The 56480-nt window shown below is 60.0% G+C and carries 56 protein-coding genes and 1 other RNA gene (1 of these 57 running past the window's edge); 42 read left to right on the top strand and 15 right to left on the bottom strand.

The annotated features are described in order from the left end of the window. From Tchar_RS04790 to gyrA, 5 genes are all read right to left on the bottom strand, one after another. A protein-coding gene (locus Tchar_RS04790) for a bifunctional 3-phosphoshikimate 1-carboxyvinyltransferase/cytidylate kinase (protein WP_144327943.1) crosses the window boundary here: on the bottom strand, positions 1-705 show its 5' portion. It extends 1368 nt beyond the left edge of the window; the window shows 705 of its 2073 coding nt (coding positions 1-705); its start codon is at positions 703-705; the stop codon falls past the left edge of the window. Then, a complete protein-coding gene (locus tag Tchar_RS04785) occupies positions 669-1676 on the bottom strand; it encodes a prephenate dehydrogenase (protein ID WP_144327942.1) in 1008 nt (335 codons plus the stop codon). The genes Tchar_RS04790 and Tchar_RS04785 overlap by 37 nt, the downstream gene beginning before the upstream one ends. A gap of 96 nt (positions 1677-1772) precedes the next feature. Beyond that, positions 1773-2939 (bottom strand): prephenate dehydratase, encoded by a 1167-nt coding sequence (gene pheA / locus Tchar_RS04780; protein WP_144327941.1) that lies wholly within the window; start codon positions 2937-2939, stop codon positions 1773-1775. A gap of 33 nt (positions 2940-2972) precedes the next feature. Further along, entirely contained in the window at positions 2973-4115 is a 1143-nt protein-coding gene (gene serC, locus Tchar_RS04775) for a 3-phosphoserine/phosphohydroxythreonine transaminase (RefSeq protein ID WP_144327940.1), read from the bottom strand. 2 nt (positions 4116-4117) lie between these two features. Then, positions 4118-6775 carry a DNA gyrase subunit A gene (gyrA, locus tag Tchar_RS04770; protein WP_144327939.1) on the bottom strand — a complete coding sequence of 886 codons (2658 nt, stop codon included), beginning with the start codon at positions 6773-6775 and terminating at the stop codon, positions 4118-4120. Positions 6776-7130: 355 nt separating this feature from the next. On the opposite strand from gyrA, the gene ompA reads away from it, so the two are divergent. The 5 genes from ompA (at position 7131) to Tchar_RS04745 (ending at position 11206) form a co-directional block, all read left to right on the top strand. After that, on the top strand, positions 7131-7805 hold the full coding sequence (gene ompA / locus Tchar_RS04765; protein WP_144327938.1) for an outer membrane protein OmpA: 675 nt from the start codon (positions 7131-7133) through the stop codon (positions 7803-7805). Positions 7806-7995: 190 nt separating this feature from the next. Then, the gene (ubiG, locus tag Tchar_RS04760; RefSeq protein ID WP_144327953.1) at positions 7996-8712 is read left to right on the top strand and encodes a bifunctional 2-polyprenyl-6-hydroxyphenol methylase/3-demethylubiquinol 3-O-methyltransferase UbiG; all 717 of its coding nucleotides are present in this window, start codon (positions 7996-7998) and stop codon (positions 8710-8712) included. Next, positions 8709-9383 (top strand): HAD-IA family hydrolase, encoded by a 675-nt coding sequence (locus Tchar_RS04755; RefSeq protein WP_144327937.1) that lies wholly within the window; start codon positions 8709-8711, stop codon positions 9381-9383. Before ubiG ends, Tchar_RS04755 begins: the two co-directional genes overlap by 4 nt. 81 nt (positions 9384-9464) lie before the next feature. Further along, positions 9465-9840: a transfer-messenger RNA gene (ssrA, locus tag Tchar_RS04750) on the top strand. A gap of 190 nt (positions 9841-10030) precedes the next feature. After that, complete coding sequence (locus Tchar_RS04745) at positions 10031-11206, top strand: tyrosine-type recombinase/integrase (RefSeq protein WP_144327936.1); 1176 nt, start codon at positions 10031-10033, stop codon at positions 11204-11206. 60 nt (positions 11207-11266) lie between these two features. Here the strand turns inward: Tchar_RS04745 and Tchar_RS04740 are convergent, their stop codons facing one another. From Tchar_RS04740 to Tchar_RS04710, 7 genes are all read right to left on the bottom strand, one after another. After that, positions 11267-11545 carry a hypothetical protein gene (locus tag Tchar_RS04740; protein WP_144327935.1) on the bottom strand — a complete coding sequence of 93 codons (279 nt, stop codon included), beginning with the start codon at positions 11543-11545 and terminating at the stop codon, positions 11267-11269. Positions 11546-11611: 66 nt separating this feature from the next. After that, a complete protein-coding gene (locus Tchar_RS04735) occupies positions 11612-13714 on the bottom strand; it encodes a DEAD/DEAH box helicase (protein WP_144327934.1) in 2103 nt (700 codons plus the stop codon). A gap of 28 nt (positions 13715-13742) precedes the next feature. Next, the gene (locus tag Tchar_RS04730; protein ID WP_144327933.1) at positions 13743-14234 is read right to left on the bottom strand and encodes a hypothetical protein; all 492 of its coding nucleotides are present in this window, start codon (positions 14232-14234) and stop codon (positions 13743-13745) included. A 16-nt stretch (positions 14235-14250) separates the two neighbouring features. Continuing rightward, positions 14251-14529 (bottom strand): hypothetical protein, encoded by a 279-nt coding sequence (locus Tchar_RS04725; protein WP_144327932.1) that lies wholly within the window; start codon positions 14527-14529, stop codon positions 14251-14253. Then, positions 14510-14755: a helix-turn-helix transcriptional regulator gene (locus Tchar_RS04720; RefSeq protein WP_144327931.1), complete on the bottom strand. Its 246-nt coding sequence runs from the start codon at positions 14753-14755 to the stop codon at positions 14510-14512. Before Tchar_RS04720 ends, Tchar_RS04725 begins: the two co-directional genes overlap by 20 nt. Positions 14756-14803: 48 nt before the next feature. Next, entirely contained in the window at positions 14804-15412 is a 609-nt protein-coding gene (locus tag Tchar_RS04715; RefSeq protein WP_144327930.1) for a hypothetical protein, read from the bottom strand. 241 nt (positions 15413-15653) lie between these two features. Continuing rightward, on the bottom strand, positions 15654-15929 hold the full coding sequence (locus tag Tchar_RS04710; RefSeq protein WP_144327929.1) for a hypothetical protein: 276 nt from the start codon (positions 15927-15929) through the stop codon (positions 15654-15656). Between the two features lie 1315 nt (positions 15930-17244). Here Tchar_RS04710 and Tchar_RS13965 point away from each other — a divergent pair. The 3 genes from Tchar_RS13965 to Tchar_RS04695 all read left to right on the top strand — a co-directional run bounded on the left by Tchar_RS13965 (position 17245) and on the right by Tchar_RS04695 (position 19456). Next, positions 17245-17436: a hypothetical protein gene (locus Tchar_RS13965; RefSeq protein ID WP_236640231.1), complete on the top strand. Its 192-nt coding sequence runs from the start codon at positions 17245-17247 to the stop codon at positions 17434-17436. After that, complete coding sequence (locus Tchar_RS04700; RefSeq protein ID WP_144327927.1) at positions 17420-18595, top strand: hypothetical protein; 1176 nt, start codon at positions 17420-17422, stop codon at positions 18593-18595. The genes Tchar_RS13965 and Tchar_RS04700 overlap by 17 nt, the downstream gene beginning before the upstream one ends. 69 nt (positions 18596-18664) lie before the next feature. Continuing rightward, a complete protein-coding gene (locus Tchar_RS04695; protein WP_144327926.1) occupies positions 18665-19456 on the top strand; it encodes a hypothetical protein in 792 nt (263 codons plus the stop codon). 51 nt (positions 19457-19507) lie between these two features. Here Tchar_RS04695 and Tchar_RS04690 read toward each other — a convergent pair whose 3' ends face one another. Then, positions 19508-20008 (bottom strand): vWA domain-containing protein, encoded by a 501-nt coding sequence (locus Tchar_RS04690; RefSeq protein ID WP_144327925.1) that lies wholly within the window; start codon positions 20006-20008, stop codon positions 19508-19510. Between the two features lie 138 nt (positions 20009-20146). On the opposite strand from Tchar_RS04690, the gene Tchar_RS04685 reads away from it, so the two are divergent. From Tchar_RS04685 to Tchar_RS04565, 26 genes are all read left to right on the top strand, one after another. Continuing rightward, positions 20147-20773, top strand: coding sequence for a hypothetical protein (locus Tchar_RS04685; protein WP_144327924.1), 627 nt, complete (start codon positions 20147-20149; stop codon positions 20771-20773). Between the two features lie 97 nt (positions 20774-20870). Beyond that, positions 20871-21458 carry a hypothetical protein gene (locus Tchar_RS04680; RefSeq protein ID WP_144327923.1) on the top strand — a complete coding sequence of 196 codons (588 nt, stop codon included), beginning with the start codon at positions 20871-20873 and terminating at the stop codon, positions 21456-21458. A gap of 114 nt (positions 21459-21572) precedes the next feature. Then, complete coding sequence (locus Tchar_RS04675; RefSeq protein WP_144327922.1) at positions 21573-22682, top strand: hypothetical protein; 1110 nt, start codon at positions 21573-21575, stop codon at positions 22680-22682. Between the two features lie 16 nt (positions 22683-22698). Then, positions 22699-23616, top strand: coding sequence for an AAA family ATPase (locus Tchar_RS04670; RefSeq protein ID WP_161595454.1), 918 nt, complete (start codon positions 22699-22701; stop codon positions 23614-23616). After that, positions 23588-24445, top strand: coding sequence for a replication protein C, IncQ-type (repC, locus tag Tchar_RS04665; RefSeq protein ID WP_201739303.1), 858 nt, complete (start codon positions 23588-23590; stop codon positions 24443-24445). The genes Tchar_RS04670 and repC overlap by 29 nt, the downstream gene beginning before the upstream one ends. Before the next feature lie 716 nt (positions 24446-25161). Next, a complete protein-coding gene (locus Tchar_RS04660) occupies positions 25162-25908 on the top strand; it encodes a VirB8/TrbF family protein (protein WP_144327920.1) in 747 nt (248 codons plus the stop codon). A gap of 17 nt (positions 25909-25925) precedes the next feature. Further along, a complete protein-coding gene (locus Tchar_RS04655) occupies positions 25926-26900 on the top strand; it encodes a TrbG/VirB9 family P-type conjugative transfer protein (RefSeq protein WP_144327919.1) in 975 nt (324 codons plus the stop codon). Beyond that, entirely contained in the window at positions 26857-28425 is a 1569-nt protein-coding gene (locus Tchar_RS04650; protein ID WP_161595453.1) for a TrbI/VirB10 family protein, read from the top strand. The genes Tchar_RS04655 and Tchar_RS04650 overlap by 44 nt, the downstream gene beginning before the upstream one ends. A gap of 8 nt (positions 28426-28433) precedes the next feature. Then, on the top strand, positions 28434-28745 hold the full coding sequence (locus Tchar_RS04645; RefSeq protein ID WP_144327917.1) for a hypothetical protein: 312 nt from the start codon (positions 28434-28436) through the stop codon (positions 28743-28745). Then, positions 28745-29266 carry a lytic transglycosylase domain-containing protein gene (locus Tchar_RS04640; protein ID WP_144327916.1) on the top strand — a complete coding sequence of 174 codons (522 nt, stop codon included), beginning with the start codon at positions 28745-28747 and terminating at the stop codon, positions 29264-29266. The genes Tchar_RS04645 and Tchar_RS04640 overlap by 1 nt, the downstream gene beginning before the upstream one ends. Next, positions 29257-30678, top strand: a complete 1422-nt coding sequence (locus Tchar_RS04635; protein WP_144327915.1) for a toprim domain-containing protein — start codon at positions 29257-29259, stop codon at positions 30676-30678. Before Tchar_RS04640 ends, Tchar_RS04635 begins: the two co-directional genes overlap by 10 nt. Before the next feature lie 102 nt (positions 30679-30780). Next, positions 30781-31134, top strand: a complete 354-nt coding sequence (locus Tchar_RS04630) for a TrbC/VirB2 family protein (RefSeq protein ID WP_144327914.1) — start codon at positions 30781-30783, stop codon at positions 31132-31134. Positions 31135-31152: 18 nt separating this feature from the next. Next, entirely contained in the window at positions 31153-31464 is a 312-nt protein-coding gene (gene trbD, locus Tchar_RS04625; RefSeq protein WP_144327913.1) for a conjugal transfer protein TrbD, read from the top strand. Next, positions 31465-33909 (top strand): VirB4 family type IV secretion/conjugal transfer ATPase, encoded by a 2445-nt coding sequence (locus Tchar_RS04620; protein WP_144327912.1) that lies wholly within the window; start codon positions 31465-31467, stop codon positions 33907-33909. It abuts the gene before it with no gap. A 20-nt stretch (positions 33910-33929) separates the two neighbouring features. Further along, positions 33930-34613: a P-type conjugative transfer protein TrbJ gene (gene trbJ / locus Tchar_RS04615; protein WP_161595452.1), complete on the top strand. Its 684-nt coding sequence runs from the start codon at positions 33930-33932 to the stop codon at positions 34611-34613. A 34-nt stretch (positions 34614-34647) separates the two neighbouring features. Further along, a complete protein-coding gene (gene trbL, locus Tchar_RS14195; RefSeq protein ID WP_144327910.1) occupies positions 34648-36171 on the top strand; it encodes a P-type conjugative transfer protein TrbL in 1524 nt (507 codons plus the stop codon). Positions 36172-36277: 106 nt separating this feature from the next. Continuing rightward, complete coding sequence (locus Tchar_RS04605) at positions 36278-36733, top strand: hypothetical protein (RefSeq protein ID WP_144327909.1); 456 nt, start codon at positions 36278-36280, stop codon at positions 36731-36733. A 15-nt stretch (positions 36734-36748) separates the two neighbouring features. Continuing rightward, on the top strand, positions 36749-38815 hold the full coding sequence (locus Tchar_RS04600) for a hypothetical protein (RefSeq protein ID WP_144327908.1): 2067 nt from the start codon (positions 36749-36751) through the stop codon (positions 38813-38815). A 122-nt stretch (positions 38816-38937) separates the two neighbouring features. Further along, a complete protein-coding gene (locus Tchar_RS04595) occupies positions 38938-39540 on the top strand; it encodes a hypothetical protein (protein ID WP_144327907.1) in 603 nt (200 codons plus the stop codon). A 55-nt stretch (positions 39541-39595) separates the two neighbouring features. Continuing rightward, positions 39596-41059, top strand: coding sequence for an LPD7 domain-containing protein (locus tag Tchar_RS04590; protein WP_144327906.1), 1464 nt, complete (start codon positions 39596-39598; stop codon positions 41057-41059). 52 nt (positions 41060-41111) lie between these two features. After that, positions 41112-41252 (top strand): hypothetical protein, encoded by a 141-nt coding sequence (locus tag Tchar_RS13720; RefSeq protein WP_161595451.1) that lies wholly within the window; start codon positions 41112-41114, stop codon positions 41250-41252. A 3-nt stretch (positions 41253-41255) separates the two neighbouring features. Further along, positions 41256-42386 carry an ArdC family protein gene (locus tag Tchar_RS04585; protein ID WP_144327905.1) on the top strand — a complete coding sequence of 377 codons (1131 nt, stop codon included), beginning with the start codon at positions 41256-41258 and terminating at the stop codon, positions 42384-42386. 21 nt (positions 42387-42407) lie between these two features. Next, positions 42408-44366 (top strand): type IV secretory system conjugative DNA transfer family protein, encoded by a 1959-nt coding sequence (locus Tchar_RS04580; RefSeq protein ID WP_236640229.1) that lies wholly within the window; start codon positions 42408-42410, stop codon positions 44364-44366. A 121-nt stretch (positions 44367-44487) separates the two neighbouring features. After that, a complete protein-coding gene (locus Tchar_RS04575; protein WP_144327904.1) occupies positions 44488-44991 on the top strand; it encodes a S26 family signal peptidase in 504 nt (167 codons plus the stop codon). Positions 44992-44994: 3 nt separating this feature from the next. Beyond that, complete coding sequence (gene trbB, locus Tchar_RS04570) at positions 44995-45972, top strand: P-type conjugative transfer ATPase TrbB (RefSeq protein ID WP_201739302.1); 978 nt, start codon at positions 44995-44997, stop codon at positions 45970-45972. A 330-nt stretch (positions 45973-46302) separates the two neighbouring features. Further along, positions 46303-46935 (top strand): YiiX/YebB-like N1pC/P60 family cysteine hydrolase, encoded by a 633-nt coding sequence (locus tag Tchar_RS04565; RefSeq protein ID WP_144327903.1) that lies wholly within the window; start codon positions 46303-46305, stop codon positions 46933-46935. On the opposite strand, the gene Tchar_RS04560 is transcribed toward Tchar_RS04565, so the two are convergent. Beyond that, a complete protein-coding gene (locus Tchar_RS04560; protein ID WP_161595450.1) occupies positions 46893-47243 on the bottom strand; it encodes an H-NS histone family protein in 351 nt (116 codons plus the stop codon). The genes Tchar_RS04565 and Tchar_RS04560 overlap by 43 nt on opposite strands. Continuing rightward, positions 47203-49041, bottom strand: a complete 1839-nt coding sequence (traI, locus tag Tchar_RS04555) for a TraI/MobA(P) family conjugative relaxase (protein WP_144327901.1) — start codon at positions 49039-49041, stop codon at positions 47203-47205. Before traI ends, Tchar_RS04560 begins: the two co-directional genes overlap by 41 nt. A 403-nt stretch (positions 49042-49444) precedes the next feature. On the opposite strand from traI, the gene Tchar_RS04550 reads away from it, so the two are divergent. From Tchar_RS04550 to Tchar_RS04515, 8 genes are all read left to right on the top strand, one after another. After that, positions 49445-50683, top strand: coding sequence for a tyrosine-type recombinase/integrase (locus Tchar_RS04550; protein WP_144327900.1), 1239 nt, complete (start codon positions 49445-49447; stop codon positions 50681-50683). A 111-nt stretch (positions 50684-50794) separates the two neighbouring features. Beyond that, a complete protein-coding gene (locus Tchar_RS04545) occupies positions 50795-51568 on the top strand; it encodes a protein kinase (protein ID WP_144327899.1) in 774 nt (257 codons plus the stop codon). Between the two features lie 117 nt (positions 51569-51685). Beyond that, positions 51686-51934, top strand: coding sequence for a helix-turn-helix transcriptional regulator (locus Tchar_RS04540; RefSeq protein ID WP_143904564.1), 249 nt, complete (start codon positions 51686-51688; stop codon positions 51932-51934). 10 nt (positions 51935-51944) lie between these two features. Then, entirely contained in the window at positions 51945-54515 is a 2571-nt protein-coding gene (locus Tchar_RS04535; RefSeq protein ID WP_144327898.1) for a DUF3987 domain-containing protein, read from the top strand. A gap of 257 nt (positions 54516-54772) precedes the next feature. Continuing rightward, complete coding sequence (locus Tchar_RS04530; protein WP_144327897.1) at positions 54773-55078, top strand: hypothetical protein; 306 nt, start codon at positions 54773-54775, stop codon at positions 55076-55078. Then, positions 55075-55293, top strand: a complete 219-nt coding sequence (locus tag Tchar_RS04525; RefSeq protein WP_144327896.1) for a hypothetical protein — start codon at positions 55075-55077, stop codon at positions 55291-55293. Before Tchar_RS04530 ends, Tchar_RS04525 begins: the two co-directional genes overlap by 4 nt. Then, positions 55290-55658 (top strand): HGGxSTG domain-containing protein, encoded by a 369-nt coding sequence (locus Tchar_RS04520; RefSeq protein WP_144327895.1) that lies wholly within the window; start codon positions 55290-55292, stop codon positions 55656-55658. Before Tchar_RS04525 ends, Tchar_RS04520 begins: the two co-directional genes overlap by 4 nt. Positions 55659-56151: 493 nt before the next feature. Then, the coding region (locus Tchar_RS04515; RefSeq protein ID WP_144327894.1) for a transposase at positions 56152-56480 on the top strand (329 nt) is incomplete at its 3' end.

Raw genomic sequence — 56480 nt, 5'->3', positions numbered from 1 at the left:
GAAGCGCGTCCATTCCTCGCGCTCCACCGCGACCCCGAAGCGCTGCAGCAGACGCAGCGTGATGTCGACGTAGGGCTTGGAGATGAGCTCGCCGACCACCTCGATCACGATGGCGTGCGTCTGGGCAGCCAGCGGCAGGGCCAGCAACAGAGCGGTCAAAAACTGGCTGGAGACGTCGCCGCGTACCCGAATCGGCGCGGCGGTGTGCAGCCCGGCGGGCGCACCTGAGCCCACGGCCAGCGGGGGGTAGCCTTCGCGCCCCAGGTACTGCACGGCGGCACCCAGCTGGCGCAGCGCATCGACCAAGTCGCCGATGGGGCGCTCGTGCATCCGCGCCACCCCGCAGAGTTCGAAGCGCCCGCCCTGCCGCGTGGCCAGCACCGCCAGGGCCGCGGTCAACGGTCGCATCGCCGTACCGGCGTTGCCCAAAAACAGGCGCGCGCTGGGCACGGCCAGCCGCCCCGCCAGTCCGCGCACGCGCACGGTGGTGGGGTCCAGCGGCTGCAGTTCGCAGCCCAGGGCCGCCAGCGCCTGCAGCATCACGCGCGTGTCATCCGAGTCGAGCAGATCTTCGATGGTCGTTTCACCCTCGCACAGGGCGGCCAGCAACAGCACCCGGTTGGAGATGCTCTTGGAGCCGGGCAGGCGGACACGGCCGGCGGCGCGCCTCAGCGGCGGGATGTCGAGGAAGGCGGTTCGATACATGGCGCGAAAGACGGAGAAGCAGCGGTATGGATGCCGGCGCCCCACTGCGCGCGCACCTGGCTGGCTTCGGCGATCATGGTGCGCAGGGCCGTGCCGTCGTGCGCCCGCAGCGCCGCCTCGAAGGCATCGAGCGCCGCGCGAAAGGCGTGGGCCTGGTGCAACACCTGTTCGGCGTTGGCCAACAAGATATCGCGCCAGACGTCGGGGTCACTGGCGGCGATACGGGTGAAATCCCGAAAGCCAGGGCCGGCCAAGCCCAAAAAGGTGGCCCCCGACGGCTGCAGGGCCAGCGCGCGCACGGCGGCGAATGCCAGCAAATGCGGCAAATGGCTCACGGCGGCGTAGGCGGCGTCGTGATCCTCGGGGCGCATGAGGCGCACGCGCGCGCCCAGCGCTTGCCACAGCGCACGCGCACGCTCGATGTGGGCGCCATCGGTCTGCGGCAGCGGTGTCAGAATCACTTGGCAGCCGCGATACAGGTCCGCACTGGCGTGCTCCACGCCGGCGCGCTCCTTGCCCGCAATCGGGTGCGCGGGCACGAATTGGGGCAGCCGGTCATGAAAGTGGCGCTGCGCCGCGGCCACGACGTCGCCTTTGGTCGAGCCCACGTCCATCACCAGTGCCGAGGCGGGCACCTCGGCGCGGATGGCCTGCAGGGTCTCGCCGGTGGCGGCCACCGGCACCGCCACCAAAACCAAATCGGCCCCCGCCACCGCTTGTGCGGCCGAGGCGGCGGCGACGTCGATCACGCCCAGCGCACGGGCGCGCTGCACGGTAGCGGGCGAACGGGCATAGCCCACCACTTGGCGCACCACGCCGGCGGCTTTGGCCGCCAGCGCAAACGACCCCCCCATCAAGCCGCAGCCCAGCACGGCCAAACGCTCGAACGCGGGGCAGGGGGGAGCCGGCTGGGGCGCTGCCGTGGTGTGGGCCGCTGCTGTCGAACGAGACGCCAAGTCCGCCGCCGTCATGGAAAGGGCCCTCATCTGGGCGCGTGCCGGTTGGGGCGCCACGGTGCGGGATGCCGGCCTGGGCAGGCCGAGGAAAGCCGTGTTGTCATGGCCGCATCACTCCGACACCGGATAAGCACCGAGCATTTTGTAAAACGCGCACAACCCCTGCAGCTCCTGCAGGGCGGCGGCGACGTGCGGCTGCGTGGGATGGCCCGCGATGTCGATGAAAAAATAGTACTCCCATTGGCCCGATTTGGCGGGGCGCGACTCGAAGCGCGTCATCGACACGCCGTGCTCCTTCAGCGGGCGCAGCAGGTCGTGTACCGCCCCCGGACGGTTGGGTACCGACACCACCAGACTGGTGCAATCGCGACCGCTGGCCGGTGGCATGGCCATCGTCTGCGGCAGGCAGATGACGGCAAAACGCGTGCGGTTGTACGCCTCGTCCTGAATGGCGTGGGCGACGATGTGCAGCGCGTACTGGGCGGCGGCGCGCTCGCTGGCGATGGCGGCCCAGGCTGGGTTTTGCGTCACCATGCGGGCGCCTTCGGCATTGCTGGCCACGGCGCGTCGCTCCGCGTGCGGTAAGTGGGTGGACAACCAGCCCTGGCACTGGGCCAGCGCTTGCGGGTGCGCCATCACCACCTCGATACCTTCCAGGCTGGGTTCCTGGCGCAACAGATTGTGCCGCACCAGCAAGCTGACCTCACCGACGATGTGCACCGGTGAGCGCAGGAACAAATCCAGCGAGCGCGCCACGACGCCTTCGGTGGAGTTCTCGACCCCGACCACGCCGAATTGCGCCGTGCCAGCAGCGGTGGCGTGAAACACTTCGTCGAAGCTGGGGCAGTAGATGAAATCGGCAGCGCTGCCAAAGTGGTCGATGGCGGCTTGCTCGCAGAAGGTTCCCTCCGGCCCCAACACCGCCACCCGCAGCGGCGCCTCCAGCGCCAGACACGCCGACATGATCTCGCGCCAAATGGCGGCCACGTGATCGTTGCGCAATGGCCCAGGGTTGAGGGCTTGCAGGTTGGCAATGACTTGCGCGGCGCGGTCCGGGCGAAAAAAGGGCGAGCCTTCGGCACGTTTGACGGCGCCGACTTCCTCGGCCACCCGCGCTCGCTCATTGAGCAGTGCCAACAGTTGGCGATCCAGCGCGTCGATGCGCTCGCGCAGCGCCAGCAAGCGCGGGCTGGCCACCGGCGCGGCCGGCGGCGCCACGGCTGCGGCGGTGCGCTGCGGCGTTGTATTGGCGGTGGCGGGGGGGATGGGCTCGGTCATGGCACGCGGTCAGGAAACGCGGGCAGCGCAGGCTCAGGCTTGCCGTTCGAAATCGCGCAGATAGTCGACGAGGGCCTCTACACCGGCCATCGGCATCGCGTTGTAGAGGCTGGCGCGCATGCCGCCCACCGACTTGTGGCCTTTGAGCTGCAGCAAGCCCCGCTCCTGGGCGCCACGCAAGAAGGCCACGTTGCGCGGGTGCGCTGGATCGCGCAGCGGCTGGCCGTCGTCACCGCGCAGAAAAAACGGCACGTTCATACGCGAGCGGCACGCCGGATCGACTTCGTTGACGTACAGGGACGAGCGGTCGATGGCATCGTACAAGCGCTGCGCCTTGACAATGTTGCGTGCCTGCAGGGCCGCGACACCGCTGAGTTCGCCTTCGCGCTGCGCCAGTGCCCACTGAAACACCAGTCCAGCGATGTAGATGGCATAGGTAGGCGGCGTGTTGGCCATCGAGTGCGCCTGCGCCAGCGTGCGGTAGTCGAACACGCTGGGGCAAATCGGCAAGGCGTGCCCGAGCAAGTCTTCGCGCACCACCACCAGCGTCAGGCCGGCTGGGCCGACGTTTTTCTGCGCGCCACCGAAGGCCAGGCCGACGCGCGTCCAATCCACCGGGCGTGACAGCACGTGCGAGGAAAAATCGATCACCAGCGGTGCGTCGCTGCCCAGCGCGGCCAAGTCCGGCAGGGTGTGAAACTCGACCCCGTGGATGGTTTCGTTGCTGCACAGGTGCACATAGCTGGCGTCGGCACTCAGGCGCCACGAGGCCGGATCGGGTAGGGTGGTGAAGCCGCAGTCGGCCGTGCTGGCGGCCACGTGCGTCTGGCCATAGCGGCCCGCTTCTTGCGCAGACTTCTGGCTCCAGGCGCCGGTGACCACGAAGTCCATCACGCGCGCAGGCCGCCGCCCCACCAGGTTCAGGGGCACGATGGCATTGTGCGCCAGCGCTCCGCCTTGCGAAAACAGGACCCGAAAATGCGGCGGGATGGCCAGCAGCGTGCGCAGATCATGCTCGGCGCGCTCCAGAATCTCGCCGAAGGCCGCACCGCGGTGGCTCATTTCCATCACGCTCATGCCGCTGCCGTGCCAGTCCAGCATTTCGGCAGCAGCTTGCTGCAGCACCGCTTCCGGCATCGTGGCCGGACCCGCAGAAAAGTTGTACGGACGCCCCATGCTCATTCCTCGGACGCGCTCGCGTCGGTGGGTGCGGCCACGGTGCCGCTGGCGCTGCCGCCGTCCTCGCTGGCGGCCGCGTCATCATCGGCGATACGTTGCAGACCGCTCAAGCGGTCGCCTTCGTCCAGTGCGATCAGCGTCACCCCTTGCGTGGCGCGTCCCAACTCGCGGATTTCGGCCACGCGCGTGCGCACCAGCACGCCGCGGTCGGTGATCAGCATGATTTCGTCTTCCGGGCGCACCAGCGTGGCGGCCACCACGCGGCCGTTGCGCTCACTTTGCTGGATGGCGATCATGCCCTTGGTACCACGGCCGTGGCGGGTGTACTCGCTGATGGGGGTGCGCTTGCCGTAGCCGTTTTCAGTGGCGGTCAGCACGCTTTGCGTCTCGTCTTCCGCCACCAGCATGGCGATGACGCGCTGGCCTTCCTCCAGCGTCATGCCCTTGACGCCGCGCGCCTGGCGCCCCATCGGGCGCACGTCGTTCTCATCGAAGCGCACCGCCTTGCCGCCGTCGGAAAACAGCATCACGTCGTGCCGTCCGTCGGTCAGCGCGGCGCCGATCAGATAGTCGCCTTCGTCCAAATCGACGGCGATGATGCCCGCCTTGCGCGGGTTGGCGAATTCCTCCAGCGCCGTCTTCTTGACCACACCCTGGGCGGTGGCCATGAACACATAGTGGTCGGGCGGGAAGCTGCGGAATTCACCCGTCAGCGGCAGCACGACGGTGATCTTTTCGCCCTCGGCCAGCGGGAACATGTTGACGATGGGGCGCCCGCGCGAGCCGCGCGAGCCGGCGGGCACTTCCCACACTTTGAGCCAGTACAGTCGCCCACGGTTGGAAAAGCACAGGATCCAGTCGTGCGTGTTGGCGATGAAGAGCTGGTCGATCCAGTCGTCTTCTTTGGTGGCGGTGGCCAGCTTGCCGCGCCCGCCGCGGCGCTGCGCACGGTACTCCGACAGCGGCTGCGCTTTGATGTAGCCCGCGTGCGACAGCGTCACCACCATGTCTTGCGGGGTGATCAGGTCTTCGGTGTCGAGTTCCTGTGCGTTGTGCTCGATCTGGCTACGGCGTGCGCCTTCGGGGGTCTGGCCGAATTCGGCGCGGATGGTCCGCAGCTCCTCGGCGATGATGGCGGTGACGCGTTCGGGGCGGGCCAGAATGTCGAGCAGGTCGTCGATATGGGCCATCACCTCTTTGTATTCGGTGATGATCTTGTCCTGCTCCAAGCCGGTCAGGCGCTGCAGCCGCATCTGCAGGATCTCTTGCGCCTGGGTCTCCGACAAAGCGTACAGGCCGTCGGCTTGCAGGCCGGCGTCGCGCGGCAGGTCCTCGGGGCGATAGTCGTCGGCGTTGACCACGCTGCCGTCGGAGCGCGTGCGCGTGAGCATGGCGCGCACCAGCGCGCTGTCCCAGCGGCGCGCCATCAGCTCGGCCTTGGCCACCGGGGGGGTTGGGCTTTCGCGGATGATGCGGATGAATTCGTCGATATTGGCCAGGGCCACCGCCAGGCCTTCGAGGACATGGCCGCGCTCGCGTGCCTTGCGCAGTTCGTACACCGTGCGGCGCGTCACCACCTCACGCCGGTGCTGCAAGAATATCTCCAGCAGCTCCTTCAGGTTGCACAGTTTGGGCTGGCCGTCGACCAGCGCCACCATGTTGATGCCAAAGGTGTCCTGTAGCTGCGTGTGCTTGTACAGGTTGTTCAGCACCACCTCGGGCACTTCGCCGCGCTTGAGCTCGATGACCACCCGCATCCCGGACTTATCCGATTCGTCCTGGATATGGCTGATGCCCTCGATACGCTTGTCGCGCACCAGCTCGGCGATGCGCTCCAGCAGCACCTTTTTGTTGACCTGGTAGGGAATCTCATCGACGATGATGGCCTGGCGTTGGCCGCGGTCGATATCCTCGAAATGGCAGCGTGCGCGCATGACCACGCGCCCGCGCCCGGTGCGGTAGCCCTCGCGCACCCCTTGGACGCCGTAGATGATGCCGGCGGTGGGGAAGTCGGGTGCCGGGATGAAAGTCATCAGGTCATCCACCGAGGCGTCCGGGTGCGCCAGCAGGTGCAGGCAGGCGTCCACCACCTCGTTGAGGTTGTGCGGCGGGATGTTGGTGGCCATACCCACCGCGATGCCGGCCGCCCCGTTGACCAATAAATTGGGCAGTCGTGTCGGCAGGACCAGCGGCTCGCGTTCGCTGCCGTCGTAATTCGGGCCGAAATCGACCGTTTCCTTGTCGATGTCGGCCAACATCTCGTGGGCGATCTTGGACAGTCGGATCTCGGTGTAGCGCATGGCGGCTGCGCCGTCGCCATCCACCGAGCCAAAGTTACCCTGGCCATCGACCAGCATGTGGCGCAAGGAAAAATCTTGCGCCATGCGCACGATGGTGTCGTACACCGCGCTGTCGCCGTGTGGATGGTATTTACCGATGACGTCGCCGACGATGCGCGCCGACTTTTTGTACGGGCGGTTCCAGTCGTTGCCCAGTTCGTGCATCGCGTACAGCACGCGCCGGTGTACCGGCTTCAAGCCGTCGCGGGCGTCGGGCAGCGCGCGCCCCACGATCACGCTCATCGCGTAATCGAGGTAGCTGCGGCGCATTTCCTCTTCGAGGCTGACGAGAATGGTTTCTTTGGCAAAAGCGGTCATGGACGCGCCGCCCCGAGGGCGGAAGGGACAGCGACGCGCGCTGCCGGGGTGAAAAATACGCGGGCAGGGTGCGCCTCAACGCACACGAAACTGAACTATTGTAAGAAACTCGGGTGCCGTCCCGGGCGGGCGCCGATGCCAGGCGCGCGGGCCGTGCCCCAGGAGCCGATGTCGAATCGCCGTTTTGCGCTCCTGCGACAAGCGCAAGGAGGAATCGCGGCAATGTCGTTCGGCGTGTCCCCTGGGGGCTTGGCAGACTCGCCGTGTATGGCACAATAATAAACAGGCGGCCAGGGTTTCGTCCCCGCGGTCTGCTGAGTTGTTTTCCTCCACCACACAGACCCAGAGGTACAGAATGAACAAATGGAGCAAGATTGCGGCCTTGTTTGCCACCGCGGCCATGAGCGCAGGGGCGGGCGCCCAAACCATCGATAACTGGCGCAACGGCACGGGCGACTTGGTGTGGAAGAACGGCACCAACGAGCTGTGCTGGCGCAATTCGAGCTGGACGCCGGCGACCGCCGCCAAGGGTTGTGACGGCGCGATCGTCGCTGCCCCGGCTCCTGCTCCTGCTCCTGCTCCGGCCCCCGCGCCGGCTCCAGCACCTGCCCCGGCTCCTGCGGCGGCGCCGGCGCCCGACCCGGCCCCCGCGCCGGCTCCGGCTCCGGCTCCGGCTGCACCGGCCAAGGTGACCTACGCTGCCGAGACCTTCTTCGACTTCGACAAGGCGGTGCTCAAGCCCGAAGGCAAGGCCCGTCTGGATGATCTGGTCGAGAAGATGAAGGGCATCAAGGTCGAGGTCGTCATTGCCGTTGGTCACGCCGATGCCACCGGGCCAGAGGGCTACAACCAGAAGCTGTCCGAGCGGCGCGCCGCTGCGGTCAAGGCCTACTTGGTCAGCAAGGGTGTGGAGGCCAACCGTATCTACACCGAAGGCAAGGGCGAGACCCAACCGGTGGCGGACAACCGCACGCGTGAAGGTCGCGCCAAGAACCGCCGCGTGGAAGTGGAAGTGGTTGGCACCCGCTGATCGGTATTGGCACCGGAAGGGCGCGCATCGGGATCGGCTCCCGGTGCGTTCGTCGCGGCACCCTCTTCATGCCGCGCCCATCTGGTCCCGGCTTTTGCGCCAAAGCTCCGCCCAAAGCGGGGCTTTTCTTTTTGGCCAAGGCGGTGGGCGGGCCGCCAGGGGCGATAATTACCCTATGGGAGCATCACTTATGGAAGCGCCGTTGAATGCCGATGCGGCCGAACTGGCCAAGTTTTCCGAACTGGCCCACCGTTGGTGGGATCCGGACAGTGAATTCCGCCCCCTACACGAGATCAACCCGCTGCGGCTGGGCTGGATCGAAGGATTGGCGGGGCCGTTGCGAGGGCGTCAGGTGCTCGATGTCGGTTGTGGCGGGGGCATTTTGGCCGAAGCCATGGCCCGCCAGGGTGCGCAGGTGCTGGGCATCGATTTGGCTGAAAAACCACTGAAGGTGGCGCAGTTACACGCGCTGGAGCAACAGGTCAGCGGTGTCAACTACCGCTGTACCAGTGCCGAGGCACTGGCTGCGCAAATGCCGGCGGCCTTCGATGTCGTCACCTGTATGGAGATGCTAGAACACGTGCCCGACCCGGCTTCGGTGGTGCAGGCATGTGCGGCGCTGGTCAAGCCCGGCGGCTGGGTCTTTTTCTCCACGCTCAACCGCAATCCAAAGTCGTTTTTGTTCGCCATCGTGGGCGCCGAGTATGTGCTGCACTTGCTGCCGCGCGGCACGCACGAATATCGCAAGTTCATTCGGCCCAGCGAGTTGGCGGCGTTTGCGCGTCGGGCTGGCCTGCAGGTACGGAGTTTCAAAGGCTTGACCTACAACCCTCTGACACGCCGCTATCGTTTGTGTGAAGACACCAGTGTGAATTATTTGTGCGCCACTCAGCGGGAGTCGGCATGAAGGCGCAGCGGCTGACCGTACGTGCCGTCTTGTTCGACCTCGACGGCACCCTGGTGGACAGCGCCGCCGACCTGGGGCATGCCGCCAACCTGATGCGTGAGCGCCGCGGCTTGGCGCCGTTGGACGACGCATTCTACCGGCCGCGTGCCAGCAGCGGCGCGCGCGGCATGATCGAAGCGGCCTTCGGCGTCACACCGCAACACCCGGAGTTCGAGCCGTTGCGCCGCGAGTATCTGGAGACATACGCGCAGGTGATGCTGCGGCGCACCCGACCGTTCGACGGTGTGCCCGCGTTGCTCGATGGCCTGCGTCGCGCCGGTGTGCCGTGGGGCATCGTCACCAACAAGGTGGAGCGATTCGCGTTGCCCTTGACCGCGGCGCTGCCTGAGCTGGCAGACGCTGCCACCGTCGTCGGCGGCGACACCACCCCGCACGCCAAGCCGCACCCGGCGCCGCTGCTGGAGGCGGCTCGCCGCCTGGGCCTGGCTCCCCAGGTATGCGTGTATGTGGGTGATGACGAGCGTGACATCGTCGCTGGGCGCGCCGCCGGTATGCCCACCGTGGCGGTACGTTACGGCTACCTGGGCGTGGACGCCGATGTCACTACCTGGGGGGCCGACCTCATCATCGAGACGCCGCTGGAACTTTTAGACGCTCTGGCAGTGCGGTAGTGGCGGGCCACCGCCACGGGCCAGGCCTCGGCAGGCCCGAAGGGTTGAACTTTTCCGAAGTGCCTTAAACTAAGGTCATACGGGGCTGTACTGGTTTCGACGTGGGTACGGGCTCGCAGCAGGGCATGTCGAGGTGCTGTGACCTCGTAAAACGACAGCAAAAAAGTAACTGCGAACGACGAACGTTTCGCTCTCGCCGCCTGATTCGGCGAGCCTTGCACCGGTCGGCCGATAGGCCGGGCCGCGGGGGTTGAAAGACCTTCCGGCAGCAAGGGCATCTGCATCGGCTGGTCTCGCGGTGGGCAACCTGCCACGGGATGAGATTCCAGGTTGCTGGCCCAGGCAGTGGCGTGCCGCTGCGCAACCGCCTGGGTGAGACCTCAAACAGACGGCTACACATGTAGAACTGCGCGAAGAAGGCCTGCGGACGGGGGTTCGACTCCCCCCAGCTCCACCACCAGATAAGTTTCACAGTACCCCGCATGGTTCGCCCTGCGGGGTTTTTCATTGCTAAGTCGCTGATTTACCGCGCTTTTTTGGTCTCACAAAGTCCCGCGCGGTGCCACTGCATCCCGTTTTGAATGTGGGTATGGGCGCGGGTATCATCCGACCCTGCGGGTACGACCTCCAAGGGTACGGGAGACACCATGGCACTGAGCGACACCAAGATCCGGACGGCGCGTCCACTGGACAAGCCCTACAAACTCACCGACGAGCGGGGCCTGGCGCTGCTCGTCAACCCCAACGGCTCCAAGCTCTGGCGGTTTCGCTACCGCTTCGGCGGTAAAGAGAAGATGCTGGGCCTCGGGGCCTATCCCGATGTCAGCCTGCGCGATGCCCGTGAGCGGCGCGACGAAGCGCGCAAGCTCCTGGCCCAAGGCATCGACCCCTCACAAGCGCGGCGCGAGGACAAAGAAGCCGCGCACAACACCTTCGAGGCCATCGCCCGCGAGTGGTGGGAGCGCAACCGTAGCAAGTGGACGCCCGACTACGGGCTGCTGATCTGGCGACGCATCGAAACAGACGTGCTGCCCGTCATCGGGCAGCGCCCCGTGGCCGACATCACCCCGCCGGAAGTGCTGGCGCTCTTGCGCCGGATTGAGTCGCGCGGGGCGGTGGAAACCGCCCATCGCGTCAAGCAATACATCGGCCAAGTCGCGCGTTACGCCGTCGCGACAGGCCGCGCGACGATGGATCCGACAGCGGCGCTGGCCGGCGCGCTCATGACGCCCCCCGTTCGCCACTTCCCCGCTCCAACCGACCCCAAGACCGTCGGCGAAATCCTGCGCATGCTCGACGCGGCCAAAGGCACTTTCCCGGTCGTCACCGCCGTGCGCCTCATGCCCTACGTCTTCGTGCGTCCGGGCGAGTTGCGAACGATGCGCTGGTCGGATGTCGACTTCGAGCGCGCCGAGTGGCGCTACACCGCGAGCAAAACCGGCGTCGAACACCTGGTGCCGCTCTCTCGCCAAGCCTTGGCCTTGCTGCGCGATCTGCACGCCGTCACGGGGCGCGGCGAATGGGCCTTCCCCAACGAGCGAAGCCGTGACCGACCGATGAGCGACATGGCCGTCAACGCCTTGCTGCGGCGGCTTGGCATCGACACCAAGACGGAACTCACCGGCCACGGCTGGCGGGCGGTGGCGCGCACGCTGCTCGCTGAGCGCCTGGGCTTTGCCCCCGAAGTGATCGAACACCAGCTTGCCCACAGCGTGCCCGACCCGCTCGGGCGTGCTTACAACCGCACGAAGTACCTGGACGAGCGCCGGTGCATGATGCAGGCGTGGGCGGACTATCTGGATGGGCTGCGTGAGGGTCGGTGAGGCTGGGGGTGGGCTGGAAAGCAAGAAGAGGGGGCCGAAGCCCCCTGATGCCGTTGAATTTTACAATTCCAAATCCCAACCTTTACGCTTTTCTTTCACCTTTTCTTTTTCCCAAACCGGTATCGCGCCAAGCACTGCATTTTCCCGGCGATTTAATGCCTTCACTGCTGCATCCCGCGCTTCCTCGATCGTCCTGAATGCGGCTTTGTCAAGCTCGGCGGGCGCTTCACGGAAAACCCCGTCTTTGCACAGAATCCGGTCGCTTGCATCCCCGCCGAAAAACGGGTCGCCTTTGCCGGCGAACTCGATCACAAAGATTTTCGACGGGCGCACACCCACCCCAGACTCTTTTCATTTGCGCGATGTACTCATCGCTTTCGAGTCCATGTCCCATGATGAACTCCGTCAGAAATCCATCTCCACTTCCGCCGCCTTTTGCTTGCCGCGAGGCTTTTCAACCGCCTGCGGCTGCTCTTTGCCAAAATCCAGCACCTCCTTGATTTTTTCAACGGTGTCAGCGTCAAGCTGCGCGCGATAGCGGTATGCAAGCCGAGCGGCAACCGCGGCCTGCCGCGGCGTGAGCGTTTCGGCGGACGCAAGCTCGTGACCAAACTCCGAATCCGCTTTCGAAAACCCCCGGTCGTTTTTCGCGAGTGCCCGGTCGCGGTCTGCTTCGGCAATTGATTTGATTGCGCTGTGTACGACTTGAATTTGCTCCGACGTAATGCGCGCGGCAATGCGTTCGTTTTCTGCTTTGCGCTGCGCGATTTTTTCATCATTACCGGCGGCACTGAATCGGCTGAGCAACTGAATCGCGGTGCTGCCGCGTTGCTGCTGGCCTTGCTGAATGGGGATCGCGCTGAGGTCAATTTCCCCTTCTTTGTCAAGACCCTGCGAAATCACGTCGATCTTGTGCGCCATGGTTTTCGCGATATGCGATTCCAGCGTGCCGTCAAAAACGAGATAAGTGACATTGACAGCGTTTTTCTGCCCGATGCGGTGCACGCGGTCTTCAGCCTGCAACACTTTCCCGGGTGTCCAGTCCATCTCGGCGAACGCAATGTCGGATGCGGCTGTAAGTGTTAAGCCAACCCCTGCGGCGCCGATTGTGCCGACAAACAGTTTCACATCCTTGGTATTTTGGAATTTTTGAACCGCAGCGTCGCGGTTCGCAATAGACGTTTCGCCCGTTACACAAACGGCCTCAGGACCAAATTCCTTCGCAATCGCTTCGGCGACTTCTTTGTGATGACACATGACGACTAGCTTTTCCGGCTCCTGATCCCTGATCCAAGAAATCACCGGCTCCACTTTCGCCATGGCGAGCGCGTGCCGAACTTTTGACATCTGATCAAATTGCGGCTTGAGTCCGTCTTTGAGTGCATGAATGCCCTTCTGAAATGTCTCCATGTCGCCCTCGATTTCCGCCCGCGCGATTTCTTTTGCAGTCGCGGCGGCTGCATCGTCCATCGCTTGTGCGATTTCTGACTCTTGCTTGAGTAAATCCCGCACTTTACCGTCGGGCTCGATCACGAAGACGTTGCGACGCTTGTCCGGAAGCTCCTGCAACACGTCCGCCTTGAGACGCCGAACCATAAACGACTCGCGCATGCGCTGCTGCAGTTCGGGCAAATTCGACGCGCCCGACGTATCCCAACCCCATCGGGTTTGCTGTGCATCACAGTAGCGCATTGCAAAGTATTTCCAGCTCCTGCCCAGCCCGTTGGGATCGATGGCGTGCACGAGCGGCCACAGCTCGATCGGACGATTCAGAATCGGTGTTCCGGTCAGAAAAATCTTTCGACCGGCCTTAATCGGCGCGTGCTCTTGATCGCCGAGAATTAGTTTTGTGCGCTCCGCTTTGGAATTTTTGAGGTAGTGCGCCTCGTCAACGATGAGCGCGTCCCACGTGCGAGATTTGATCTCCGTATTGAACTTCTTGACTTGTTCAAAATTGCAAATGACGATATTCGTGTCGGGGAAGTTTTTGCCGTCGGCGATGCCAACGGTCAGGTCGCGGGCGAGCCACTTTTCTGCTTCGCGTCGCCAGTTGTATTTCAAAGAGGCAGGAACGATCACAAGCGCCGACTTGATGCTTTGGTCGGCATTGATGACGCCTATCGCCTGCACCGTTTTTCCAAGCCCCATTTCGTCAGCGATGAGCGTCGATGTGCGCCCCATCGCGTAAGCGATGCCGGCTTTTTGGTAGGGCAGATAATTCAAACCGTCTGGCGCCGGAATTTTAATCGAAGGGTTGTCAAGCGCCGCCGCGCGAGAAAGCTCGCGGCTTTCCTTGGCTTTTTCCAGTGCGGCTTGCGCTGAATCGCTCAGCTTGACTGTGATACCCGGAATGTTGAGCGCGCGTTCCACGCAATCGCTAGATGTACTCCACCAAACCTTTAAGTCACGATCCCAGGAAAAACCCGAGCTTTTAGCAAAGTCTTTGTGCTCGTAGTCCACGAGAAAAATGAAGCGCCCGCGCTGATGATCGATTTTGAAAGTCTTCATTTTTCAACTTCCTTTTCAAGAGAGAAAGTCAAAAGGACTTTTCGAGAGCAAAATGGATCACGCTTGACCCCACGATTCCGCCGATATTCGGAATGATCCCGGCGCGAAGTGAAACATCATCTGCAATGGAGACCCGGATTGAGGGAACTGCTAAAAGCGTCAGTTTGCCCCTAGAAATTCTGGCAATATCATCGTAACCCGTGTAACCCGTGACGAAGCCGAGGGTTAGACCAATAGCCAGCCTCCCGCTCTCGCTTTCGGCCTCAAAGTGCTTGCCGGCGTAGAAAGACATTTTTCTCACGGAATTTCGATAAAATCCCCCAGTCCACCCTTCTTTACTCTTTATGTACAGACCTGGATTAAAATTGTTGAAGCCCGCGGAAGAGTGAACGCTTGCAATGTGCACTCCCACGGTTACGCGGCCACCTATGTCGTCCCTGCTTTCGGCGAAAGCAGGCAAACCGAAAAAAAGGGCCGTCAGAAAACAAATAACGACCTTGGCGGATTTTATCGCTCTCACTTTTACGCTCCTTGCGTTACGAATAAATCAGCGAAGTCAGCGAAGCGCGCGAAGTCAGCGAAGCGCGATAAGCAAAAAGTTGCTGAGCAAAAAGCTCTATCTCGGCTGGCTCAATTTGAGCCCGTTCAAGCGTAAAACGTAGATTGGCAAGCGCGATGCGTGCGCTTTTCATCGAAAGTGTTTCGTCCAAGATCGCGGCAATATCGCGCTTGATCGTGTCCAGGTCGCCATCGCTAAAGTGAACATGTGACGGTACGCGTAGACGAAACATGCCGTCAATCACGAGCGTTTTCATATGCTGCCCCGAGCTTTTTCTCGATAACCGACCGCCGCCAACCAACACACCGCAGGCTGATCGTCTGCGGTGGCGGCAATTCGCCTCGCTCGATCATGCGGTAGAGCGTGCTTTTTGAGACGCCGAGAATCGCCCGCACTTCATGCGGGCGTAAAAGGAAGTCATCGAACCCTGCGCGCTGTGCGGTGAGCAGACGACTGAAGTCTTGTGCTGGTGTTGCGTTCATGCTGTATAGAGGAACGGGAAGAAATATCGCGCCCTATTTCCGCTCTTTTTAGCTACCATAATCCGGCGGCGTGCAATCAATGTAGGGAACCTCGCCGACATACTGAGCATTCTTTTGGCGGGCATCACGCAAAATGGCGGACTCGATCCAGCGCTGTTTATCAAAGGTGCGCGGCTCTTTGCCTGCGGCAATCAAGCGCGCATTGCGTGCCTGGAACGTCGCCTCGCGCTGATCGACATCCGCCTGAATTTCGGGCGTTAAGGCGCCCCATGTCACCCATAACTTCGCGCCGGCGGAAAAAGCCGATGTCATAGATGCGTTGCAGCTAAGACGTTCACCACCGTACTCTTCATACGTCATCGCTGGAATGCAAAAATCAATCGATATCGACGCCGGTAGCGAAGCGAATTCTTGGTATTCATGCCGCCAAGGCATGCGGTCGTAAACCCATTCGCCGCTAGATGAAAGAAATGCGCCGCCTTCACCGGATTGGGCTTCGGCAACGACGGCCACAAAACCTGGATGACCGGCGTCTGAAATTGAAAGCGTCACACGTCCCGCGGGATAATAACCGTTGCAATAAAACGACACGGCTGCGCCCGCGTTAACAGCAGCTGCACTGACAGTAAGCGCAAGTGCGATGATGTGCTTTTTCATGATGAACTCCTTTCGTTTTCGTCTATGTTCCCGTCTATGTTCCACCAGTTTCGTGGCAACTGTGGCAAACCCTCTTTCACAAAAAACTCGAAATACGCGCGCCACAGCGCCTCGCCCTCGGGACATCGCACCCCGTAGCCTTGGCCCGCCGCAGTGCAGCGGGGGCACTGGAGCGAGTGCGTGATGTAGCGCTCGTGCGCTTCGCGCCTGCTCGCGGACGCGGTGCTGTAAGACATGAGGCTTAACGCCACTCGATCACGCGCGGCTTCGCTTTGCTCGCCGCCATGACGCCCCACACAACACAAATAATCCAGGCGGGTAGCACGAGAATCGAGGCCATGCCGAGGGTCAAAAAGCTCAACACGCCGATTGCGAGAAAAGCCGCGATCATGATCACGCCGCCGGTGACGGTCGCGTAGAGCAGGCCCAGCGGGCCGAAAAAGAATGTCAAAAGAAATGCCGCGAGGACCGATTTTTGTTCGACGTGAAAGACGTTGACGACGGACGGTGTGGTCATGATGAAGCTCCTGTTGTTTTGAACGAACTGTGCGTGCGGCACGCGGCACGCGCGCAGAGACGTTGACACGCCGTCCGCCGCACATCAGGTAGAGGAACGGGAAGAAATAACCGCGGGCCCGGTGCCCGCCAGGGCTTGCAGGTGTGTTTCGGCTGTGCTAAAATTCGTGCGCCGGTTGAGATCTGGCTTCCCCGCGTAGCGGGGGTGGACGATATGTCTAACTCGACCTCAATCGGCTATCGGGCTTCCCCGCCTCCCGGCGGGGGTGAACGTGTCCATCCCCGAGCGCGTGGGGACACCGCTTAGCTTTCCCCGCTTCACTGCGGGGGTGATCGAAACCTCCTTCCCCTCATGCCCCTCCCGAGAGGGGCTTTTTTCTTGGGCGAGAGTACGGAAGGTCTCGCGCAAGATCGCTCGCGCAGCGCTTTTGCTGTGCTTGAGCTTTGAAAGCTTGTCAGCAAGCGGCTTGAGCGCGACGGCTATGTGCACAGGAACGGGCGGGGTAGGGCAGCAGGAAAGCAAGAAGAGGGGGCAGGGGCCCGTGGCGCGCGAGGCACATCCGGCAGCCTTGTGCACCCCGGCCCCGGGCCGGGACAGGGAAGGGCGTTACAGCGTAACGCTACCCGCGAGGTGCGCGCCGCTCAGGGACCGGGGTGTCGGGGCTGTGCCCTGACTGATGAGCCGCCCCCGCGGGGGGCCGCGAATCACCGGGCGGGAAGGCGCGACAAGCGCCTGGCGCCCCTACCTTGCACTGGTATTCGGGACACAGGTGACATTCGCGGGAACGAGTGACCGCAAGGGCGCTGCCCCGATACTGACAAACACTGACAAAAAGACGACGTAGTACCGGGTGAAAACAGGCTAAAAGAAGACATTGATAAGACGGAAAACAGGCGTAGCGTGTCAACATACGGTCAAAACACCGCGACAGGTACGACTGACAACCGACAGTAGTTGACAGCAAGGACAAAACACTGTATAAAAACCGCGGATAGTACAGACAGACACCGGCGTAGTGATGACTTAGTACCGCAGTAACGATGACAGGGCACGGCAGAAAGCCGACTGAAAAGCGGAAAAAACCGGCAAAGTGAAGACGTAACAACGACTTAAGACTGGAATGGTGAGACTGAAAGCCGACCAAAACCGTCAGTTCGCCGCCGCCGTCCGCGCGGCACTGGCGCGGGGCTGCACGCTGCAAGACGCTTTGCTGGCGGGGTGTGCTGCCGTTCCTGTTTTGGGTGGCTCGTCGCTTGTTGCGCTGCGCCGCCGCTTCTTCCGGCATCGGTCACGGGAGGAAAAAACCGAAAGTAAGGTGGACAAGATGCGGCGTCTGGTGCCGGAAATCGAGCGCTTGCGCGCCGCCGGTGCCGCCTGGTCCGATTTGATGCCGTGGCTGTCCCAACGGCTTGGTGTGCCAATTGCTGACGACAAGGGCGCCCGCGCGGTCCAAAAGCTCTTCCGCCGCGCTGTTGCCAAGGAAGGTTGCCATGAATCCCAACGATGATTTTCTTCGTGAGCTGGCCGAAGATTCGGCAAGCCGCTATCGAAGCCGTATCAACCAAGAGCTGATGGCGCTGCTGCCTGCGATTCAGGATCTGGTCAGGAGCGGCAAGAGCATTCGCTCGATCACGACGATTCTGTCGAGCTCGCCGCGCTCGCCTCTGCACGGGGTCAAGCGAGAAACGATCGAGCGGGCCTACTTCCGCTTGCTCAAAAGAGGCGTGGTGCAGGACAAGGTTTCGCCTGCTGCCGCACTTGCTGCGTCATTTCCCGCTGTGGCGTCGCCCCCGCCCGCACCCGTGGCCCCGCCGGTGACCGCTTCGCCGGCTCCGGGCCCTGCCGCTTCTTTTGCTTTCCCGGCTCCTGCCTCCGCGCCCGTGCCGGCTCCCGCCGTGGCGGCGGCCGCGCCGGTAGTGGCTTCTGCGAGCGTCGCGCCCGCGCCGGCCCCGGTGGCCGCGCCCCGTTCGGCTTACGCGCCGTCACCGGACGCCCTGGCAGAAAAGCGCGCTGCCGAGGAACGCCGTCGGGCCGAGCGCGCGGCCCGGGAAAAGCTCTCCGAAGGGATTCAGACCTTCCTCGTGCCCGAGCCGTGGCCCGTGCATCCGGTGCTGCAAGGGCCGCTGGAGCCGCGTTTCTGTGACCCGATCGATGGCGAGGATCTGCCTTTCGAGGTCGTGCCGCCGGCGGTGCAGGTGGTCAATGAGGTCAACTGGAAGTCGTCGGGGAAGGCTTTCCAGTTCCCGCCGGAGGTGCGCGCGCTGCTCATGCAACACCTGCAAGAGCGTGGCATCGGCCAAGGCGGGCAAGGGTTCTTCACCCGCTGGACGCCACAGCAAACCCGTGAAATCGCGAGAAACATCCAGCGCGGTCTCGCGGCACAGATTGAAATCTTTCGGCAGGCGGCCAGGGATGGCAAGTCTGTTGATCCCGCACTGATCAGCCAATATCAGAATCACGCCGAAGACGCCCTGGTGGATCGTTTACTGATGGCGCGAGAAAACTGGCGCCGCCTGCTCGCGTGCATACAGATAGAAATGAACGTTTTCCAGATTCCGGACCGCCTGCTCTCTAAGCTTCAGGACAACCCCCATCTCACCGGCAGGTTCTCCGGCGTCAGCAATGTGTTCAATTTCGGGATGTGGGAGGTGGTTGCCGGCAAGTGAATATTTCTCGCGGTTCCTCTGTAGAGGGTGTGTGTTCTTTCCTCTTTCTCTTCCTGAAAGGAGCTTTCTGTGGACATCTTTATTTCGCATGGTGAAAAGGGCGGCATCGGTAAGTCGATGGTCTCCAACGCGCTCGTCGATCTCGCGCTGCTGTCCGGCAAGCGGACGTGGCTGATCGAGGGGGATCTCTCCAACCGGGACGTAGCCGCGCGCATGGGCAAGCACTGCGAGCGCGTCATTGAGCTGAGCCTCGCCAACCCCGACGGCTACGCAGACGCGCTGCTCGACCTCGACCGCGTCGTGCAAGAGGGCATCAGTGAAGATGCCGAAGTCATGGTGATCAATCTTCCGGCGGGGGCTGGGCAGACGCTGGACAAAGACCCGGAGGTGTTCACGAGTATGCTGATGCACGGAGAGGCGAGGATCCATGCCGTCATTTCCTGCGGCACAGAACAGCGCTCGATCGACCGGGCGGTCGAGATTGCGTTTGACGGAGTAGGCAAGAACGCCCGCAACACGCTCTTGCTTGCACAAGAGTTCCTCCCCGGGGCGACGAAGGCGCCGACGCTGCTGCAGCGCATTCAAGACGCGGTGGTCGCGCATGAGCAGACCCGCGCGGTCAGCATCGCCGCGTTCCCGGCGCTGCCCGGACAGCAGGCGATTCGCTATGTCCAGGACCAAGCCGAAGCGCGGATTTCCGAGTTGTGCGCGCGACAAAACATGCCGGTCATGTCGCTGTACATCCGTCGCTTCCTCGCCGGCGCCCGGCAAGCGCTGTCGCCAGTGCTGGAAAACAACTTCATCAGCCAAGAGGACATCTCGATGGGGCGGCTGCGTGCGCCGGAACCGCTGCTACACTAAATCAACCCGACCAAAAGCAATCCCCGCCTAGGCGGGGATTTGATTTTTTATTCAATGGGCAAGTCGACTTTGCTCTCGATCGCGCTCTTCGCGCAAAAATTCGAGCGCGTCTATCGCTTGCTCGCGTGATACACCCATTGCGTTAATCAAGTCGTCGACGATTTCATCGTCTGACAAGTCGACCCCCAGGCCGGCAACGGCTGCATAGTAGCGCGCAATCTCATCGAGCGTCATTTCGCGCAAATTCTCTTCCCGCGCAGTCATCAGAATCGCGATTGCTCTTGCTTTCGCGTCGTCCCCGCGTCCGATAACCCTGCTAATGACCGCTTCGATGGCGCGCGCAATTTCCGCGTCAGTAAAAGCGCAATTTGTTGCGGCCTGAATCGCGGCAATCGCCTGTTTCCACGTCAGCTCGCCAGTATCCGTCAGAAAAAATAGTGCGTCTGACAAGCCATAACCCTGCGAAAAAATGATGCGCGCGGCTTCTTGTGTGCCGCAGCTCAAAATAGCTGACTGAATTGACTCCAAAAGAGCGTGATGATCGGTTTTCATAATGCTTTCGCAAATCGCATAATGCTTTCGCAAATCGTTGAGGTTTTGTGGATCCGCAGGATGTAGAGGCGTCGGGAGAATTATTTCTTCCGAAACCTCTAATCTAACGTAACGCAACCCAACCCGGAGATGTAGCCGATGAAGTCGATGAAGTCCATCGTTCTTGAGCAAATTTCTGACGAGGAAATCAAAAAGCGCGCCGCCGAAATTGATGAAGCCGATCCCGCGTGGACCGTGGCCGCGATGGTGGCGCAAATTTCTGTCGTCAAACACGGAAATCTTACAGAAAATTTCCAGCGAGGGGTCGTTGATACATTTAAAGAGAGCGTTAAAAGCTCAATTGACGAGGTTCGGCAAGCCACAACGACCGCAATTGATGAAGTGCAACAAGCCGCCGCGCTGATTAAGACATCTAGTCAGAGTTTGGCAAATAAGGGTGCGGCTGTTGAAGAGTCCGCTTCAGCGGTACGCGAAATTTTCAGTGAGTTCATGAGTCAAACGAGGGCGGACCGAATAAAAAATGCCGCGATGGAGGGCGTGGACGGCGCGCTGATGAATGCGGGCGACCGTTTTTTCTCGCAAGCGGTGGCCGCTCTCAAGACTGACGTAACGAGCTTTTTCTCTAATCAGCGACAAGACATTAAATCTTTTCTTGAGAAGCAGCAATCGACAGTCGAGTCGGCGAAGACCCTCGCCGTTGTCGCCGCCGCCGGCGGTGCCGGGGTCGGGGTCGCTTTGGGTCTGCTGATCGGCAACCTGCTGTAACGGGCTGTTACACACTGTTACAAAAAAGAGGCCTTCGCGCACCGCTTCGCGCGTGCGCGGGCTTGCGCGTGCGCGGGCGATTTCGTATAATGCGGACATGCTCGCAGCGAATGCCCGTCTGACAATCGCCCGCCCCGGAGCGGGGGCGGTGGAGGGGGCATTCATTGCACGCGTGATGGTAGATGTGGGAGCAAGCTTTCGCGCCGTCACCAAGATTCTCGCCATCAACGCTTTCTTCGCGGCTGCCGCGGTCGCTGCACTGATGCTTGCGGTCGCGATTGTGGGCGAGGCGGCTTCACATTCACAGCTGCTTCGTGTGATTACCGCGGTTCCCGCGGTTCTCGCTGCGATATTTTTTTCTGACAAAAAGGCTGTTTCGGAAAAGCTGGCCCGCCGCCGCGCGGCGAGGGCGGCGTCGATCTCGCTGGCATGCGAGACGGAACGGGCTCGCACTGCTTGCGACGAGGCCGTCGTGCTGCGTGTCGCGTCGGCAGTGACCGGCGGCATCATGCCGCGCCCCGCCGCCGCCGAAGCGCTGTCCCGCGCTGCCCCGCAGGCGCTCCACCAGGACCCCCGCGCCGCCCTGGCGGCTTCTCACCTGCGCGCCGTCATGCGCGCCCTCATCACGCTCGCTCGTGATCTGAGCACCCGCGCCCGCACCTCGCTGCGGATCCGCGCGGGCTGACCTCTTTTCCTTCCCTTTTTCACTCCCAAGGAGGCGGCATCCCGCGCAAACCGCGCGGGGCCGCCTTTCTCATGTCCATTGCGCATTTGATGCCGCCTCCGCAAGGAGCGGAAAATGGACATTCAGGATCAGGACATTCGCAATGCTACTGCAGTCGAAATTGCAAAAACGCTCGCCGCGCAAACCGGCATCTTTTTGACGAAAAAAGATCTCGAGTCAATCAGCAAGCTCGAAGAAATCGCGCATAAGCAGCGGCGACTAATTTTGCGAAACCGCTGGAATACCGAAGCGGGACAAAAGTGGGCGAAATCGGCAGGCAAGCTCGTCAGAAACTCGGCAGACGCCGATGACCATTCAACAAAACTCTCGATCTCAACGGAAATTGCGCTTGGCGCGGTTGAGATAAAAATCAAAAAAGGCGCCATTCCCGAAGTCGCAAAAACTCTCGCAGAAAAAATCACCAGGCTACAAGGTGTTGTGGTCGACAATTCGGCGCTTCTGGAAATTCGCGAATCGGAAGTGTCAGCCTGCGGTGAAAGCGATGAGGATGACGAGCAAATTTTTAGCGTTGATGATGCTACAGAGTCGGCGCTAGAAACATTCGCGGAAATTCGCGACCTGGATTCATATTTTGGTGAAAAAATCCCGGTCGGATACGAAGATGTCGAAAGTCTCATCAAAATCGCGGTGAGCGAGCTCGCAGAGGAAAGAGGAACCGTTTCGGAAATAACGTGCCGGAAATACATTTTCGCCGCATTGCGCGCAGTGCTTGAAAGTGACCCGCGCGGAAAAGCGCTGGCCGACGAAATCGCTAAAGATAAGAGTAAAAAAATTCGCGTGCTCGAAAAACCCGCCGCGTGGAAAGCGATTTCAATCATCGTCGACAGCCTCATCCCGGACGAGCTTGCCCAAATATTGGACTTTTCGCGCCTCGGCGTCGCACAAAGATACGCCGCGATTTTTGCAGCCATTGAAGGCCGGGATATTCGAGAAGCGACAAAGTGCGGCGACGGCCACGCGATTTCTGTAATCGCCGATCGCGGTCAAAGAGCAATCCAAGCGCAAGCCAAGGCACGGCTGCAACGGCAGGGAACGCTTGCGCGCATTGCAATGTCGGCGGCGAAAGCGGGAACCGATGCGGAGCCGATTAGCGCCGCTTCACAATATCCGGTAATGATGCGGCTGCACACGCATGAGCGGCAATTGGCACTGTTTGCTGCTTAAACGGGGAGGGGCGAAAATGGACAAGTTTCACGTTCGTGAATTTGCCAATCGCCCCGCGCCCAGCCAGGAATACTTAATCGAAGGTATTCTGCCTCTGGGCGCAATTGGCGATATTTCCGGGATGCCCGGCCAAGGGAAATCGACGCTGGCGCTGCTAATGGCCGACGCGGTTTCGCAAGGATTGCCGTGGTTCGGAAAAAAAACCCGGCAAATGGCCGTCGCGTGGATTACAGGAGAAGCCTCTGGAAAGGATGCAATACACCGCGATTGTGTACGCCTGGGAATCGATTTCGAGGAAAGCGATATCCTGTTCATTCGGGCAGAAAAGGAAATGTTTCGCTTTGACCGGCTCTCTGAATGCTGGATTACAACCGATGAGGGTGGGCAAATTCTAAAAGGGCTGAGGGATTGTCGAATCGGATTTGCAATCATTGACACGATTGGGTCGGTCGTCGCGGGGCTTCGTGAAATTGATAACGATCAGCAGCGGCAATTGGCGAGGCATCTGCGAAGCGAATTCGCGGAAACCTCGCTTTTAACGATTTCGCACACGAATCAATCGTCCGCGAAGGACGATCTAAGCTGGCGTCTGCATTACCTATCGCGCGCCGGTGGCAATGGTTTTCCGGGGGCTATTCGGTGGGCTGCGGGAGTGAGCGAGCTATCGCCCGAGGAAATTCAGGCATTCAATATCGCGCGCACTCCCGGTTCGCGATATGTGGCTTTCGGGATTTCGAAATACAACGAAATGCCAAGGCCTGAGTACAGCAACCATTCGCCGGCGATTTTTGAAATTCGCGCGGATGGCGGGGTGGAAATGGTGAAAGTTCGGCATCTTGGCGCTGAGGCTAATTTGACTTCCGGCGCGGATGGTGTTACTACGAAAGCAAGAAAGGGGGTTCGCGATGAGCGCGAGCGCAGAGCAGTGTTTTGAGGTCAATCATGCGCGCCATGACCGCGCGCACTGTCTTGTGCCGGGGCTTTTTCGCAGTCTGCAAAAAGGTGAGCGCAAGCGCGAAAAGCTGGACATCACACACAGCTTCGGGGATGTCGTGGTGCGGTTCTGGGGCCCTGAGCCGTTGGGCGCTGGCGACCTGCGCGTCCTTCAGGGGCTGGTGGCGCTGGCGGGGCCGGTCGGCGCGATTCTGCCGCCGGCGCCGACCTCCCCTGTTGGGCAGGAGCTGCGCGCATCGCTTGAGCCGAAGTGGGCGGCGGTGGAAAAAAGGGCTCTTGCCGTCCGCTGCAGCTACCGGGCGCTTGCGCGCGAAATTGGCTACGCCCCCGGTGACACAAAAGCCATTCGGGACTGCCTCGAACGACTATGGGCGATATCGGTGCTCATTGCGGACCAAAATGGACGCCGCATGGGCTTCAGAATCTTGTCGTTCTACGCAAGTGACGATGGCAAGGGTGAGCTTACGGTGGCACTCAACCCGCTGATCGCCCGCGCGGTGCTGGGCGATGGACAGCATGTGCACATCGACATGCACGAAGTGCGCTCTCTGAAGTCTGATGCCGCGCGGCTGATCCATCAGCGCCTGTGCGGCTGGATTGATCCAGGCAGAAGCGGCAAGGTCGACCTCGACACCCTGTGCAGCTACGCGTGGCCGACACAAGCGGACAACCCGAACACGCTGAAGACTAGACGGCAAGCCGGCAAGCGCGCCCTCAAAGAGCTATCCGATCTGGGCTGGCGGGTCGCCGAGTACGCTACCGGTCGCTTCGAAATTCAGCGCCCGAAGCTCCCAAAAACCGCCCGCTAACGGTAGCTGACCCCCCATGCTAGTAGCTGACCCCCCATGCTAACGCCACCCAAACCGCAAGCTAACGCCACCCAAACCGCAAGCTAACGCCACCCAAACCGCAAGCTAACGCCACCCAAACCGCAAGCTAACGCCACCCAAACCGCAAGCTAACGCCACCCGGCACACCTGAAAAAACCTTTGAAAAACAAATACGTAGCCGGACTTTGCTCATCCCCTCTAAGACTCTCTAAGAGAGTCTAAGAGATTCTAAGGGGCGCGGCTTTGCCGCCCGCTCCCCTTGAGGTCGCGGGCTCGCCGCGCCTCGGGGTGGAGGAAAGAAAGCAAGAGAGGGGGGGGGTAGGGCGACCCCTTCTTGCTTTCCACACCCCATCCCCGCCCCAAACCCCCAACCACACGCCGACGGCTCGCCGCGCCTCGGGGTGGACGAAACAAGAGAAGGGGGCCCCCTCTTGCTTTCCCCTCCCATCCCTCCACCCGCCCACCCACGCAGAAGGTGCCCGCGGTGGCCTTCCGCGGTACCCGCAGGCCAACCCCCAATGCGGCCGCGGCGTTTATTTCTTCCGCCACCTCTGTCTGAGTGAGCAGCACACAGCACAAAAACGTTTTGTGCTCTTTTCCGCCCCGCCGCTGCTCGCTGTTTTATTTCTTCCCGTTCCTCTACACCTTAGCAACCCTCTCTGTCGAACACAAACACCAAACACAGGAGCATTTCGATGCTTTTCAAAAAGTCCTCATCTTCCTCCCGTGCGCCAGGCGCATCGGACTCAAGGTCCATCGCCCGGGCGGCTGCCGGGTCTGCCGGCCCGATCGCCAATCCGTATCTCAATGCCCGTCGCGAGTGGGATGAGCGCTATGGTGATTTGATTTCCCGCGCAAAAAACTGGCGTATGGCTGCGATTGGTGCAATCGGCGTTGCCGCAATCGCGGTTTTCGGCGTCGTTTTCATCGGCTCGCAATCAAAAATCCAGCCTTTTGTGATTGCCGTCGACGACCTTGGTTCGCCGGTTGCCGTCGCGCGGCCCGCGCAATTGCAAAAAGCGGGTCAGCACGACGAGCGCGTCGTCAAAGCGCAACTCGCGAACTTCATTTTTAACGCCCGCTCGCTCATGCGCGATTTCTCCTCGCAACAGGTTCTGATTGATCGCGCATTTGCGATGCTCTCAACCGATGTCGCGCCGATGGTCACGGAATTCCAGCGCGATGTTCGTCTGCCGCTGCAGAAAAAAGGCACAGTCGTGTCGGTGCAGGTGCAAACCGTCATTCCCGCCGGCCCGGACACGTGGCAAATCGACTGGATTGAAGTCACGCAAGAGCCTGGTTTGACAGCGCAACGTGAAAATTGGCGGGCGCTGATTTCGATCGGCTTTGACGAAAAGATTGCCTCAAATCCTGAGTTGTTCTATTGGAATCCGCTGGGGATTTACATCAAACAAATCAATTGGCAAAAGGTTTCCGCCTGAATTGAAAGGACTGAATCATGAAAAAAATCCTTGTCTCCACCATCGCCGCGCTTGTTGGCGCCATTGCTTTCGCGAATGTTCCTACGCAAACCGTCACGCCCCCGCCGTTTGACAACCTCCCGGCGGCAAAAGAGCCTGCTGGCGGCGCGAAGCTTTCCCCGCGTGACCGCGCGGCGCTGGAGGCATACAAAAAGTGGGAGCAAACCGGAACTGCTGACGCGCTGGTCGGCGAAAACGGCGAAATTCGCTATCCGTATGACTTTTCGCGTCCGACAGTTACGTGCGCGCCTCTGCATGTTTGCACAATTCGTTTGATTCCCGGCGAGACGATTACGAGTATCGCGCTTGGCGATACAGTGCGCTGGCTTGTGCAGCAAACAACCGCCGGTGACCGCCCCGTCATTTTTCTGAAGCCGACCCAAGGGGGCATTTCGACCAATCTTGCGGTGACAACGGATGCAGGTCGACTGTATTACCTGCACGTCGTCGCGTCGGCAAAGGAATACACCCCGATTGTCGGCTTTTACGATCCTGCCGACATGTTGCGCAAGCAAACAGCGGAAGCGCGGGAAATTGAACGCTTGAAAAAGCAGCTTCAGGCGGCTGAGGAATCGGCCCGGCTGGCTCGCGAGGAAGCTGAACGTCGCGCCCGCGAGCATAAAGAGCGGACCGTTGTTGCCGAAGGCCCGGCGGCGGAATTCGATCCGACCAAGCTCGATTTCTCGATGCGTTGCGAAGCGAATTCGCGTGCTGCTCGGGAATTTGTGCCGACGCAGGTTTTTGCGACGAAAACGCATACTTTCATTCAGCTTCCTGATTCGCTTGAGGGCAAAGAAATTCCGGCCGTATTTCGCAAGTCGGGCGCGCAATTGCAGCTGCTGAATGTGCGGCGTAGCGGGTCGTATCTCGTGGTTGACGGAACGCCAAACGAAATTTCGCTCGCTCTTGATGTTGGCAGCAACGCGCGCGTTGTCGATTGTGTTCGCAAGTGAATTGACGGGGGAAGAAATGTCGACGTTTTACGATCCCGCACTTGACCCCGCGAATCAGTCGGCGGGGAATGCAATCTCGGGCGGTGAAAATAGCGTTTATGCGCAATCCGCCGAAGATGTCGTTGGCCCGGGCGTGACGGCGCAGGAGTTGAAGATTCATGCCGCGCCGAAAGAGACGAAACGCGCTTCGGACAAAGGCAAAAAGCTGATGTGGTTTAGCGGATTTGTCATTATTTCCGGGCTCGCAATCGGTATTGCGATGTCAGGGCAAAAGGGTGATGCACAATCCGCCGACGCGGCTAAAAGTGGGTCTGCGAATAGCAATAGCAAATCTACTACAGTTGTTGCGACAGCGCCTCGCGTGCAAGATCTTTCGAAGTCTTCGCCCGACACTGCTCTGTCGGACGCCGCCGGTGTTCCGCGCCCCGTTGATGCGCCCGGGGATGCTTCTGCGCCGGGTGCGTCGTCTGCGTCTGCACAAAATCGCCCGCCGACCCCGCGCGAGCAGTATCTCGAGTGGCTAGAAAAACACCGATACGATCGCTTGCGCGCGAAGCTCGTCGCTGATCAGAGCGCTTACACCGCGAAGCTCGTCGACGATGCTGCTGGCGCCTCGATGCGCGGCGCGGTCGCTCGCGCTGGCGTCAACCCGGCGGGTGTCGGCGCAGGATCTGGCGGCGGTGGCGAGGCTGTGGCATACACCGGTCAACCCCGGCCTGAGCGCCTCGATGCGGTCAACGCGGCGCTCGCGAGCGCTGCCGCTGCCGCCAACCGCGGCCCTGGTGTCCACGCTGCAGCCGCAGTTCCGCCCGTGCCTTTTGCCGCTGCGCGGACCGGCGCTCCTGGTGCTGCTGATGATCCCGTTGCTCGGGCGGAACGAGCGGAACGCTTTCTCGAAAGCGAACGCGACGCGGGCTATCTCGACTCGCGCGTCGCGGAAAAGCGCGCAGGCAATGAAATTGCCGCTGGAACAACGATTCCCGCGGTAATGCTCACTGCAATCAATTCCGACTTGCCCGGCTCAATTGTTGCGCAGGTGCGGTCAGACGTGTTTGACACGTTTGACTACCGCGTCAAACTGATTCCCGCTGGCTCGCGTCTTGTCGGGCGGTATTCCTCGGAAATCATTTACGGTCAAGAGCGTGTTCTAGCCGTGTGGGACGAGCTGATTTTCCCGAACGGGCGGCGAATCAATCTCAAAGGAATGCAGGCAACGGATGCCGTCGGTGCAGCGGGCATGTCTGACGAAGTGCACACGCATTTCTGGCGTACCTGGGGCAACGCGCTGCTTGTTTCAATGATCGGCGCGCTCGCGCAACAGGCGCAACCACAGAATTCGAGTGCGTTTTCCGCGCCAACGGCCTCGCAACAGGCAACGCAAGCGGCGGCGAATTCGTTGAATGAGACGGCGCAGGCGGTTTTACGGAAAAACCTGAATATTGCGCCAACGCTCGAAATCCGCCCGGGTTATCTGTTCAATGTGCTGGTCAATCGTTCGGTGTCGCTGCCCGCGTATCGTGATTGAGGTGGATTATGGGTGAAATTCTGGTCATTGTCGCGCTCGTCATGGCGGCGCTGTTTTCGAATGCGAAGGCGCAAGCACCGTCGTCGGACGAATTCGTTGGCGAAATGCAGGTGTTTTTGCAGCAAGAAGCCGCGAAATCGGGCATGGCATTTCGTGTCGACGGGCAACTGAAAGATCGCGTGTTCGTGCGCGTGTCGAGTATCTCGAAGTTAAAGTCGGACGTTGACATTGCTGAGCGACTGAAGCCTGTTGCGGCGCACTTGCCGCCGGGGGTTTCGATTCGCGTGCGGGACGGCGAAGTCGTGTTGCAGGTGCGGTGATGCTTGCTTCGGCTCTCTTGCTTGCTGCATCCCTGCCGTTTCCTGCGTGCATTGATCCGCTTGAGCGGCATTTCAATCTGCCCGCGGGAATCGTTAATGCCGTGATCGCGGTGGAGTCCGGTGGGCGCGTCGACGCGGTCAATCGAGCGAATCGCAACGGGACGACGGATTTCGGCTTGATGCAAGTCAACTCTTCGCATCTGCCTCGACTCGCGGCGCATGGTATCGATGAAAAGCGGCTGCTCTCTGACCCGTGCGCGAATGTCGCGGCGGGCGCAAACATTCTTCGCGAAGCTCTAGATAGTAGCAGCGGCGCGATTGTGCCAGCGCTGTCACGCTACAACACCGGGCGCTTTAGCGAAACGGGGTTCTCGTACGCGCAAAAAGTGCTGGCCCGCTGGAACAACGGCGGGGCAGCAATTGTTCATGCCGCGAATGCTCGACGAGAAAGCATCTCGCCGGCGCGTTCGCCGCTGATCGTTGCAAGCGCGAAAAGTTTTGAAGAAATGTCGTGGCGGTGATCGAAAAAACAACGCGTATAGCCGACGCGCTGGAAAAAATCTTCGGCGAAAAGGTTGCTTGCCGCCGACGTACAGGCGCGCTTTGGGAATTTACGGCGCCCGGTGATCGTAATGAATTCATGGGGCGTATCCGTGACGGCGGCGATACGCTGGAAATCTGGCATTTCGGGCGACAACGCGACTGGATTTTCGATTCGCGCTTTTCGAAAGTTCAAACGTCGTTTTCTGTGCCAGTGTTTCGCGCGCGCACAGAAGATGTTTTGAATGCAGAGCCGGGATTTGCAATTCGCAGGGCCGCGCCCATGCCCCAACAGCGGCTAAGTCAGCATGAGCTGTTTTCAGCGGCGGCAGAAAGCCTCGCGCGTCACGGGTGGGAATTGAAACGAATTTCGCAGGGAATCGGGTATTTTTCGAATGCCAATGGCCGCTCCCCGGCGGGGCGGCTGCATGTTACGGAAGATGCAGCGATTTTCTGGAGTCATCGCGGTGATGCAGACCTGGGTGAGCCGTGGGTTGGCACATTTAAAGACGGAATGCTGAAATTCTACGCACCTGAACGCGCGTTTCGTCAGCAACGCGACGTTGCTTGCCCGATGGTCACGGCATCGTTATTGAGCGAGACACGTGTTGAACATGATTTCGAGCGAATCGAATCGATTTGGTCAAAGCTGGCATTGAAGCCGGCCCCCGCGGAACACCGGCATTTTGTCAAAGGCGCGCCCTCTCCAGAGCGCGCATTGAAAAACGAAGGATTTGGCGTGTGTGCCAGTGGGCCGTATGCCGGCGCGGTGGCGGTTCCGATGTTTCAGTGGGAAGATGGTCGCGCGCGCATTGGCGGTATTCAAATGTTGCTGCCGGCAGAAAACCAGGAATTCGGAACGGATAAAACAATGATTCGAGGCTCTAAATTGGAAAAAGCATTTGCCATCGTGCCACTGATTGCCGCGGACGATGTGCCGAACTGGTTTGCGCAGGCGCGTGATTCGAAAGCGCGGGTTGTCTTGTGCGAGGGCGTGATGACGGCGCTGGCGGTGCACCAGTCGGGTGCGGGGCTGGCGGTGGCATGCTTTTCGTCTAACAATCTGGTGTCTGTTGCGAAATTGCTGCGCGAGCAATTGCCGGACAACCCAATTGTGATTGCCGCCGACAATGACATAGCGCTAACGCGCGACGGCAAGCTGAAGAGTCAAGCGGTTCTCAAAGCGTGCGAAGCCGCGCGGGAAGCCAATGCTCATGTCGCATTTATGGGCCGCTCGCGGCCCGTGGGCGCGGACGCGCGGGACATCTTCACGAGCGAGGGCCCCGAAGCGGTGAGGCGCTGGATGGATGCGGCTGCCGCGCCGGAAGCGGTGCGGGAACGCTTTGAAAAGCTCATTGAAAAGCGGCGCACTGAGCTCGGTGTTGAGCGCTGATCGCACTTATTTCTTCCCGTTCCTCTACCTTTGTGTGTGTACCACGCGTCCATGCGTCACACAATCAATCAACCTCAATTAGCTCGAAAGGGGTTTGGCATCATGAAAAAGCTCTTTGAACGTGTTCGCAACACGTACATCGTGAAAAAGGCCCGTCACACCGCCGCAATCGCGGCCGCGTCCGCGCTCGCTGCGCCCGCGGCGTTTGCCGGGACGGGGTTGCCGTGGGATTCCGCCGTGACGACGATTCGCAACAATTTGACTGGGCCGGTTGCAACCGCGATTTCGGTTGTGGCATTTTTGGCTGCCGGCGCGACGCTGGTCTTTGGCGGGGATGAGCTGGGCAATATCGCTAAACGGCTGCTGTATATCGTTCTCGGTATTGCGCTCATTGTTCTCGGCAACAACTTTCTCACGACGCTGGGCCTCGTCAATTCGGGCGGCCTGCTGTTTTGAGAAAAAAGGAGAGGGCGCATGGACGCGTGGGAAGTTCCAGTGCATCGGTCGTTGGTTCGACCGTTGCTGTTGTTGAACGGTGAGCGAGAACTCGTGATGATGCTCGGTATTGTTGCCGGGACTTTCATTGTCTCTCTTTTTCAGCTGTGGGCGGCTATTACAGGGGCGGTGCTTTGGTTTGTGGGGCTATTCTTTTTGCAGCGCATGGCGCAAAAAGACCCGAAACTCTCGAAAGTGTATTTTCGATCGTTGCGGTACACGCGAAAGCGTCACATCCCGTCGGCCTCCACGCCGTTTGCGCTGCCCGTTGAAATTCGCGAGGTGAAATAAATGCAACTGCAAGAATTCCGCTCCAAAGCCTTGGGCCTGCCGGATTTTTTGCCGTGGGCAGGTTTGATTGATAATGGCATTGTACTGACAAAATCCGGCGCTTTTTTGTCTGCTTTTGCTTTCCGCGGACCTGACCTCGACTCGTCGACGCGCGAGGAACTCGTCGCGGTAGCTGCGCGACTGAACGCCGCGCTGCTTCTGCCCGACGGCTGGAGCGCTCACGTCGATCTGATGCGCGAGCGCTCGCGGTTCGTGATGCCGCCGGGTGAGTTTCCCGACCGGACGACACGGCTGCTTGCCGATGCCCGGGCGATTGCGCGGGAGGGTGAGGACGCCGGTTTTGAGACGCGGGCGGTGATGACGTTCTGCTGGCACCCCGATCCTGATGCGGCGTCGAAAGTGGAGGCAATCTTCGTTGAAGGCGGCGAAACGCAGGGCTCGCACACGCGGGCGCTGGCCCGTTTCAAGAATGCGCTGCGCGAAGTCCGAGACCGGCTGTCCGGTCTCATGAAAATCGAGCGACTGATTGATCGCGAATTGCCCGACGGCTCGATTGACTCGCCGCTGCTCGCGCATCTTGCCGAATGCGTTGATTTTCAGCGTCGCGAGCGCTACATACTGCCCGAAATCCCGATGTATCTCGATGCGCGCTTGGGGCGCATTGGGGTGACGCCGGGTTTTGAGCCGATTGTCGGTCAAAAGACGGTCATTGCGCTTACGATCTCCGACATGCCGGCCACGTCACATCCTGGCATTCTCGATTTTCTCGGGCGTTTGCCGGTTGAATATCGGTGGTCGAACCGTTTTATTTTCTTGTCCGCTCGCCAAGCCGACAAGGAAATCAAGCGATTCCGCTCGAAATGGGCACAAAAGCGCCTGTCGCTGATGAATTTGCTGCGTTCGTCTCAAGGCGGCAATGTGACGCATATCAATCTCGACGCCGACGCGATGGCGCGCGATGCGGTGGAAGCGGAAGCGGAAAACTCGTCGGGACTGGTGCGGTTCGGGTATTGGACGAGCGTGATTCTGCTCGCACACGAAGATGCGAAAGTCGTGCGCGAAACTGCGCGGCAAGTGCAAAAGCGCATTGTCGATGCGGGTTTCGAGTGCATGATCGAAGACGTGAACGCGATGGAAGCGTATATCGGCTCGATGCCCGGCAACGTCGCCGCGAATGTGCGCAGACCGCTGATCAACACGATGAATCTCGCGCATTATTTGCCGGTGACGCAAGTCTGGACAGGGCCGGTGAAGCATCCGTGCCCGTTTTATCCTGCGGGTTCACCGCCGTTGCTGCTGACCGCAACCGACGGCGCGACACCGTACCGCCTCTGCCTGCACGCCGGCGACTTGGGGCATACGGCAATTGTTGGCCCGACCGGTTCGGGCAAGTCGACGCTGCTCGCGACGCTCGTTGCTGCGCATTTTCGCTACCCGCGCGCGCAGGCATTCGTGTTTGACAAGGGCTACTCGATGATGCCGCTTGTGCTCGCCGCGGGCGGCCAACATTACGACATCGCGGGCGAAGATGCGGCTGTAACGTTTTGTCCGCTTGCTGAAATCGATACAGACGCTGAGCGCGCGTGGGCGGCGGAATGGCTTGAGAGCTTGTGCGGGCTGCAGGGACTCGAGGTGACGCCAGAAATTCGCAAAGAATTGTTCCGCGCAGTCAAGCAACTGGCTGAGCAAACGACGATGCCGTTTGAGCGTACGATGACCGCATTTGTGACAGTCGTTCAAGACGAAAAAGTGCGCGCGGCGCTCGAATTCTATACGCTACTCGGCCCGGCAGGGCATTTGTTCGATGCGGCAGAAGATACGCTGTCTTCATCGCACTTTCAAGTGTTCGAAATCGAGCATCTGATGTCGCGGGGTGAACGCTTTGTCGTTCCGGCGCTGACGATGCTGTTTCATCGACTGAGCAAGCGTTTTGACGGCTCGCCGACGCTGCTCGTGCTCGACGAAGCGTGGATCATGCTCGGGCATCCAGTTTTCCGCGAGAAGATCCGGGAGTGGCTCAAAGTGCTGCGTAAATCAAACGTGGCGGTCATCTTCGCGACACAATCGTTGTCAGACTTGTCGAATTCGGGCATTGCGGATGTCGTTTTCGAGTCGTGCCCCTCGAAAATTCTGCTTGCGAATTCGGAAGCGCAGACTGAAGCGCTGATGCCGCTGTATCAAGCAATCGGCTTGAACTCGCGGCAAATTGAAATCATCGCGCGCATGACGCCGAAGCGCCAGTATTTCCACCTGCACCCGGACGGGCGGCGGGTGTTTGAGCTGGGGCTCACTGCAGAAGAGCTCGCATTTGTCGGGCGTTCCGACAAAGAGTCGCTGCGTCGGATTAGAGCGCTAGCCACAGAAGACCCAGAGGCCTGGCCGGCAACTTGGCTGCGCGAATGCGGGCTTGCGGACGCTGCAGAAGCGTGGTTGTCGTACGAGTGATTTGTTGGAGGACATGCATCATGAAAAAGCATCTCATCGCGGTACTGGCCGCTTCTCTTGCTTTCACCACCGTCCCGGCGCGGGCTGGGGGAGCGGCTGGCATGGCGACGGAATTCACGCAACTTGCCAACAATTCAGAACTCATCGCGATTTATGGGGAAAATGTCGCGCAAGTACAGCAATTGATTCAGCAGTATCAGAATATGATTCAAAATACGCTGGGTCTTTCAACGCAAATGTGGCCATCAATCATGGTTCAGATTTCTGATCTGATCGACAACATCGCGGCGGTGGACGGTGCGGCCAACGCGTCGGCAAACGCGCTGACGCAATTTGCGTCGCATTATAACGATGTCGCGTCTCTGAATTATGCGCAAATGATTCAGCGCTGGCGGACTGGTGTGAAAAACCAGATTGCAGAGTCGTTGCGTGCGGCGGGGTTGAATGCGAATCGCATGCGCGATGCACAAGAGGCGCTTGCCGAAATTCAAGCGGCGTCTCAGTCGGCGCAGGGGCGGATGCAGGTGCTACAGGCTGGCAATCAGATTGCCGGGCTGATGGTCAACGAAATTCAGTCGCTGCACGGGACAATTATCGCTGCTGAGCAGGCTCGGCAGAATTTCATGGCAACTGAAATTCGGGAAAAGGAAAAGAAGGAAGAGGCGTTTCGCGAGTTCTGGCGTGACGCGGGCCGCCGGCTTTGAATTCGGTCGGCAGTGAAAATGAAAGGAGCGCGCAATGGACATGCTCGATCGCATGCTGTCTTTCATGGAAGCCACTTACAGCGGGTGGCTTTCCAATGCGCTGACGATTGCAACCGCACTTTTTGGCATGCTTGCCGTGCTGGAATTGGCGTGGTTTGGTGCTCAAACTGTTCTGAAAAAAGGTGAACTGAGCGATTTGTTTGGCGGCGTCATTCTCAAAGTCGCCGCGCTCGGATTCTTCTTCACTGTCATTCAGCAGGCAGACAGTTGGATTCCCTTGATTCAGCAGTCGTTTGAACAGGCGGGTCAGCAAATTTCCGGCTCTTCACTGCCGACAACACCGTCGGCGCTTATTGACAGAGGAATCAGAATTGCAGCCCAAATCTGGGCAACAGACACGAGTGGGTATTTTTGGGAAGTTTCAGACAACTTGGCAAACGCGATTCTGCTGGCCTTGACCGCCCTCACGATCATCGTCTCGTTTGTCATCATTGCGCTACAGCTTTTTGTCGTCAAAGCAGAAATGCTGGTCGTAATGGTCGCGGGCGCGTTGATGTTGGGATTTTCGGGTTCCCGCTGGACGATGAATTTTGCTGAAAAATATTTTGGTTACGCGGTTTCAACCGGCGGCAAGTTGCTCGTGATCTTTGTTCTCGCGGGTTTTGGCACCGAATTTGCGAATAGTTTAGACACGATGGCAACGAATGTGTCCGGGGCGTCAAAGTTCGCTGTTTCGGACATGCTGTCAATTTTGGGATCGAGTGGCGTTTTTGCGGTCATGTCATTCATGATTCCGTCGCTTGCGGGTTCTGCGCTGTCCGGCGCAGCATCCCTGTCGTTGTCAAACACCGCGTCGGCGGCGTCGGGGATGCTGAGCAACGCAGCTTCCGGTGCGGCGGCTGTCGCATCGCCCGTCGCTCGTGTGTCGAGCATGGCGCTGGGCCGTGCGGCGGCGGCCTTCGCGCCGGCATCGGCGGTCGGGGCGGTGGCCGGTGTCGGGCGTGGCCCTGCGGGCGCCGGCGGATTCGGGTCGGTCGGTGGCGCGGTGCGGGCTTTTGGCGGTGGCGCTGCTGCTGGCGGCGCTGGCGGTGGTGTGGACCGCGGCGCTGGTGTGCAAGCGGCGGTCGGGGCTGGAAAGCAAGAGAGGGCGTCCGCGGACCCCGGCGGGGCGTCGGCGCGCGGCGGTGGTGCTGATGCCGGTGGTGCACCAGGATTTGCAGATCCGCGTGTCGTGCGTGGCGGCGCTGGTGGTGCTGGTGGCAACGCTGGTGGCGCTGGTGCGGGCACGACAGGCGCAGGGGATGAAATTGACCCGAAAGCCGCGCAACCCGGCGGCGGGCGGTTGCGCGACTATCGCGAAGAAGAAGCAGAGAAAAAGCGCGATATGCGTGCACGCGCGTCGTCAGGCAAGCTTTCGCGCATGCTGCTCAAAGCTGCAGACAAAACAAGTGCTGCGTCTGACGAAATGTCTGCTTTTGCGAAACGCCGCCGGCGCATGATGCCCGGCGACGGGCATACCGGCGCGGCGCCTGGGATCCGCCTCGGACTCGGCGACTAATAACAAATACACTCGCGCGCTCCTTGCCGAGCTTTTCCGCCCCCCACGGGGCGGTTTTTTTCTTCCGCTTCCTCTAGAGGATGTGTAACACAGAGGAGCGCGCAAAATGAAAAAGTTGGCATTTGCTGTACTTGCGTTCGTTCTGACGACGCATTCTTTGAGTTCTTTTGCCGAGCAATCGTCAGGGCCATTTATTTCCGGTATCTCTGTCAGTGTTGGTCCGATACCGTTCGAAGTCAATCCGCGGCATTCCAAAGCTGAGTTGCTCGTAACCGTCTCAAGAAACGTCGGCGGTAGCAAAAATGCTGAAACCTCGTTTCCGGTGACTGTCAAAGTTTCCCCCGTCTCGGACTTCTCGTCTGATCGCGCGAAAAATCTAATCATAAAGACCGGCGTCGATCAGCGAACTTTATCGTCATTTGGTTCCGTTACTTTTAAGGCGATTGTTTTCGTGCGTCCTGGCGCTGAGCTTTCGAAAGAAACCGACCGGCTCTATGTGCAGGTTTCTTCGCCGGTGGGCGGGCAATCGTATTCGATTCCGGTTTTGTGGAAGCAAAAATGATCCGGGGGTTTCAGAATGATCAGCGAACTCCGGTTCTTTGTTCTTTTTGTTGCTTGCGCCTGTGGCTCGCCCGTCTTTGCGACTGACGATTTTAACGTATCGGATGTTACATGCGGTGATCGTCGCTTTTCTGACGAGGCGTGGATTGGGGATTCCGCCGAAGACCATTTGCTATCACGGGTTGGCGGGTTGTCTGACGAAGTTAAATCGAGGTGCGAAATAAAAGAAGACGTTGTTTATGTGACCGCGAAAAAGCATGATTCCGTGGTTAATTTGACGCCTACAGCGCTGGAAAAAGAAAATCTTGTTTTAAGCAAGCATTTGGATTTTCGTTACCGTTTGCCGAATGTGGACATTCTGCATGCCGTAAGCGTTCCAGACGCGATGGCGGTCCACGCCCGGTTTGGTGTTAGAAATGACGGCGACTTTTTCGTTAATGCTTCCGCACTAAATGGCGCGGGTTACCGTGGCTTTGTGTCTGTTTCATTTACTGATAATGGACTGGGTTATAAAACCGGCAAAACTCTAAATCTCGGTGAAGCCTACATTGTTTCGCCGACGGGCTGGAGGTCCGGCCTGTTTAATGATGTGGCCGGCGCGGTTTTGGGTCTATCTATTCCGCTTAGCGAATCGCTTTTTGAGCGTGCACCAAATTCAAATTACGGCGGCCTGCTGTCGCTGGGCAATGATGCCCGCTCTGTTCTTGTCCCCCCGGGGGAGTTTTATCTGGAGAGTGTCTCGCCGACTGGCTTGTCTCATCGAAAATCGATTATCAAAACCGACACGCAAAGAATGCTGCTCATTGATGCTGACGAGGTTGCGCGGCTGCGCCGACAGTTGTTTTCTGTTGGAAGCCGAATCGCTGCGCCCGACGGTTCGACCTTGCTTTCCCGCCTCCCCACCCGGTTCGATCTGAATGTTGTTGGCGGGATTCAAGTGCAGTCTTCCTCGTTTTTTAACGCTCGGTCAGAGCGAAAGCCATTTTTTGCGATTTCTGGCAAGTTTTACGAATCCCAAGACTCGAGTGCACGTTTAATCGGGCATGTTGGCACTCGTGGGGTCTTTTTTGGTCTTTCCAAAACTTTTAGCGGTCACGGCTTGGGTGGCTTCCCCGTTTTTGCGGGCCTGAGATTCTCCGCGCCGAATTGGAAAGATCCGTCTTTTGGTGGCTTTAGTGGCTTTCGTTACGGGGATCTCTACTTAAATGCTCAAGCGGACTTTTCTCGCTTAAACAATCGGGCCACGGTTTTCGCGGGTTACAAGGACTATTATGCATCCTTTGCGATGCAAGAGGCTCGGTTTGCGGCGAGCGCTATCAGGGAAAATCGTTTTGAAATTGGCGCAAGCTTTCAGTTAAAGCAAGCCTCTATTCGGATATCTTTGGGTGTTGTAGACCGCAACACAGCCAGACGCCCCGAGAATTTTGTCTTCTTGTCCGCGGTCATTCCGTTTTCTGGCCGAATCGGAGATAATGGGCGGCTAACCGGTCATGCGTTTACGCAAGCTCGATCAATAAGATATCAGCAAGGATCTTTTACCGATATTGTGGCCGGCGTAACCGCTTCCGGCTCTATCGGTGACCGTCGATTTTCTTTTACCGGCGTGTCGCGAAAGGATAGCCAAAGCGTTTGGGGTCTTTTTGATTTTGGTCAGTTTTCGCTTGTTGGCAGCGGAAGCCTACCATCCGGTCGCGGCAATTTGACTTTATACGGGTCTGCGTTTTTTCTAAAAACTGAAGGGCAAGCCTCTTTCGGTTTTGCGAATCATTCTGTATCTTCATCCGCAAAAGATAAGCTGCTTGTTGTTTATGGCCCGCCTGGCCTTTCTTTTAAGACGCAAGGCTCTGCAATTTATCATGCCGTCGGTAAATCCGGTGTCACGGTGTTGCCGGTGTCCAGCGCGACAGAGTTCATTGACGTGTCTTTTAGCGATGATTCGAATGTTTCTGTTGACGGAACGCGTGAAAAAAGAATTTTTCTCTGTAAGAGCGCCTCATCGTGTGAGAAGGAGGCTATTGTGAAAGTTCATGTTGACGGCATTGACGCGAGGGAAGTCGAGTCGATGTTTGATGACACGCCCTGAACTTATGTGAGACCTTGAGGTGCTTTTATTTCTTCCGGCGGCTCTATGCTATGCGAGGTCGCGTGTCGGTGTGCACGACGGCGTAGCAATGTGTCTAACCCAACCCTGTGGAGCATCCTTTTATGAACACGAAGATTCTTTCGAAGAAGATTTCGGCTGCTGCCGTGGCTGTTGCCGGCGCCCTTTCGCTGCTGGCCCCGGCTGCGCACGCCGGTTCGGCTAGCGGAACGCTGGACGGCTCAATCTCGATTACCGGCGGCTGTATGATTAAAAACGGCGCATTCTCGTTGAGCTTGAATCCAGCGGGTTCGTCGAATGTTATTGAAAACATACCCGGCTTGGGCAATTCGATTGTGCTTGCGCAACAAACGATTGACTTTCGTGCCGGCTGCGCCGCTGGAATATCCGGCACGCTTCGTGTCGCACAAAATTCGTCTCTTTTTTTGACGGGCGGCGCTTTGGCGACAAAGACAGCCCGCGGATATAACACAGGCGTGAACAAGTACTACATTTCCGGAAATGGGACAGACATTCCCGGTAGTCAACATATTTATTTTGATATTACCAAAGGGGATTGCGCGACTCCGTTAAATGAAAGTGTAACGGGCACCGGGTATCTTGAAAACTTTAGCGCCTGCATTAAAGCGGTTATTCCTGGTACAAGCCCATCACTCTGGCCGACGGTAAGCGGGACAATTTCGTTTCCGCTGGAAATTTCATTTTAACCGCTGAATACTGGAGCCCCGCCTTCTGGTGGGGCTATCAACACGGAGCGCAAAAATGGAAACTTTGCTCACCCCCGAACAAGAACGCCGCGTTGCGGTATTTCAGCGCTATGAGAAGATTGCTGCGCCGGTGCGCGAACTGCGCAACGGCAAGATCGCCGAGTTCGAGAAAGAGTGGTCGGACCGAATGATGAATTTCATCATAGAGTCTGATCAGAATCGCTATGATCGTATGAAAGCGCTGCAAGATCGCGGAATTTCAGAGACCGCTGCGCGTGCGCGGGTGGCGCTTGAAATCGCTGTCGAATTCGAGTCGTTGACTGCTGAGAAAGATGCCGCAGCGCGCAAGCTGGACGAATCGCTGGAAAAGCCGATGCGCTGGCGCGATTTTGTCAAGCAAGAACTGGACGAAACCCCCGGCGACCCGGTGCTGATGTCGCTTCTCGAAGAAGCAGACAAAGTCGATCACGATTTAGCGGTTGACGGTTTTCTGAAGTCACCTCCGCCGGAGCGCGTCTTGTCTGACTTGACCGCTATTGAAGAGGAAAAAGGCGTCGCATTCAAGCGTGGGATGCAGACCGTGTTTCGTGACGCAGGGCCTCGGCTGGATGTGTTCAAACTCGATGATCGCGATATCGAAGCGGCACTTAAAGTCGCGGCACAAAAGTTCGATCCCGAAAAGGGCCTTTTGCTCACCGGCGACACGGCTTTTAAAACGCGTGCTGCGGAAATCGCGGGCAAGCTCGGGCTCAAACTGCGCAACACGGAACCCGAAGTGCTGATGGCGTGGGCGCGCGGCGCAGAAAAGAACCCGCAACTGTCTAAATCGGTTGCGCCGTCAGTTGCGCGTGGCATCGAGGGCGACGAGCGGCAGCCGGAAATCAATCGCTACCGCGGCGAACAATTGCTGCGTATTGCGCCTGAAACAGCGCTGGCATGGGGCGACGATATTGAAAAGCACGGTCTGACGTTTGAAGCCCTCGGCGTTCGCGACGGTTTCGTCGCGGTCAAAATGCCGGCTGACCGGATGGAAAAGGCGTTCGAAAACTGGCGCTCGCTCGACAAAGCCGTGATGGACGAATTGCAAAAAGCCGATTTGAGCAAGCCCGACGGTGGTCTGAAGTTGTCTGACAACGCGCGGCGGGTGCTGGTTGAACGAGAAATGATTAGTGAAGACGGCACGCTCAAACCCGCGGGCGTCGATGTCGTGCTGCTGCGCGACGATCACGTGCTGCGCTCGCGCGAAGACGCGAAGCTGAAGCAGATTTTCGCGCCCGGCGCTGATCTCAAGACGTCGCATGAGTTTGTGCGCGAAGCGGCTGGCGAACTGCGCGGCGGTCGCAAGCGCGCCCCGGTGCAGGAGCGTGCGGAGGCGCAGGAGCAGATTGAGAAAGCGGAAGAGAAAAGCGCGCAACAGCAAGACGAAAAGCAGCAGGAAGTGAAGAGCGAAGAGCTTACCGTCGACGCGCCGAAGCCGCGTGCAAAGAAGAAAGAAGTCGATCTCGGGATCGGCATGTAACGCAACCGGCGGCCCGCGCGATGCGGGCTTTTCTCGTGAAAGGAGTTGTGCAATGAACTCGTTTCTGCATGTTTTTGTCGTCGAAATCGACGGCAAGCTCGTTTCAATCGAGGCGGTGGAATCTGAACACGCTGACATCGCGGGTATTCTCGATGATGCCGCTTCGGATGATCCGTGCACCGCGGAGGGCTGAGTCATGGAAAAAGAAAAGCAAGCGCGTGACGTGCGTCAAGAAGTCACTGACGCAATCGTGAAAAAGCTCGAAGCCGGGGTGATGCCATGGCGTCGCGGCTGGTCGTCTGCTGAACAAGCAAAAGATGCGTTGTTGCTGCCGCGCAACGGCGAAACCGGCAGAGCTTACCGCGGGGGAAATCGGCTGTATTTGATGACGATGATGCAGGAAAAGGGCTGGTCCGATCCGCGCTTCATGACTTTCAATCAATTGCAAAAACTCGATGCTGGCCCGCGCAAGGGTGAAAAAGGCCTCCCAGTCGAGTATTGGGACGAACTGCCGTTTTGGAAGCGGCGCGACGTTGATGTGCTGCTTTGCGGCGAGAAAGTCAAAGTGCACGCAGTCGATCCGCAGCTAAAAATCGCAACCGTTGGCGACGACCGACGCGATGTGCACACGCAGTCGCTGTTTGTCCAGGGTCCGGCGGGCCAAGTGATTTCGTGGGGCGCGGCGGAACGGTCGCTCAATCTGCTGTTTGCGAAATATGCTGTTGTGTTCAACGTAGAGCAGTGCCGCGGACTCGAAAAATGGCTCGAACAAAACCCGATTGAGAAGCCACAGCGCACAGAAATCGGGCTTGATGAGACGCTTTCCAAGATCGTGGCCGGCATAGAAAAAACGGGTCTTGTTGTCAAACATGAGCCGCAGGATCGTGCGTTTTACACGCCGCTCGCCGACCGAATCACGATGCCGCGCCCGGAACAGTTTCATAGCGTGGCAGAGTATCGTTCGACGCTGTTGCATGAGCTTGGGCATGCAACCGGACACGAAAAGCGACTTGCCCGCGAAGGCATTACGAAGATCGCGCCTTTTGGCTCTGAAATTTACGCAAAAGAGGAACTCGTTGCTGAACTGACAAGCGCGTTCATGGCGGCGGAAACCGGCATTGAGCGGCTTGACGATTCGCATGCGTCGTATATCGATTCGTGGTTGAAAGCACTCAAAGGTCAAAACGGGAAACACGTTTTGTTCGAAGCGGCCCGGGACGCGGAAAAGGCGACGGACTACCTGTTAGATCGCGGGCGTGGGATTGAAATCGAAAAGGCCCGTGAGACAAAAGCAAAAAACAAGGGGCAAGAGTTGGAAATTGCTTGATTGCAAGACGGGGAGCGCGCGATGAGTCAACAAAATGCAATCTACACGATTCCGAATTCAAAAGGCGACTTGGCGAAAATTTGGTGGATGGCAGCGCTGGTGTGGCTAGCCATTGCCGTCATCGGTTTGATTCTCGCCACACAATTTGTCGCTCGCAAATTCGGATACGACGCAGTTTTGGGTGAACCGATCGCGGGCAATTTGTATTCGCCGCTCGCAATTGTCGGGTGGATATTCAAGTGGTGGCGGCCCGACATCCCCGCCGACACGCGGGATGTGCTCTCGAATGCGATTTTGATCGCTGTCGGTACGTCCGGCGCAGGATTGATCGCGGCGGTTGCGCTGGTCGTACACCGAACGCGGCGGCTGAAAGACCAGGAAAACCATCTTCACGGCTCGGCAGGTTGGGCAACGCAAGAGGACATTCAAGCGTCTGGCCTGCTGCCGTCGGATAAAAACCGCGGCGGCTGTCTGCTGGGCGCCGTCGATCTGCCCGTGCCGCTGCGCAAGCGCTTGGGCGCAGCGACGAAGAAGCTGAGCGCAGGGGAATTCACGCAAGCGAAAGCGCTTCTCTTTGAGACGACGCAACGCATTTATCTGCGTCATGCCGGCCCCGAGCACATTCTCGTATTTGCGCCAACCCGCTCGGGGAAGGGCGTTGGGATTGTCGTGCCGACGTTGCTGTCGTGGTCGGAATCCGTGCTGGTGCATGATATTAAAGGCGAAAACTTTGCGCTGACCAGCGGATTTCGGCAAAAAGTGCTGAAACAGCGCTGCTTGCGTTTTGCGCCGTCAGAAGTCGGGTCGGTGAAATTCAATCCGCTGGAAGAGATTCGGCGCGATGGGAACATCGTCAAAGACGTTCAGAACATCGCCACGATGATTGTTGATCCAGACGGAAAGGGGCTTAATGATCACTGGGCCAAGACGGGGTTTGATTTGCTCACCGGGGTAATCCTCTTCGTCTTGCTTTGTCCTGCCATCCCCAACGCAAAGCGTTCGCTTTCTACAGTTCAGGCGATTCTGTCGGACGGCGGCATCATTCGTGAACTCGCGGAAGAGGCGGCAAAGAAAAAGAACGCGGAAGAGCCGGAAACCGGCGTGCGGGCGGTGATGGAATTTATTCGGGATTCAGGGTTCGAGGCCCTGGCGCAGGCCGGACAATTGCGCGAATTCGAGCGCATCGGCTGGCAAACCGCGGCGCAGGCGGCGCAATCGTATCTCAACAAGGCGCCGAACGAGGCGTCGGGTGTGCTGTCCACGGCGCTTTCGTTTCTCGCTCTCTACCGCGACCCGATTGTCGCGGAAAACACAGATTCGAGCGATTTCACAATTGAATCGCTGATGCAGCAGCCGTCGTCGTTGTATCTCGTCGTGCCGCCGTCGGATAAAGATCGGCTGAAACCGCTGATCCGGCTCATCATTAATCAGGTCGTGCGGCGGCTGACGGAATCGATGGAATTTGAGCCGGGCGGTGCATCGAAGACGCGCTATAAACACCGGCTGTTGTTGCTCATTGATGAATTCCCGGCGCTGGGCAAGCTCGATGTTTTTGAAGAGGCGCTTGCGTTCATCGCGGGCTACGGATTGAAAGCGCTGCTAATCGCGCAAGACTTGTCGCAGTTGCAAAAAGCATACACGAAAGACGAGTCGATTGTGTCGAACTGTCACATTCGAATTGCTTACGCGCCGAATAAAGTGGAGACCGCTGAGCTGCTTTCTAAAATGACCGGGCAAACGACGGTCAAATACGAGCAGCGTAACTATAGCGGTTCGCGGCTATCGTTGCTGCTCAACAACGTGTCTACAAACGAGCAGTTGACGCAACGCGCGCTGCTGACAGCGGACGAGTGCATGCGGCTGCCGCCGGATGATGAATTGGTATTTGTGGCAGGGTTTAAACCAATCTACGGCAAAAAGATCAAATACTATGAAGACCCGATTTTGTCCGCGCGGCAGCGGATGGGGCCGGCGGTTTGAGTAGCGGGGAGGGAAGAGGAAAGCAAAAAAGGGGGGGGCAGGATTGGGCGAGGATATTTCTTCCACGTCCTCTACATGACATGAGTGTTCTTTCTTTTTCGTCCCATAAGGGAGTGCGCGCATGACTTTCTCTAAAAAACACACGCTCACTGTTGCGCTGCTGACCGCTGCAACCGTTGCAGTCCCGTTTGTGCTTCGCGCGGCAGATATTCACGTGGCAGTGACGCCGTCAATCAACGAGCGATTTGTTAAAGTCAAGCCGGTTTCTGAAGCCGGTCGCGGCGATTATGTCGCATTTTGCCGTCCGTTGCATATCGGCAATATCCCACGCGGGGGCAAGTGCCCCGATGGGACAATTCCGCTTGTGAAACGCGTGATTGCGGCGAAGGGTGACATTGTAATGTTTACGCCAACGGAAATCCGCGTCATTCCCGGCGATGGCGGTGAGCCGAAATTCTACTCCGCGCCGCATCATGATCCGAAATTGCCGCATCCTGGTTGGGGGCAAAATATTTTCGTCGATGTCGATCAGGTTGTCGTGATCGGCGATCATGTGCATTCTGTTGATTCCAGGTATTTCGGCTTGGTCGGCGCTGAATTCGATGCGAAAGACGGCGGGGTTTGAAAAATGGAACTCGGTCTGCGTGAGCGCGAGGTCCGCGCTCGACAACTCGAATCGCTGTCCCGCGCGTTCGGCGATAAGATACTCGCATGCTTTCGTGACAAGCGCGTCATTGAAATCATGCTCAATACCGACGGTCGCGTCTGGATTGAGCGCGCAGGCGAGCCGGAAATGACTGTACTGCAGGATATGTCGCCGGTGCAGGCGATGGGTGCGATTCAAGCGGCGGCTGCGCTTGTCGGGACGGTTGTCAATGCAGACAAACCGATTCTCGAGTGTGAGTTGCCCAACGGCGAATCCGTGTTTGGCGGCGCGCGGCTGGAAGCGCTGATTCCGCCTGTGGTTGCATCACCCGTTTTTGCGATTCGAAAGAAGGCGGAATTGATTTTTACGCTATCCGACTATGTCGAGAAGGGCATTCTCTCGCCGGCTGGCAAGGCGTTTCTCGAAAACGCGGTCGCTGAGCGAAAAAACATCCTGATCTGCGGCGGCACCGGCACGGGCAAGACGACATTTGCTAACGCAATGCTTGCTGCGATGTCTGAAATCGATCCGCACTCGCGCATCGTGATCATTGAAGACACGCTTGAGTTGCAGTGCGCTGCGAAAAATGTGGTTTTTTTGCGAACGTCTGACGGCGTTGATCAGACGCATTTGCTTCGCGCTACAATGCGCCTGCGCCCCGATCGCATTGTCGTCGGGGAGGTGCGCGACAAAAGCGCATTGGCACTTTTGAAAGCCTGGAACACCGGTCACCCGGGCGGGCTCGGCACGGTGCACGCGAATGATGCGCGGGCGGCGCTGGTGCGACTCGGGCAATTGATTCAGGAAGCCGGGGTGCTGCCGGTGCCGGAATTGATTGCTGAAGCGGTTGATGTCGTTGTGTCAATCAAGCGCGAAGCGGGCGGTCGGCGCATTGATGAAATCGTGCGCGTGATCGAACACCGGGCGGACGTGGGATTTGTTGTTGAGAGTGTGCTTTAACGAGAAAAACCGCTTCGCACGGAGCGAAGCGGCTGCGGATTCGCTTAGCGTTTAGCCGAATATTTTGAAGGCGATCCACGCGAGAAGAGGCGAACCGGCGTAAATGATGGTTTTGGCGACGATGTCGTCAATTTCAGACATCAGAAACTCGATGATGGTGTCGAACATGGCTAACTCCTTCCATGCGCTGTTGAGTTGACAAGTATCGCCGTCCTCGTGACGACAATTAAATTATAAGCCCGCCGATCACGATGTCAATACCTCAAGAGGCAATGAAACCCCCTTCTTGCTTTCTAAACCCATCCCCTGCCTCCCGAAAAGGAGAGGCAGGTGTTATACGCTGCGGCAACACTTTTTGAATTTCAAATGAAGCGAACGCGCCGTTGGTTTTTTAAAGCCGTCGCCGTAGCACTGACGGCGGATTTGCCGCGCCGCGCGCGGGCACAGGCGCACTCTGAAATTCGAGTGGGTTCTATCGCTTTCCGCTTGGGCCTGCCCGATGCCGTTACCCGCGCGATTGTCGTGCATTCGCCGTTGCCGCCCGCCCAGCGAAAATACTCGCATGCCGGCATTGTTGCGGCCACGGGCCGTCACGTCATTCACGCGCTGCCGCGTGTCGGCGTGCACGTCTCGACGATTGATGAATTCGTCGCTGAGTCGCGTGATGTCGCTTTCCTCTTGCCCCCGCCCTCGGCCCGCGCGTTGGCAATCGCGAATGCCGCGGCGTCGATGCTCGGTGCGCCGTTTGATGATGATCTGCGCTTGAGCGAATCCGACGCGCTCTACTGCACCGAACTCGTCGCGTGCGCGCTCAAAAAAACGGGGGTCTTGGTTGACCCCCGCTTGTTGCGCGTGCCGTTTTTTGATGAGCCGGTGATTCACCCCGACACGCTGTTCCTCGACTTGCTCGCCGCCGGCTTTCAGTCTGCGATGCGAAACTCGTCGATAGAGCGGCCCGATTGAAGCGCGGCTTTTAGCCACTCAGGCTGGCGGCCCATGCCAGTCCAGGTTTTTCCCGTCACCGGGTCGCGGAACCGAGGTTCGCCTTTCGCGCGGAAACGCGTCTTGCGCTTCGTCGCAATTTTCGCGATTTCGTCAGACGTGATGTCCCACGCCTTCATGATCTCGACGATTTCGAGAATCTTCTCTTCGCGCTCGCGTTTGCGCAGGGCCTCGGCTTCACGCAAGAGCGCGCGGGCTTTCTCTTCAAGCTCCCGCGCGGAAGTGACTTCAGCGCTCGATATCAAGACCTCTTGTGCCAGTGCGTCCATGTTCATGACTCCTTTCATGCTGTTGTGCGGGCTCATTGTATTCGATTAGATCAAGATTCGCAACGCGAATTCCCCGCTCACGACAAAGTTTTGCTGCTCGCTCGCGAAAGTCTCTGTCGCCCGTGATGAACACCTCCCCGCCGAAACGGTCGGCTGCGATGTCGAGCGCCACAATCATCGCTTCGTCGTCGAACTCGCTTGCGAGCGTTACGCGTTGACCTGCGTCTTTCACGCGAAGCGCACCATCGTTGTCAAAAAGCAACACTTCTGTGTTGTCGCGACTCACTTGAATCGTCGCAGTTGCAAGCGTGAATGTCCGCTCATCGCCCTCTATGCCGCCGACGGCTTGCGCTGGCGGCTTGTCCGGGCCGAGGTTTTCACCGTCGAACCCTGGCTCTTGATCTTTCTCAGCGCTTTTGAGCTTTCTGCGCTCACGGTAGCGAATGCCCCGCAATGCGGCAATTGCCGCTTCGTCGCCCGCGCGCGCTTGCATCTCGAGAAAATCGCGCCAGCGCCCGCTAAATTGCGCTTTGATCGCGTCGATCTCTGCCCGCTGCTTCGTTCTGAGCAGCTGCAACGCCTGCGGCGGGACATCACCGGCGGCAATGAGGTCGGCGCGCTCTTGCGCGTGACGCGCTTTTGCCCGCGCGATCGCTTCTCGCCGCCCGGCTGGGGCGGATTTTTTGTGCTCGCGAAAGCGCTCGAAGAGTTCCCGTCGCGCGGCGGCGCGTGCTTCACGCGCGGCGGCGCGGGCTACGGGATCTCGCTTCGTCGCGTGCGCGGGTTGCTCCCGCGCGGCCCACTCTTCGCCGCGGGCGGCGGCGGCTTGAAACGATGCGAATGTGCAGCGAACCGCTGGGACGGGAGCGGCAGGCAAGGAAGAGGGGGCGGGCTCGAACGTGCCCAGGCGCGATTCGAGTTGTTTTAGCGAAAGCTGCTGATGCACTGCACTTGCTTTCACTGCCCACGCGCCGTCGATCCCGCCCGCTTTGAACACAAGCCCGCCTTTGTGCGGCTCGATGACGAGGCCGGCCTTGCCGGCGATGGTGTGCAGCTCGGACCAGCTTTGCGCGTTCACGAGCGCTTTGTCAATGCCGGTCGTGCGGCAGAAGTCGACGATGCCCGGCAGTCCTCTTGCCTTTTCGACGCTCGCCTCGGGCCCCGCGGCGCGCTCGATGCGCTCGCGTGTCGCGCGAACGATGCGCCCGTCTCGGACGACGTGCGGGCCGGGCGAGTGTTTCCACCCCTGCGCGAGTTCAATCTCGCGCATGGTGCGGTCGAGAATCAGATAGTCGCGCTTCGGCGGCCCCAGGCACTCAAGTGTCGTCGCGTCGTACTTGATGGCGACAATGTGCAAGTGATGATGCGCTTTGTCGCGATGCAGCACCCAACACGCGGCGGTGCGCTGCATGCCAAGACGCTTGAGCGTGTGCCGTGCGGCATCGTGCGCTTGCTGCTCGGTCGGGATCTCCCCGGGCTGCCACGCGACGACGACGTGGTATAGCGGCTGGTCTGCTGCTACGCCCCGCTCGCGCACGCGTTGGACGATCTCGTCGAAAAAGCGGGCAATCAGTCGCTGCTGTGCGAGCGGGTCAATCAAGCCTGCGCGGGCAAGCGTGTTGCTCACGCCGGCCGTGCTTACGCCTTCGCGCGCGGCATACGCAATGAGCGCGCGGGCGTCTTCCGGCGCGCCGTCAAGTAACTCGGCGGTGCGCTCTTCGTCGGGCGACGCGATGTAGTCGACGACAGCGCGTGCGCTACGATAGCGCTTCTTTTGTGCGATGACTTTTGCGAGCATACCCCCCGGAGGCGGGGGAAGAAAGAATCAATAAGACGACGCTTACGGGAGCCGATTTTGGTTTGAAAGTTTCTATCAGGGTATGGCAGTGGGTACGGCTTATTGGGGGCTTCGTAAAGCCTAGAAAAAACAATTACTTAATATCGATATAAGACGGCCCCCAGCTCCACCAACACCCTGTTTAAAGGCCGCTAGGAATGACCACCTAGCGGCCTTTTTCATTGGGAAATCAAGGGCTTGCTGTGCAGGCGTGAACAAGAAAAGCCATTGACAGCCAGAGCGAGGCGGGGGAACATACGGGGGAACAAACCCGGTTTTTCCCCCGCATGGGGGAACAAAATCCCCCAGGGTGGGGGAACAAGGCCCCTAGCAAACGGGGGAACAGGGTTGAAAAGGTGCCCCCATGTTGACCGATGCCCAATGCAAAAACGCTGTTTGTCCCCCCGGTAAGCCACGCGCACGGCTGGCCGATTCCGGCGGGCTTTACCTGGAAGTGTCCCCGGCGGGGTCAAAGCGCTGGTTTCTCAAGTACCGCAGCGCGGGCAAGGAATACCGGCTGGCGCTGGGCAGTTACCCCGCGGTGAGCCTGACCGCTGCGCGGCGGGCACGGGACGCGGCGAAGCTGCAAAAGGCCCAGGGGATCGACCCCATACAAGCCAAGAAGGTGGAAAAGCTCAAGGCCGTGAACCCGGCGGGGGATACCTTCAAAGTGGTGGCCCTGGAATGGTTCGAGAAACAGGAACCCCATTGGAGCGAAGCCCACGCGGTACGAGCCAAGCGCCAGCTTGAGCGCGATCTGTTCCCCTGGCTGGGGGAACGACGGCTGGCCGACATTGAGCCGGTGGAACTGCTGGCAGCGCTGCGCAAGGTCGAGGAACGAGGGGCCATCGAAACCGCCGACCGGGGGCTGATGCTGGCGCGTCAGGTGTGGCGCTATGGGGTTGCCACGGGCCGCGTGAACCGGGACATTACGGTTGACCTGAAGGGGGCCTTGTCGCCCTATCGAGGCAAGCACTTTGCCGCGATCACAGACCCGGTGCGGCTGGGTGAACTGCTGCGGGCGATCAAGGGCTACAAGGGCGGGCCTGTGGTGCGGGCCGCGCTGCAACTGGCCCCGATGCTGTTCCAGCGCCCCGGCGAGCTACGGGCGGCACGCTGGGAGGAAATCGACCTGGAAAACGCCATGTGGACGATTCCGGCGGCCAGAATGAAACGGCGCAAGGACGGCAAAGAGCACGGCGACCCGCATTTGGTGCCCCTGCCCACCCAGGCGGTGCGCATCCTGGAAATCCTCAAGCCCTACACCGAATCCACCGGGCTGGTGTTCCCCGGCGAGCGCCAGCGTGACCGGCCCATATCGGAAAACAGCGTGCGGGTTGCCCTGATAGCGATGGGCTACACCCCCGACATTCAGACCTGGCACGGGTTCCGAGCCACGGCGCGAACGATGCTGGCCGAACGGCTGGAATTTGACCCGCTGCTGATCGAGGCGCAACTGGCCCACGCGGTGCGCGATGCCAACGGGCGGGCCTACAACCGAACGACCTACCTGAAGCAACGGCGGGACATGATGCAGCGGTGGGCCGACTACCTGGACAAGCTGGCCGCCGGGGCGGATGTAATCGAGTTGAAGCGGGCTTGATGGTTTGACGCCACGCCTAGCCCCCGGCTGATCCCCGAGGGCGAAAACCGGGATACCCTGACCCGGCTGGCGTTGGCATCTGATGCAAGGGGGTTGCGTGAAAGGGGCGCAATGAAAAAGCCTTGGGAAGATGATAGCTGCGAGCAAGTCCAGTCCTACTACACCCGCTATCCGGTTCCAGTGGCGGCGGCGCTTTGGTGCCGCATTCCGCCGGGTGAAGTTCAGGAATACTTGAACGCATCAACCCAAGTGCATCGCGCTGTGTATCGGCACCCATATATCCCATGCCTTGAGCCGCGATGCCGAGCAATACACGAAGCGATTGAAAAGGGAGCGTTGCTTGTATGCCGTGAAAACGGGGAACCTTTTGATGGCAGAACCAACCATGTCGCTCCCGAGCGGAGACACGTTACCCGCCAAAACCTGAAAGAGTGGATAGCCAGAGAATTTCCGTCTGACAAGCCCCCTTTCCTGTTTGATGAAGTCGAGCGCAAAACCCATGCGGCGATCAATGCCGACGCATTCCGGGCCTTGCAGGCGGATCGGGATGCCGCACGCGCGGAATTGAAAAGAGCCAGAGAGTGGGCGGATTCGCAACTGCGAGAGATGGAGGCGCTGCGGGGCGAGCGCGATTCCCTGCGGGCAATGGTGGAAAAGCAGGCGCAGGTTGGCCCAAGAGCGGAAGCCACCTACCTGAACATCATTGGCGGGCTGCTGGATTTGATGCTGGGCACCACACCCGGCGGGCAAAGGGGGTCGGTTTACGATTCTCAAGCCGCAATCATTTCCGCATTGCTGGCCCACCACGAAGGAAAACCTGGCATTGCAAGCTCCACCCTTGAACAAAAGTTTGCCGATGCGCGGCGCAGCATCAAGGCGACGTGATCGAGTGCCCTAGCTAGGATGGCCTGCGCCCTAGCTAGGATGCCGTGAGGCGCTGAAACCAGGACAGTGTGACCCATCGCAACAACGGCGACCAAAGCCGGTTAACGATGGGCACATATGGCAATTTGGCGAATCGACACCTGCAAGGCGGAAGCGGGCTACCGCAGCAACGCATCCATTTACAACCTGATCCGCGCCGGGCTTTGGACAAAGCCTGTGCCCATTGGACAGCGGTCCGTGGGCTGGCCGGATGACGAGGTGCGGGCATTGTGCGCGGCGCGAATCGCGGGCAAAACCGACGACGAAATCCGCGAACTGGTGAAGCGGCTGCACAGCAAGCGGGCCGAACTGTTGCAGGCGGTATGAGGGGGGGGCAATGGCGATCAACCCCACCCTTGAAGAAAAGCCCGCCGGGGGCGGCAACCCCACGGCAGGCCGGGCGATCAACGGTTTGCATTTTCCCACGGCGAAGCAACCGGGCAAAGCCTTTGATCATGGGCTGGCCCTGCACCCAGCAGACCCCACCAAACAATTCCGGGCCGCCATCCTGGCCGCTGGCCTGACGCCACCGGATGACATCATCCCCGATGGCAAGCTGCACCGCTTTTCCAGCGACGGCAGGCGTGGCGACGATGCGGGCTGGTACGTGCTGCACCTGGACGGCGTACCGGCTGGCGCTTTCGGCTGCTGGCGCGAAGGCTTCACGCGCCAATGGTGCAGCAAGACCCGGCAAGCCATGACACCGGCGGAGCGCGAAGCCCACCGGCGCAAGCTGCAAGCCATGCGCCAGCAACGCGATGCAGACACGGCGCAGCGCCAGCAGCAAGCCGCACAGGTGGCGGCCCGACGCTGGCGGGCAGCAGCCCCGGCCACCGAAGAACATCCCTACCTGAGCGCCAAGGGCGTGCAGGCCCACGGCGTGAGGCTGGAAGGCGAGGCGATGCTGATCCCCATGCGGGACACGGCGGGCACCCTGCACAGTCTGCAAGTGATCGACCCCGAGGGCGGCAAACGGTTTCAACCCGGCGGGCGGGTCAAGGGCTGTTATCACGCCATCGGCAAGCCTGAAGGCGTGCTGATCGTGTGCGAAGGCTACGCCACGGGAGCCAGCATCCATGAGGCCACCGGGTGCGCCGTGGCCGTGGCCTTCAACGCGGGCAATCTGGAAGCGGTGGCACTTGCCCTGCGATCCAAGTACCCCGATGCGCGGCTGATCGTGGCCGCCGATGACGATTGGCGCACCGATGGCAATCCCGGCATGAGCAAGGCCACGGCGGCGGCGCGTGCGGCGGGCGGCTGGCTGGCGGTACCCGTCTTTCCTGAGGGGCGGCCCGACAAGGCCACCGACTTCAACGACCTGCACAAGCTGGCCGGGTTGGAGGCGGTGCGAGCCTGCATTGATGCTGCCCAACCCGTGGCGTCCCTGGCTTTGCGCGATGCGTACGGGGGTGATTCCTGGCCCGATCCCGTACCCTTGCCCGACGCCTTGCCGCCGGTGGCCCTGTTCGATGAGGAACTGCTGCCCCAAGCCCTGCGCGGCTGGGTGGCCGACATTGCCCTCCGGATGCAATGCCCGCCGGACTTCCCGGCGGTGGGGGCGCTGGTGGCATTGTCCAGCCTGATCGGGGCGCGCGCCGTGGTTTCACCCAAGGCGCGGGACGATTGGCGTGTGGTGCCCAACCTGTGGGGTTTGATTGTCGGCAGGCCGGGGGTGATGAAGTCCCCGGCGCTGGGCGAGGCGCTCAAACCCCTGCACCGGCTGGAGGCCATCGAGCGCGAACAGTGGAAGGCAGCGCATGACGCATGGACGCTCGATTGCAAAGTGGCGGAACTGGCCGCCAAGCAAAACGAGAAACAGGCAGCGAGCATGGCTGCCAAAGACCCGGCCAAGGCGCGGGCGCTGCTGACACCGGCAGACCTGCCCGAAGAACCCACGGCGCGGCGCTACGTGGTCAACGACGCCACCGTGGAAAAGCTGGGCGAAATCCTCGAATCCAACCCGTGGGGCACGCTGTGCTACCGCGACGAAATCCACGGGCTGCTGTGCAGCCTGGACCGGCAGGGTCAAGAAGGGGCCCGGGCCTTCTACCTGCAAGCCTACGACGGCAACCAAGGCTACACGGTGGACAGAATCATCCGGGGCACCCACTACATTCCCCGCGTGTGCCTGGCCCTGCTGGGCGGCATCCAACCCGGCAAGGTGCAAAGCTACGTGCGCGAGGCCGTAGCCGGTGGCGCGGGCGATGATGGGCTGCTGCAACGCTTCGGGCTGGCCGTGTGGCCCGACGTGAGCCGGGAATTTGTCTATGTGGATCAATGGCCCGACACCCCAGCCAAGCAGGCCGCATGGGCCGTGTTCGAGCGGTTGAACCAACTGCAACCGGCCAGCGACACCGACCCCCACGAATGGCGCTTCAGCCCTGAGGCGCAAGCCTTGTTCGTGGAATGGCTTGAACCATTCGAGACCGAGATTCGCGGCGAGGAACTGCACCCGGCGCTGGTGTCGCACCTTGCCAAGTACCGCAAGTTGATTCCGGCGCTGGCGCTGCTGTTCGCTCTGGTGGACACCCCCGACAGCGGGAACGTGATCCACGAGCGCGAACTGTTGCGGGCGCTGGCTTGGGGCGACTACCTGCGCACCCATGCCGAACGTCTGTACGCGGCAGCGGTGATCCCCGAGACCGCCGGGGCGCGGCTGCTGCTGGACAAGATCAAGGCGGGCAAGCTGACAGACGGCGACGGCGTGCTGTTGGACGCCTTCACCCCCCGGCTGGTGGCAGTCAAACACTGGGCGGGACTTGCCACCCCCGATGCGGCGCGCAAAGCAGCGGACTTGCTGGCCGATTACGGCTGGCTGATGCGGGAGGCGGTGCCCACCGGCGCGGCCGGTGGCCGACCCAGCGAGCGCTACCTGATCCACCCCATGCTGCTGAAAGGGGGCGCATGATGGGCGCTTGGCTGGCACGGCTGAAAAATCAAAAAAGCCCCGACACCCACGCTACGAAACCTACAAAACCCCCGCAAGGGGAGGAAAAGGCAGGTTTCGTAGGTTTTGTAGCGTACCCCCCGGCCCCTTTCGCAAAAATCAAGCTGGGCGACGGCGCGGCGATCAAGCCCCAAGCGACAGCGGCAAACGAGGCCGTGCAACCTGACCCCGCACCCGCAACCGACCCCGACCGCTATTGCTGGCCGCACTCTGAGGCCATGAACACGGCGGAGATTGACGCCTTCATGGCGCGGCTGGCCCGGTTCACCGACAAAGGCGCGAGCTACGACGAAGCCGAGCGGCTGGCCGATGCGCTGGTGGCCCGTGACCGCCAAGGCGACGACCGGCGGCTGTGTCTGGAATGCGCCCACCTGCAAGGCGCTGGCCGCTGGCGCTGCGGCAACTGGCGACAGGCCGACGTGGCCCGCGATGCGCTGGCGCGTGATCTGGTGCTGATGTTGCAGCGCTGCGCGGGGTTTGCTGCATCGGTCAACCCGCCCCTATCCGAAGGACGGCAACCATGAAACGAACGTGCGCCAACTGCTGCGCCTACGATGCCCGATGGGGCTGCATCAACGGCATCCACGATGCGGCCCAGCCCAACGCCTGCTGCGCCCAGCATCAGACCCCGGCGGAGTTTGACGCGGACATGCAGGCCATTGACCGCTTCCGCATCCGAATCGGGCTGCCCCCGCGGTGGGGCTGGCCGGACGATGCCACCCCCGGAGTGACCCCATGATCGAGCGCAGCCTACCGAAAGCGGCGGCGCAACGACTGCTGCAATTGCAGGCGATGGTGGATGCCATCGCAACCAAGCGACAGGCCCGCAAGGCCGCGTCCGATCTGGTGCAGCGGCTGGTGGCGCTGGGGGTGGAGCCTGAAAAGGCCCGCCATGCTGCCGAGAAGGCGCAGCGCAACGGCTGCGGGCTGTGCATGGCGAAGAACCGCCGTGGCCTGCCCTGCATCGCGCTGGGCGATGGAGCGGGCGGGCGCTGCCGCTTCCACGGTGGAATGAGCACGGGCCCCAAGACACCGGAGGGCAGGCAGCGGGCGCTGGAAGCGCTGGCGCGGGCTGCCGCAGCGAAGCGACGCAAAGAGACGTAGCGCACGGCGATGCCTTCGGGGGCGGTGGAAGTTAGCGCCAAAGTTACCGCTGCAAGCGGCAAAACGCGGGGTGGGGTACGCTGGCAAAAGTTGCAGGGTTGACTATGCGCGTTTGCAAGCGCGAGGGGGTGGGGCTTGGGGTAAGAGTGGGGAGGCAGGGCTTCCCGGTGCCCCTAGCTTGGTGGGGTAAACCGGGGTACCAAGGCCGCGCCGGGGGAACAAACGGGGGAACGGTTCGCAAATTCTGATTGATGAAATCCATGCAAATCAAAGACTTGCAACAATGATTCAGTAGACCCCAGCCCAATACCCCAAGGCCAACCGATCTCGGTTGGCCTTTTTTCATGCCCGCAACGCCAGTATTGGCGCGGTTTCCGGGCGGCGCCTTGCGGACGCGCACGCCGTCTGGGTGTCAAGCGACACGAAGATTTGACCCCCTGAGGAAGGTCTGCAAAACCTCCCCACCTGACTGCCGGGATGGGACAATAGCGACATGAAGCAGATGAGTCTTCAGGTGCCGATGTATACGGGCTTTGAGCTGCGCACCAAGCGCACCCGCAAGCGTGAGTTTTTGGAGCAGATGGAGCGTGTGGTGCCCTGGAAAGAGCTGGTTGCGCTCATCGAGCCGTATGCGCCCAAGGCAGGCCCCAAGGGTGGTCGTCCACCCTTTGCGGTCGAGAAGCTTTTGAGGATTTACTTTCTGCAGCAGTGGTTTGGGCTGTCGGATCCGGCGGTGGAGGAAGCCCTGTATGACACGCCGCTGCTGGCCCGGTTTGTTGGGTTGGACCTGGGGGTGGATGTGGTGCCGGATGAGAGCACCAT

The organism is Tepidimonas charontis, from assembly GCF_007556685.1.
In the GTDB taxonomy this organism is placed as follows: domain Bacteria; phylum Pseudomonadota; class Gammaproteobacteria; order Burkholderiales; family Burkholderiaceae_C; genus Tepidimonas; species Tepidimonas charontis.
Note: the sequence above shows the minus strand (reverse complement) of the source record. Positions and strands in the feature narration are given on the sequence as shown.

Bases quoted from the DNA above. Each gene is read 5' to 3' on its own strand.
- Tchar_RS04785 (WP_144327942.1), bottom strand. From the start codon at position 1,676: ATGACGGCGGCGGACTTGGCGTCTCGTTCGACAGCAGCGGCCCACACC.
- pheA (WP_144327941.1), bottom strand. From the start codon at position 2,939: ATGACCGAGCCCATCCCCCCCGCCACCGCCAATACAACGCCGCAGCGC.
- serC (WP_144327940.1), bottom strand. From the start codon at position 4,115: ATGGGGCGTCCGTACAACTTTTCTGCGGGTCCGGCCACGATGCCGGAA.
- gyrA (WP_144327939.1), bottom strand. From the start codon at position 6,775: ATGACCGCTTTTGCCAAAGAAACCATTCTCGTCAGCCTCGAAGAGGAA.
- ompA (WP_144327938.1), top strand. From the start codon at position 7,131: ATGAACAAATGGAGCAAGATTGCGGCCTTGTTTGCCACCGCGGCCATG.
- ubiG (WP_144327953.1), top strand. From the start codon at position 7,996: ATGGAAGCGCCGTTGAATGCCGATGCGGCCGAACTGGCCAAGTTTTCC.
- Tchar_RS04755 (WP_144327937.1), top strand. From the start codon at position 8,709: ATGAAGGCGCAGCGGCTGACCGTACGTGCCGTCTTGTTCGACCTCGAC.
- Tchar_RS04745 (WP_144327936.1), top strand. From the start codon at position 10,031: ATGGCACTGAGCGACACCAAGATCCGGACGGCGCGTCCACTGGACAAG.
- Tchar_RS04735 (WP_144327934.1), bottom strand. From the start codon at position 13,714: ATGAAGACTTTCAAAATCGATCATCAGCGCGGGCGCTTCATTTTTCTC.
- Tchar_RS04725 (WP_144327932.1), bottom strand. From the start codon at position 14,529: ATGAAAACGCTCGTGATTGACGGCATGTTTCGTCTACGCGTACCGTCA.
- Tchar_RS04720 (WP_144327931.1), bottom strand. From the start codon at position 14,755: ATGAACGCAACACCAGCACAAGACTTCAGTCGTCTGCTCACCGCACAG.
- Tchar_RS04715 (WP_144327930.1), bottom strand. From the start codon at position 15,412: ATGAAAAAGCACATCATCGCACTTGCGCTTACTGTCAGTGCAGCTGCT.
- Tchar_RS04710 (WP_144327929.1), bottom strand. From the start codon at position 15,929: ATGACCACACCGTCCGTCGTCAACGTCTTTCACGTCGAACAAAAATCG.
- Tchar_RS04700 (WP_144327927.1), top strand. From the start codon at position 17,420: ATGAATCCCAACGATGATTTTCTTCGTGAGCTGGCCGAAGATTCGGCA.
- Tchar_RS04690 (WP_144327925.1), bottom strand. From the start codon at position 20,008: ATGAAAACCGATCATCACGCTCTTTTGGAGTCAATTCAGTCAGCTATT.
- Tchar_RS04685 (WP_144327924.1), top strand. From the start codon at position 20,147: ATGAAGTCGATGAAGTCCATCGTTCTTGAGCAAATTTCTGACGAGGAA.
- Tchar_RS04680 (WP_144327923.1), top strand. From the start codon at position 20,871: ATGCTCGCAGCGAATGCCCGTCTGACAATCGCCCGCCCCGGAGCGGGG.
- Tchar_RS04675 (WP_144327922.1), top strand. From the start codon at position 21,573: ATGGACATTCAGGATCAGGACATTCGCAATGCTACTGCAGTCGAAATT.
- Tchar_RS04670 (WP_161595454.1), top strand. From the start codon at position 22,699: ATGGACAAGTTTCACGTTCGTGAATTTGCCAATCGCCCCGCGCCCAGC.
- repC (WP_201739303.1), top strand. From the start codon at position 23,588: ATGAGCGCGAGCGCAGAGCAGTGTTTTGAGGTCAATCATGCGCGCCAT.
- Tchar_RS04660 (WP_144327920.1), top strand. From the start codon at position 25,162: ATGCTTTTCAAAAAGTCCTCATCTTCCTCCCGTGCGCCAGGCGCATCG.
- Tchar_RS04655 (WP_144327919.1), top strand. From the start codon at position 25,926: ATGAAAAAAATCCTTGTCTCCACCATCGCCGCGCTTGTTGGCGCCATT.
- Tchar_RS04650 (WP_161595453.1), top strand. From the start codon at position 26,857: ATGTTGGCAGCAACGCGCGCGTTGTCGATTGTGTTCGCAAGTGAATTG.
- Tchar_RS04645 (WP_144327917.1), top strand. From the start codon at position 28,434: ATGGGTGAAATTCTGGTCATTGTCGCGCTCGTCATGGCGGCGCTGTTT.
- Tchar_RS04640 (WP_144327916.1), top strand. From the start codon at position 28,745: ATGCTTGCTTCGGCTCTCTTGCTTGCTGCATCCCTGCCGTTTCCTGCG.
- Tchar_RS04630 (WP_144327914.1), top strand. From the start codon at position 30,781: ATGAAAAAGCTCTTTGAACGTGTTCGCAACACGTACATCGTGAAAAAG.
- trbD (WP_144327913.1), top strand. From the start codon at position 31,153: ATGGACGCGTGGGAAGTTCCAGTGCATCGGTCGTTGGTTCGACCGTTG.
- Tchar_RS04620 (WP_144327912.1), top strand. From the start codon at position 31,465: ATGCAACTGCAAGAATTCCGCTCCAAAGCCTTGGGCCTGCCGGATTTT.
- trbJ (WP_161595452.1), top strand. From the start codon at position 33,930: ATGAAAAAGCATCTCATCGCGGTACTGGCCGCTTCTCTTGCTTTCACC.
- trbL (WP_144327910.1), top strand. From the start codon at position 34,648: ATGGACATGCTCGATCGCATGCTGTCTTTCATGGAAGCCACTTACAGC.
- Tchar_RS04605 (WP_144327909.1), top strand. From the start codon at position 36,278: ATGAAAAAGTTGGCATTTGCTGTACTTGCGTTCGTTCTGACGACGCAT.
- Tchar_RS04600 (WP_144327908.1), top strand. From the start codon at position 36,749: ATGATCAGCGAACTCCGGTTCTTTGTTCTTTTTGTTGCTTGCGCCTGT.
- Tchar_RS04595 (WP_144327907.1), top strand. From the start codon at position 38,938: ATGAACACGAAGATTCTTTCGAAGAAGATTTCGGCTGCTGCCGTGGCT.
- Tchar_RS04590 (WP_144327906.1), top strand. From the start codon at position 39,596: ATGGAAACTTTGCTCACCCCCGAACAAGAACGCCGCGTTGCGGTATTT.
- Tchar_RS13720 (WP_161595451.1), top strand. From the start codon at position 41,112: ATGAACTCGTTTCTGCATGTTTTTGTCGTCGAAATCGACGGCAAGCTC.
- Tchar_RS04585 (WP_144327905.1), top strand. From the start codon at position 41,256: ATGGAAAAAGAAAAGCAAGCGCGTGACGTGCGTCAAGAAGTCACTGAC.
- Tchar_RS04580 (WP_236640229.1), top strand. From the start codon at position 42,408: ATGAGTCAACAAAATGCAATCTACACGATTCCGAATTCAAAAGGCGAC.
- Tchar_RS04575 (WP_144327904.1), top strand. From the start codon at position 44,488: ATGACTTTCTCTAAAAAACACACGCTCACTGTTGCGCTGCTGACCGCT.
- trbB (WP_201739302.1), top strand. From the start codon at position 44,995: ATGGAACTCGGTCTGCGTGAGCGCGAGGTCCGCGCTCGACAACTCGAA.
- Tchar_RS04560 (WP_161595450.1), bottom strand. From the start codon at position 47,243: ATGGACGCACTGGCACAAGAGGTCTTGATATCGAGCGCTGAAGTCACT.
- traI (WP_144327901.1), bottom strand. From the start codon at position 49,041: ATGCTCGCAAAAGTCATCGCACAAAAGAAGCGCTATCGTAGCGCACGC.
- Tchar_RS04550 (WP_144327900.1), top strand. From the start codon at position 49,445: ATGTTGACCGATGCCCAATGCAAAAACGCTGTTTGTCCCCCCGGTAAG.
- Tchar_RS04545 (WP_144327899.1), top strand. From the start codon at position 50,795: ATGAAAAAGCCTTGGGAAGATGATAGCTGCGAGCAAGTCCAGTCCTAC.
- Tchar_RS04540 (WP_143904564.1), top strand. From the start codon at position 51,686: ATGGCAATTTGGCGAATCGACACCTGCAAGGCGGAAGCGGGCTACCGC.
- Tchar_RS04535 (WP_144327898.1), top strand. From the start codon at position 51,945: ATGGCGATCAACCCCACCCTTGAAGAAAAGCCCGCCGGGGGCGGCAAC.
- Tchar_RS04530 (WP_144327897.1), top strand. From the start codon at position 54,773: ATGAACACGGCGGAGATTGACGCCTTCATGGCGCGGCTGGCCCGGTTC.
- Tchar_RS04525 (WP_144327896.1), top strand. From the start codon at position 55,075: ATGAAACGAACGTGCGCCAACTGCTGCGCCTACGATGCCCGATGGGGC.
- Tchar_RS04520 (WP_144327895.1), top strand. From the start codon at position 55,290: ATGATCGAGCGCAGCCTACCGAAAGCGGCGGCGCAACGACTGCTGCAA.